Source organism: Variovorax beijingensis, assembly GCF_003951285.1.
Classification (GTDB): Bacteria; Pseudomonadota; Gammaproteobacteria; order Burkholderiales; family Burkholderiaceae_C; genus Variovorax; species Variovorax beijingensis.
In genome coordinates this window covers 56,062-111,693 of the sequence record NZ_RXFQ01000018.1, presented here as the reverse complement: position 1 = coordinate 111,693, position 55,632 = coordinate 56,062, and the positions used below count along the sequence as shown (strand labels likewise).

Sequence of the window (55,632 nt, the reverse complement as noted above, 5' to 3'; positions counted from 1 at the left end):
CCGTCGCCGCGCTCTGGCCGAGTTCGTGCTGGATGTAGAACGGCAGCGCCACAAGGCTGGCCATCTGGCCGGTGAAGCAGCACACGGAGGCAATGATCGAGATCCGAAAGGAATGCACGCGCAGCAGGTCGAGCGGGACCAACGGCGCCGCCTTTGGCATTTCGCGCCTCACCAGCAGGACCATGCAAACGGCCGACAGTGCGAGCAATGCGCCACCGTACAACGGACGCGCCACCAGCCGGCCACTCCCCAGCACGAAGGAAGCGAACATGACCGCGTTGAGCGCAATGCTGCGGGCATCGATGCGGCGCACCGAGCACGCCGGGCTCGGCAACGCCGCGCAGGCAACGAGCACGAGAAGGCCGATCGGCAGGTTCACCGCAAAGAGCCATGGCCAACTCGCCGCAGAAAGTATGAAAGCACCAAGGGTGGGTCCCGACGCTGAAGCGGCTGCGACGGCGAGTGCATTCCACGCAATCGAGCGCGCCAGCAGCCGACGCGGATAAGTGAAGCGCAACAACGCCAGCCCAAGCGGCATCACGGCCGCACTGCCCAGGCCCTGAAGGCACCTTGCGGCCACGAGCCATGGCAGCGATGGCGCCAACGCGCACAGCACCGACGCCGCGGTGAACAGCGCGACGCCGCCAGCGAAGACCCGTCGATACCCGAAGCTCTCGCCGACTGCAGAAGCCGGCAACAGGAACATGACCACGGCCAGTTGGTAGGCGGTGATGATCCAGACGGCATCGGCGGGTGTCGCCTGCAACTGCTGGGCAATGCCTGGCAGCGCGATGTTGGCGATGGCGCCATCGAGCACCACCAGCACGCCCGCGCCCAGGATCGCGGCGACGGCCAGGCCACGCCGCGGCAACGGCAGGCCGTCGGCGTCGTGCACCGCGTCCGCGTCGTTCACCTCTCGGGCTTCGGCGGTGCGAGAAGCGGCGGAAGAAGAGTTGTCCGGTTGAAGCGTGGATGTCGACATGAGTCCAGCTTAGGACTGCATGCACGGCTTGCACAGCGCGTGGCGCGCAGCTTGTTCCTGCATGCGGCGCCTGTCTAAATCCTCGCAGCCGTGCTAGGTTCGGGCATGCCGACAGAAGCCGACCTGAACCTGCTGTTTGCGTTGAACGCACTTCTTTCCGAGAGCAGCGTCGCAAAAGCTGCCGAGCGCCTGGGGCTGAGCGAGTCGGCGATGAGCCGGGCGCTCGCGCGGTTGCGGGAATCCACCGGGGACCAGCTCCTCGTGCGCGCGGGCCGCGCGATGGTGCTCACGCCGCATGCGCTGGCACTGCGCGACCGCGTCAGGGAGCTGGTGCAGGAGTCGCGCGCGGTGCTTCATCCCGCCGGTGCCAGCATGGACCCCCGCACGCTCCGGCACCTATTCACCATACGGGCCAACGACGGCTTCATCGAGGCCTTCGCGCATCAGCTGGTGGCCCGCGCCGCGCACGAGGCGCCCGGCGTTCGCCTGCGCTTCGCGCCCAAGCCCGACAAGGACGTTCGCCCCCTGCGCGAGGGATTGCTCGATCTGGATGTCGGCGTTCTCGGCGAGTCTGGCCCCGAGGTCCGCGTTCAGGCGCTCTATCGCGACCGCTTCATTGCGGTAGTGCGTGAGGGCCATCCCCTGCTCGCCGGACCCGAGATCACGGCCGAGCGCTACGCGGCCTGCGGCCACGTGGTCACTTCACGCCACGGCCGGACCGTGGGGCCGGTGGACGACGCGCTCGCAGCGATGGGTCTGGTGCGCAACACCGCGGTCGTGGTGCCCAGCTTCAGCACCGCCTTGTCGATCGCGGCCGCGACCGATCTGGTTGCATTGATACCGTCCTCCTACTTCGAACACCTGAGGACACGGGGCACGCTGCGCTCTTTCCCGCTGCCGATGCCCACGGAGCAGATCACCGTGTCGCTGATGTGGCATCCGCGCCTGGATCGGGACCCCGCGCACCGGTGGCTGCGCGGGATGGTGCTGGAGGTTTGCCGGCCGCTGAACGAGCGGACAAGAGCGTCGTGACTGCATTCAATGCTTCGATCACTTTGAACACCGGCATCGCCGCCGGATGCGGGGCTCCGCGGGACCGTCACAGCGACAGCGGCAGCCCCAGGTGGCGCTCGTACATCAGGTCCCGGTGCCGCAGCAGCACAGCGTCCAGCGCCGCGTCGGTCACTGGCTCGCGGAACTCGAAAGCCTGGCGCGTGGCGGGGTCCATCTCGCAGATGGCGTGCGGCAACGGACGCATCAGCGCCAGCGCGGTCGCGCTGTAGATGTCCACGGCCGTGAGGCTGTTGCCGATGTAGTAGTCGCTGCCGGCCGCCTGCTGTGCCTTCAGCCGCGCCGCCAGCATCTTCAGCACAGCCACCACGCGCGCGGGCGCACTCGCGCCCGCCTGCGGGCTGAAACCGTACTTCTTGCCGATGTATGCCGCGGCCTGCGCAGCGAAACCGCCCTCTCCTGCCAGGCCGGCCTGCACCAGTTGCAGGCGGCGCGACCAGGCCAGCCCCTGTTCGCCGCAGATCTCGTGGGCCAGGCCGAACATCAGCGCCCGGTCGGTGGCATCGGCCGGGAGGAGCGACGGCTGCGGCGCGAGTCGCTCGCACAGCAGCAGGATGTCCGCCCAGCCCGAGCGCGGCGCCTCGTTGTCGTAGATGGCCACGGGCGCGTTGCGCTGGCCGGCCCACTCCTTGAGTTGCGGGCTGTCGTAGGCCAGGCGCACCGCCTTCCACGGGATGCCTTTCACATGCAGGATGCCCTTGGCCGCCTCGGACCACGGGCTGGGAATGTGGCCGACAACCACCATGCGCAGGCCGGTGCCGGCAATGGCTTCTTCAACGCTGATGTATTCGATGCTCATGCGCGAATTCTGCGCGATGCCCGTTGCTTCGAGCGATGGTTCGTTGGAGCGCCGCCCACGCTAAACTGAAGCTCCCTTCTTCCTGCAGGAGTCGACTCCATGGCCCGATTGCTCGTGCGCAGCTTCGGCGTTTCGCTCGACGGCTTCGCCGCCGGCCCGGACCAGAGCCTGGAGCACCCGCTGGGCGTTCGCGGTCCCGAACTCATGGACTGGTTCATTCCCACGCGCGTCTGGCAGCAGATGCAAAAGACCGGCGAGGCCAACGGCGAGACCGGCATCGACAACGAGATGGCCGAACAAGGCTTTGCCGAGATGGGTGCCTGGATTCTCGGGCGCAACATGTTCGGGCCGGTGCGCGGTCCCTGGCCCGACGAAAGCTGGAAGGGCTGGTGGGGCGACGAGCCCCCATATCACGTGCCGGTCTTCGTGCTGACCCACCATGCCCGCGCGCCGCTGACGATGCGCGGCGGCACCACCTTCCACTTCGTCACCGGCGGCATCCACGAAGCGCTCGCGATGGCACAGGCCGCCGCAGGTGCACGCGACGTGCGCGTGGGCGGCGGTGTGGCGACCGTGCGCGAATACCTGAAGGCCGGCCTGATCGACGAACTGCACCTGGCCTTGCGTCCGGTGCTGCTGGGCAAGGGCGAGGCGCTGTTCGCAGGCCTGGACCTGCCGGCGCTGGGCTACCGCTGCGAACGGCAGGTGGCAGGCGAGCGCGCCACGCATGTGTTCCTGCGACGCAGCGCGCCTTGAGGGATCAGGCCTTCCTCAGCGCTCGTCAGATGGGATGCTTGGGCAATCCGTAGCCCAGCTGACGCTCATGCCTTAGCGAAAGCAACACCACTTCTCCTTCGGAATGGGCATAGGGCACAACGTGACGAGCCAGCACCAGCTCCCGCAACTCGGGCAAGCCAAGTGCTTGCGCAATCTGCCTTGCTTGCTCAGCTTGAAACTGTCCCCAGCCCGACTTGGCATCGAGGAATCGAGCAGGTCGCCCGCTCGTGGGCGCGAACGAAAGAAGCGCCCGCGCTTTGACCACTTCCGCCTGCAATTTCTTGAAGCGCACCGGCGCAGAAGCGGCGTCCTGCGCCTCCATGAAACTATGCGCAGCGTTCAGGCACACCAGAAAGTTCGGAACCGCCCGAACCCTTGCATTGACGGGCATGCTCACGGCGCCGATGTGACTCCGAGTGCCCGGTCCAGTTCCTCGTCAGACACGAACTGGCCTGCCAAGGCCTGCCGCAGGCCGGTGATGGCGTCCTCGGCCAGCACGAGGCTGGCGTGCTCCGACTCGAGGGCATGGTAGTAGTCCAGCCGGCGTGCATCGACCAAGGCAACGTAGCTCGCGCCGTTCTTGGTCAGCACCTTTTCTGAGCCGCTGCCGACCACGTCTTCGGCCAGTTCGGTGAGCCGGGCGCGCGCTTCGCTGATGGGAACAATGTCCGATGCTCTCAATGGCATATTGCAGTATCCGTTAAGGTTTACTTTAACGTCAGTCTAGCGTCCAATCCTCCACCCTGCAATCGCCCATTCACCCAAGCGCTATCGCCTCCACCTCGACCTTGAACCCGAAGTGCAGCGGCCCGGTCGGCACGACGGCCCTGGTCGGACGCGATGGTCCGGCCCACTGCGCATAGATCCTGTCGAAGGCCGGCCAGTTGGCGATGTCGTCGAGATAGACCCTCACCTGCAGCAGCTTGTCGATGCCCGAACCGGCCGCGAGCAAGGCAGCCTGCACGTTCGCCAGCGTCTGCGCCACCTGCACCTCGAACGCCGCTTCGGCCAGGCGCTCGCCGTCCGGCGTGATCGGCAGTTGCCCGGCGATGAACACCAGGCCACCGCCGACGGCGGCATGGCTGTAGTGGCCGCCCGGCCTGGCCAGCGCGGGCACTGCGACATGGACCGCACCGGACATGCGATTGGATGGGACGGCGCTTTCACCAGCCATGGAAACGCTCCCAGGTTTGCACCGTGCCGTCCGCGGCCAGCGCCTGGTAGGCGGGAAACTGCGCGCCGGTGGCGCAGGCATGGTTGGGCAGGATCCGCAGCCGGGTTCCGGCCGGGAAGCGCGCCGCGATGTCCGTGTCCGCAGTGCCCTCGCGCGACAGGATGCCGTGCTCCTGGTTGGCAGCCGACAGCAGGTAGCCCTCGATCGGCACCCCGTCCACGGTGCACACCTGGCCATAGCCGTAGTCGCGCTGCTGCTTGCCCGTACCCCGGTCGCGGCTCATGGCCATCCAGCCGGCATCGACGATGGCCCAGCCCTTGTCGGCCTGGTGCCCGATGACCGTGGTGAGCACGCTCAGCGCGATGTCCTCGGTGCGGCAGACGCCCACGTTGCGCATCACCAGGTCGAAGAACACATAGACCCCGGCGCGCAGTTCGGTGACGCCTTCCAGCGACGCGGCTTCCAGCGCCGTGGGGGTGGAGCCTACCGACACGATGGGGCACGGCAGGCCCGCGGCGCGCAGGCGCTGCGCAGCCTGCACGCAGCCGGCGCGTTCCTGCTCGGCCAGGGCGGCCAGCGCCTCGGGCGTGTGCAGTTCGTAGCTGGAGCCCGCATGCGTGAGCACGCCGGCCAGGCGCATGCCGCCCTCGTGCAGCGCGCGGCCGACCTCGAGCAACAGATCCTCGCCCGGCCTGATGCCGGAGCGGTGGCCGTCGGTGTCGATCTCGATGAGCACCTCGAAAGCGTGGCCGTGCGCGCGGCCGTATTCGGCGATGGCCCGCGCGCCCTCCACGCTGTCGGTCAGGATCTGCAGCGCACAGCCGCGCTGGCGCAGGTCCAGCGCATGCGCGAGCCGGTGCGGCGCCATGCCGACGGCATAGAGGATGTCGGTCACGCCGCGGGCGAAGAACTGGTCGGCCTCCTTCAGCGTCGACACCGTGATGCCCGCCGCGCCGGCGGCAAGCTGGGCGGCGACCACATCGGCGCATTTGCTGGTCTTCACGTGCGGGCGAAAGCGCACGCCCAGCGCGTCGGCCTGCTGCTGCATGCGCGCGATGTTCCGTTGCATGCGCGGAAGCGACACGATGGCCGCGGGGGTGTCGATGCCGGCGAGATCTTGAGAGTTGTTCTGCATGTTGTTCATTTCGGATCAGTCCAGGTATTGGCCCTTGGCCTTGAGGGCCGGCACGTCGTCGCGGATGCCCCGCGCGATGAGCGCGGTGACGGCCGCGGGCGTTGCATCGGCGGGTGCGGGCAAGTCGACGCCCAATCCTTCCATCTGCTTGCGCAGCGCCGGATCGGCGACCGCCTGCTGCAGCGCGCCGGTCAGCTTGGCGAGCACGGGCTGCGGCGTGCCGCGCGGGGCGAAGAAGGCATTCCAGGAACGCACGTCCAGCGCATGGCCGCCTTCCGCCGCGGTGGCTGCACGGGGCAGCTGCGCGAGGCGCGTGCCCGACAGCACGGCGATGGCCTTGATGCGCCCACCGGCGATCTGCGGCAGTGCGGTGGTGGTCTGGTCGCACATGAAATCGGTCTGCCCGCCCATCAGGTCGTTGATCGCCGGCGCGACGCCCTTGTAGGGCACGTGCGTGGCGTTCTGGCCGAGGGAAGACAGCAACAGCACGCAGCCGTAGTGCGAGATCGACCCCACGCCCGCGCTGCCGTAGGAGGCCTTGTCCTTGTGCTTCGCCAGCCAGGCGCCGAACTCGCGCAGGTCGTTGGCCGGCAGGTCGGCGCGGGCCAGCAGCAGCATCGGTGCCGCGCCTGCGGGGCCGATGGGCGCGAAATCGGCGACAGGGTCATAGGCCAGCTTCTTGTACAGCGCGAGGTTGGCCACGTGCGTGCCGATGCCTCCGAACGAGATGGTGTAGCCGTCGGCGGCGGCCTTGCTGGCCTTCGTCAGGCCGATGACGCCATTGGCGCCGCCGAGGTTCTCGATGACGACGGGCTGGCCCAGCGGCGCAGCCATCTTCTGCGCGACGGCGCGGGCCAGCGCATCGCTGGGACCGCCGGCCGGGAAAGGAACGACCAGGGTGACCGGGCGGGTCGGAAACGGCTGGGCGATGGCGCCGGGCGTTGCCAGCAAGCCGGCACTGAGGGCAGCAAGGCTGCCGGCCAGGCGAAGAAAGCGGATCATGGGCAGGTCCTGGAGTGGTGGGTTGAATCAGCAAGCGGCCGGTCGGAAGGTGCGCAGCCATGGCAGTGCCCCTTCGAGCGTGGGCGACTCGACCTCCGCCAGCGGCGCGCCTTCGGGCCGGGCGAGGCCGACGCGGTTGTGCCAGTAGGTGCGCAGGCCGACGCTCGCGGTGCCGAACATGTCGTAGCCTGATCCTGCAACGAAGGCTGCCTCGCCCGGCTGCACGTCCAGCCGCTCCAGGGCCAGCCGGTAGGGCCTGGGATCGGGCTTGTAGAAGCCCGCCTCCTCGGAGGTCACGACCACGTCCCAATCGATCCCCAGGCGTTCGGCGGCACGCTGGCCCAGGCGCCGCGAGCAATTGGTCACCACGGCCAGCTTGCAGCGGGGCTGCAGCGCCCGCAGCAGTTCGGTGGCGCCGCTCCATGCGGGCAGCTCGCCCCATCGGTCGTCCAGCGACTGCGGGGCGCTCGCAGGCAATCCCACGGTGGCCGCGGCCTGCCGCACCAGGTCTTCGTAGGGCACGTAAGCGCCGCAGCCATAAGTGAGCCGCAGGTATTCGGCGCGCCAGCTGCGGCCCATCGGCTCGGAGCCCGCAGCCGCGTTCCAGACGGTCCACGAATCGAGCAGCGCAGTGAGCAGGTCGAACAGCACGGCCCGGGGATAGCCCCCGGCCGCGGCAATGGGAGTCGAAGTGTTTTGCATGCCGCTCACTTTAGGTGCGCCAGGCCGTCTTCGAGCTTCACTCTTGCGTCATCAATAGTTAAGCTCTGCTGAATGATGCAGATCGAAGACCTTCGCCTGGCTGCCGCGCTGCTGCGCGAGAGCTCGCTCAGCGCAGCCGCGCGCTCGCTCGGTGTCACGCCGCCCGCGCTGTCGATGCGCCTGCGCAAGCTCGAGGCCTCGCTGGGCCTGGTGCTGGCCAACCGCACGTCGCGCAAGCTGCACCTGACCTCGGAAGGCGAACGGTTCGGGCGCGAGGCCTATGAACTTCTGCTGAAGTTCGACGGCCTGCGCGAATCCCTGCAGCGCGACGACCGGCGCCTGAGCGGAACGCTGCGGGTCGCCGCGTCCTTCGGCTATGGCCGCACGCATGTCGCGCCATGGCTGTCCCGTTTCTCCCGCCTGCATCCGGCCCTGCGGCTGCAACTGGACCTGCGCGAAACGCCGTGGCCCGACAAGCACGATTCCGACGCGGTGGTGCACGTGGGCGCGGTGCGCGACTCGTCCTGGGTGGCCCATACGCTCGCTTCCAACGAACGCTGGCTGTGCGCGAGCCCCGGCTACCTGCGCGAGCACGGCACGCCCCGCAACCCGGCGGACCTGGCCTACCACGCCTGCATCTGCATCCGCGAGAACGACGAGGACGTCACGCTGTGGCACATGCGGCCCGCGGGCAGCGGCGCGCGCAAGGGCGAGACGCTGCGCATCAACCCGGCCTTCGTCAGCAACGACGGCAGCGTGGCACGCCAGTGGGCCGAGGATGGCCTGGGCATCGTGCTGCGCTCCCAATGGGACGCCGCCGAAGCACTGGCCGCCGGCCGCCTCGAGCGCGTGATGGCGGACTGGGAATTTGGCGCCGCCCCGGTGGTGGTGCTGGTGCCCACGCGCAAGGGGCGCAGCGCGCGGGTGCAGGCGCTGGTCAGTTTCCTGGTGGAAGCGGCGGGGGCAGCGGGACGGCACGGCGCCGGGTGAGGGAAAGAGGCCGGCATTCGAGTGCGCCCTCTGCAGACCCGGGCGGCGCGACCGAAGGACTTTCTCCACGATGGCGCAAGAGATCGAGGGCAACGTCAACAATCATGTCCTCCTGGCCGCCCACCATCCGGCGACGCCCGAGTTCCACGAGGATGTCGACAGTTTTCAATTCGTACTTTCGGGCTGCCGCTTCGGCGTGGCGCAGGAAGCTCGAGTACACACCGGCATAGCCGAGGGCGAGGGTCTCACGGTCCACCCGCACGGGTCGATCCTGCAGGGGCCGAACGATGTCATCAGCGGCATCCATCAACTTGTACAGGTCGGCGCCATGGAGCCAGCCCATGCGACTTGCTGCGGCGATGAACACTTCAAGCGGGGCGTTGCCCGCCCCTGCGCCCATGCCCGCCAGACTGGCGTCCACGCGGTCGCAGCCTTCTTCCACTGCCACGATGGAGTTGGCCACCCCGAGGCTCAGGTTGTGGTGCGCGTGGATACCGGTGAGTGTTGCAGAGTCCAAGACTTCTTTGAGTGCTCGGAAGCGGTCGCGAACGTCGTTCATGTTCAAGGCGCCGCCGGAATCGACGACGTACACGCATGTTGCGCCGTAGCCTTCCATGAGCTTGGCCTGCTGCGCAAGCTGCGCAGGCGTGGTCATATGACTCATCATGAGGAAGCCGACCGTGTCCATGCCCAGCTTGCGCGCATATTCGATGTGCTGCCGGCTGACGTCGGCCTCGGTGCAATGCGTCGCGATGCGCACAACTCTTGCGCCAGCATCGTAAGCAGCCTTGAGGTCATGGACGGTGCCGATACCTGGCAGCAGCAGGGTCGCCACCTTCGCCCGTTTCACGACGCTTGCGACTGCTTCGATCCACTCGACATCGGTGTGAGCGCCGAAGCCGTAGTTGAAGCTACCGCCCTGCAGGCCATCGCCATGCGCGGCCTCGATCGAGTCCACGCCGGCCTCGTCCAGCGCCTGCGCGATCTGGCGCGCCTGCTCGACGCTGTATTGGTGGCGCACGGCATGGCTGCCATCGCGCAATGTCACGTCCGAAATGTAGATCTTCTTCATGCTGCCGCCCCTTCCAGGACGCGTTCGGCCATGCGCTCCGCCGTCGCAAGCGCTGCGCTCGTCATGATGTCCAGGTTGCCCGCATAGGCGGGGAGATAGTGAGCAGCACCCTCGACCTCGAGAAAAATCGTGGTCTTGAGGCCGGACAGACAACCAACGCCGGGCACCTTGAGGTTCTCCACGCTGTCGAACTGCACTTGTTGCTTCAGGCGATAGCCCGGGACGTAGCGATTCACGGCGGCCACGGTTTCCTCCACACTCGCGGCAATCTGGTGCTCGTCCGCCGTCTCGCTCAACGTATAGACCGTATCGCGCATGATCAGCGGCGGCTCAGCAGGATTCAGGACGATGATCGCCTTGCCCTTGCGCGCGCCGCCAACCACTTCAATGGCCTTGGACGTGGTTTCGGTGAACTCGTCGATGTTGGCGCGCGTGCCTGGGCCCGCGCTCTTGCTGGAGATCGAGGCGACGATCTCCGCATAGTGGACCTTGGCGACCCTGCTGACCGCTGCAACCATCGGGATCGTTGCTTGGCCGCCGCAAGTCACCATATTGACGTTCTTCGCGTCCAGATGTTCCGCGCCATTCACGACGGGAATGCAGTAGGGTCCGATCGCGGCCGGTGTCAGGTCGACGCAGCGAATCCCCGGCCTGCGCTCTCGCAGAAATGCGTCGTGCAGTGCATGGGCAGAAGCGGACGTGGCATCGAACACGATATCGATTTCTTCAAATACCGAAAGCCGCGCAAGCCCCTCGACGCCTTCGTGTGTGGTGGCGACACCCATTCGCGCTGCGCGAGCGAGACCGTCGGAAGATGCATCGATTCCCACCATCGCACCCATTTCGACGTGCCGGCCGTGGCGCAGGATCTTGATCATCAAGTCGGTGCCGATATTCCCGCTGCCCAGGATGGCGGCTTTTAGTTTGCGCTCAGCCATTGCTGGGCTCCTTGCTGGGTGGTGATTTGGGAACGCCTCCGACGCCCCAATGAGCACCCGGGACTTCCTGCAGGATGACGCGGATGGATTCACGCGGAGCGCCCGTGGCGTCCACCGCGGCATCGGTGAGGCTGCAAATGAGCGCTGTCTTGGTGTCCGCGCTGCGGCCTTCGATCATGGTGACCTGGATCAGTGGCATGGCATCCTCAATGGGTGGTGTTGAACTCGACGCGGCCCAGCCCCTGGATTTCCAGCAGGACGTGCTGGCCAGGCTCGAGGGGCTCGGCGGCGGTGGCTCCGCCTGCCATCACGATCCAGCCGGCCTGCAAAGGCTCGCCGGCCGCGGCGCTGAGGCGGGCTGCGGCCACGAGCGACCTCAGTGGATTGCCGAGAATGCCCGCCGTACTTCCCACCTGGCGTGCGACGCCGTTGATCGACATCACCAGACCCAGGTTTGAAAAGTCCTGGCGCGGATCGCGCCAGGGGCCGATCACGTAGCCGGAGGATGATGCGTTGTCCGCAACCACGTCCCCCAACGTGAACTTGAAGTTGTCGAAGCGCGAGTCGATGATCTCCAGGGCAGGCGCAATGGAGGCGACCGCTTCGAGCGCTTCCGGCAGGCTGGCATTTGCAGGCAGTGGTTTGGACAGCAGGAAAGCCAGTTCGGGCTCGACCCGCGGATGCACAAAGCGGCCAAGGGATACAGGTGCCCCGTCGGTTTCGGCCATCGCGTCCGTCAAGCGTCCCCAGATCATGTCGTGCACACCCATCTGGACCATCTTGGCGCGGCTGGTGAAGCCCATCTTCACGCCGGTTCGGCGTTCGCCTCGCTGCAGGCGGCGACCGATCGATGCGGCCTGGATCGCATAGGCCGCTTCCTCGCCGATTCCTTCCGCGTCCGCGAACTGCGGAATGGCCTGCGCCCGGTAGGCAGCTGTGTCTACGCGCTCGGCGAGCGCGACAATGTGTTCCTGATTCACTTGCGTTCCTCTTCGAATACGGCTCGGACGGAGCCCAATCCCTCGATGCGTGCTTCGAACACATCGCCTGGCCGCACGGGCACCATCGGCCCCAGCGCCCCGGTCAGCACGACGTCACCCGCCCTGAGGCCGCGGCCAACCGAAGCCATCTTGTTGGCGAGCCAAAGCGCGGCGTTCAGCGGGTGACCGAGGCACGCGGCGCCCGCCCCCAGGGACACCTGTTCGCCAGCGCGCTCCATCACCATCCCCGCAAGCCGCAGGTCGAGGCCCGTCAAGCGCACGGGTGTGTTGCCGACCACGAAGGCACTGCTGGAGGCGTTATCGGCCACCGTGTCGACAAAGCGGATGTTCCAATCCGCGATGCGGCTACCCACGATCTCGATCGCCGGCAAAGCGAACGCGACGGCGCGCAGCAGTCGTGCCGCGGTGATGCCGGGTTCCAGTAGGTCCTGCTCCATCACCAGCGCGACCTCCGCCTCGACCTTCGGTTGCATGAGCCGCGACCAGGGCACGGGTTCGCCGTCGCCGATGGCCATGTCGGCGAACAGCATGCCGTAGTCGGGTTGGTCCACACCCAGTTGCCGCTGCACAGATCGGGCTGTCAGGCCGATCTTGCGGCCAACCAGGCGAGCGCCTGCTGCGAGGCGCCGGTCTGTGTTGAATTCCTGGACGGCGTAGGCATCCTCGCCGGTCAGCCCAGGGAATGATTCGCGAAGCGGCGAAATGGCCTCGCCCACCTCGGCGGCATTCCAGAGCATGTTTGCCGCCAGTTCGATCTCGCCTTTGTTCATTGAAGCGCTCCGTTGAATTTGATGCACACGTTGGAGAGCTCGGTATAGAACTCCAGCGAGTGCACGCCACCTTCTCGGCCGATGCCCGATGCTCCTGAGCCGCCAAACGGTGTGCGCAGGTCCCGCAGGAACCACGTATTGACCCAGACAATGCCGACCTTGAGTGCACCGGCGAAGCGGTGCGCGCGGTCGATATCGCGGGTGTATACCGATGCCGCCAGTCCGTAGGGCGTGTCATTCGCCAGGCGAAGCGCCTCCGCTTCGGTATCGAAGGGGATCACCGCGCAGCAGGGCCCGAAGATCTCTTCGCGCGCGACACGAGAATCGTGCGCAAGACCGGTCCACACGGTGGGTTCGATCCAGGCACCTGCTTTCAACTCGCGTGGCATATCGGGCACCGCCCCGCCGCAGACCACAGTTGCACCCTCTGTCCTGGCCAGTGCGTAGTAGTCCATGACCTTGCGCTGATGCTCTGCCGAAATGAGAGGTCCGAAGTTGGCAGCGGCGTCGTCAGGGCGGCCAGGCTTCAACCGCCGCGCCGCTTCGGCCAGCCGCTGAACCACGGCGTCGAAGATCGGACGTTGCACGTAGACACGTTCGGTGCCCAGGCAGACCTGCCCGGTGTTCTCGAAGACGGAGCGCGTCAGGCCGGCGACCACCACCTCGAGATCTGCATCCTCGAACACCACGGCGGGATTCTTGCCGCCAAGCTCCATGGAGACCGGCTTGATGCCGCCTGCCGAGGCCCGGATGATGGCGGCGCCGGTCCGGGTTTCGCCCGTGAAAGTGATCGCGTCCACCCCGGCATGGGTGGTGAGGAATTCACCAGCCGAGTCCGGGCCGAATCCATGGACGACGTTGTAGACCCCCTTCGGGACGCCAACCTTGTTCATCACTTCTCCGAGCAGTGCCGCAGTGGCAGGCGTCTCCTCGGACGGCTTCACAACGACCGTGTTGCCGCACGCCAGCGCAGGCCCCACCTTCCAGGTCATGAGCAGCAGCGGCAGATTCCAAGGACAGATCACTGCCACCACCCCTTTGGGACGCCGCAGCGCGTAGTTCAGCGCGGGCTTCCCGTCCGGCGCATGGCCGGTGAATGTTTCCGTCGGCACGTTCCGCACCACGTCCGCAAACACCCGAAAGTTGGCTGCGCCTCGTGGAATGTCCAAGTGCGACGCCAGCGCCCGCGGCTTGCCGGTGTCTGCCACTTCGGCGGCAATAAAGTCTTCCGCGCGCCGATCGATCTCCGCGGCCACCGCGTACAGCAGGTCGCAGCGCTGCGCCAGTTTGAGGGAACCCCACGGGCCGTCCAGCGCATCGCGTGCGGCGCGGACGGCAGCGTCCACGTCGTCCCGCGAAGCTTCGCTGACCTTGGAGACGAGAGAACCATCGACCGGGTTGATGTCATCGAAGACGCGGCCCCCCCGCCCTTCCCGGTATTCGCCGTTGATGAAGTTGAGAATCATGATTGCGTCCATTCATTGAAGTTCGGGGTCCCCGGCGCAGAGGTATTCCCACATGCGTTCGAAGATTCCTCCGGTAGCGGTGGCGCGGCGTTCACGCTCACTGGCAGCCAGCACCGCGGATTCCGGCTCGAGTCCGGCGGAGAGCACGGCCAGCTCCAGCCGCGCTGCGTCTTCCAGGAACCAGGTGAGTGAAACCACTTGGGGTAGAGATTCAGCGGCGACCACCACTCCGTTGCCCCGCATCACGATGGCGTTCAAGTCGCCCATCGCATCGATCACCTCAGCAGCAAGCGCGTCATCGCGCACGAGCTGCGGGTCATCCCAGAGCGCGGCACCGGCGCCGAAATACGCACCCATGCCGTGCCGCGCCTTCGGAATTCGCCGGGCGGTCCCGAGCGCCATGAGCGAGGGCGGCATCGTGCGTGCCACCGCCTGCACGTGAGGGCGTCGGCGATAGAGCTGTTGGTGCAGGCGCACTTCCCCGAGAACACCCTCTGGAAGGGGACCGTCGATGCGCACCACTTGTCCGGACTCTCCGGGCGCGATCAGAGCCATCGGCCGAGGGGCACAAACCAGGAAATGCCGTTCATCGAGCCTTACGCTGCAGTGGCCATACGCATGCGCAAGGCCACGCCGCCCCAGCGAGCGCGCCGCGACGCGAAGCTCGCGCTCAAGGCTTTCCGCGGCCTTCACGTCTGCGCTCCAGCGCCCTGCGGCCGTCGAAACTCGGCAATGTCCGGCACCGAACCCCACATGCAAAACGACTCTTCGGCGCGCGGGAACTGGCGCGGCTGGTAGGTGGCTTCGTCCTCGGCGCGAATGAGCCGCACGCCCGATGAGTACTCGAAGATCATGTCGTCCGGGCCGCGGAAGTACAGAAACATCGCGCCCGAGGTCGGGTGCCGGCCAGGTCCGAAGGCGATCGGCACGTCGGCCTTTTTCAGCATGTACCAAGCCCGCATGATGTCGTCCACGCTCTCGACCTGGTGGTTGACGTGCTGTATGCCAGGACGCGTGGTGGGAAACAGCGCCACCTTGTGATGCACTTCGTCGATGCGAAGCAGTGCGGCTTCACCAATGCGGTCGCTCACCCGCGCACTGAGCATCTGCGTCCAGAAGCGCTCGTCGCGGGCTGCATCGGTGGTGCACAGTCCGACATGACTGAAGCCGGTGATGCCAGCGTCGCGGGATGGGAAGTACCGCCGGCCGCTGTGGTGTGGATTCACGACCAAGTCGATCTTGTTGCCCGTGGGATCCTTGAAGTGCACGAAAGCCCCGACGTGCCGCTGCTCGCATTCGTCTGGTGTGCCAGCGCGAACCTCAACGCCGCTGTTACTGAGCTCGGCGGCGGCTTGATCCAGTTCGTCCGCCGTGCGAAGCTCGAACCCCAGGGTGTGGTCGGACGGATCGCCCTCGAAGTACACCAGCGTGTGATCGCGGCTGTCGCTGCGGAAGTAGGTGGCCCCCGATTCCTGGCGCACCTGCTCCAGGCCAAGCACTTCACGGGCAAAGCGGTTGGCCTGGCCAGAGTCGCGCGTCCCAAGGCGCACGTAGCGAATATCGAGAAGGTTGATCATGGCCATTCAGTCGAGCTTGAGATTCGCGGTGCGGATGATCTGTCCCCAGGCGGTGGTTTCCCTTCTGATCAGCTGCGAATAGGCCTCAGGCGCAAGCCTTGGCGCCTCGTAGCCGAATGTGCGGTAGCGTTCGACCACGTCCGACCGGTCGAGTGCGTCGCGCAGATCTGCAACGAGCTGCTCGACGACAGGTGCCGGCGTCGACCGGGCGGCAAAGAGGCCAGCCCACGCGCTGACATCGAACTCGCGCAGATTGGAAAGCTCTGACGTCGCGGGCACGTTGGGATAAGACGGGTCGCGCCTTGGCGCAGCCAAGGCAATGAAGCGCAACTTTCCGGCGCGCTCCAGCGCTCCGGCGCTGGCGATGCTTCCGAGGGCCCAGTCGACTTCTTTGGTCGCGACTGCGGCATACAGCTGGCCAAAGTCCCGATAAGGCACATGCGTCATGCGGATCCCACGCAAGACCTGCAACTGAAGTGCCCCGATGTGTCCCGGACTGCCCATGAACCAGGATCCATAGGTCACCGCGTCGGGCTTGGCCTTGGCAGCCGCCACGATGTCCTCGACACCGCGCATGGGACTGTCGGGCGCGACCGCCACGAAGAACGGCGTGCGCAGAATCATGCCGACCGGCTGCAGATCTTTCTCCACGTCGTACGGCAGGCGTGCAAATGTGTGGGGGTGCGTCGTCGCGTGATTGCTGTCGATGAGCAGCAGGGTATGGTGGTCTGGCGGCGCGTTCTTGAAAGTGGTGATCGCAATGAAGCCGTTGCCGCCTGGACGGTTGTCAACCACCACCGGTTGGCCCCACTTGCGTGCCAGCGTCTCGCCCACAACGCGGAGTGCGGCGTCGGGCCCACTGCCCGCCGGAAAGGGCGTGACGACACGAACGGGTTTGGTCATGAGCGGTTGGGCCTGCACCGGAAGTCCAGCCAGCGCAACCGCGCCGCCGATGAGAATCTCACGCCTAGCAATCATGTTGTTGTCTCCTTGAGTCGCGTCAATGCAGGGAGGACTGTAGGATGCGGACGCATCGATGAGAAATGAATAGATTGGAAGAGTGATATGCAGAAAGTGGATCAAGATGGCACGGGGCAGCGTCCCTTGCCGCGCAACCTCGACGTCACGCTGCTGGAACTGTTCGACTGCATCGGTCGTACCCGGAATTTGTCGGCCGCGGGGGCACAGCTGGGAATGTCCCAACCGGCGGTGAGCCGTGCCCTGGGGCGCCTGCGGACGATGTACGGCGATCAACTGTTCATCCGGCAACCTCGTGGAGTCGCCCCGACGCCATTGGCGGAATCACTCGCCGCGCCCATGGCGGCAGCGCTCGAAGCGCTGCGCGCCACGTTTCGCCGGCCAGGGTTCGACCCGACTCACGAGGACCGGGTTTTTCGCGTCGCGATGAGCGACGTTGGGGAGCGGCTGTTCCTGCCCCACCTCATGAAACACCTCGCGCGGGAAGCGCCTCGTGTCTCGATCGACGCGATCACGAGCCAGGTGCAGTTGCAGGATGGGCTGGGTTCGGGCCACATCGATCTGGCAGTCGGCTTCTTCGGGCCGCTCAGCAAGCAACTACACCAGCGCCGCCTTTTTCGCGAGCGCTTCGTGTACGTGGCAAGAAGCAACCATCCTTCGCTTGGCGGGCGCCTGCCTCGGGAGCAACTCCGCGATATCGGCCACGTCGTGGGAGGGCCGGAAGGGATGGAACACGCTGCGGCTGTACAAAAAGTGCTCGCAGGTCCCAGGGTACGGGCTCGCGTGGCGTTGCGTGTGCACAGCTTCCTTTGCATAGCACCCGTCGTCGCTGCAACTGACTTGATTGGCGTGATTCCAAGTAACTTGGCCACGGTAGTCGCTGGCCATATACCGCTCCAGGTGCTGGACCCCCCTGTGCAGTTTCCCGGATTCGACATCACCATGACGTGGCACCAGCGACATCATGGAGATGCGGCCAGCATCTGGCTGCGCAATACCTTTCTGGAGCTGTTCAAGTCGGGGGTCAACGTCCGTGATTGAGGGGGGTCGGTTCGGGGCCGGTTCCGCCGGCATGAAAGCCTGCGAGCTTCTATTCACTCGAGAAACATCTCGGCGATCATCGATCGGAGCCAACGGTTCGCCGGATCGAGGTGAAAACGCTCATGCCAGTGCTGCTTGATGGCAAACGCGGGCAGTTCAAAGGGAGGCACGAGCAACTTCACCGCGGCAATGCTGACCAGCATCTGTGCGACCCGCTCCGGCACGGTCGCAATGAGGTCTGATTGCGCCAGCAGGTTCCCCAAACCGGGCAAGGTCGGGAGCGAAAGCGCCAGCCGACGTTCGACACCGAGGCGCTTCAGCTGTTGCTGCAACAGGTCGTGTCCCGTTCCGGGCGCTGTGATTGCTACGTGCTTCTCGCGCTTGAAAAGCGTCAGCGTCATGCGTTTTGCCACGCGCGGATGGTCTTTGCGCACCACGCACGAAAAGCCCTGCTCGAAAAGCTGCTGTTGATAGAAGCCCGCCTCGAGTTCCGGCATGTAGCCCACGGCCAGGTCCGCCTCCCCATTTTCAAGCAACCGGCGAGTGTCCGGCCCTATGCGCAGTACCTCGATATGGATGGAAGGTGCGACCTGCGCCGCGCGGTGGATCAGCCGTGGCAGGAACTCGAGGTGACTGACGTCCGTCATGCAGATCTTGAAATGCCGGCTTGAGCTTCCCGCGTCGAAGACGACCTGCTGACGGGTGGCCACCCGAAGCAGCTCAAGGGCCTGACGCAAAGGCCTTAGAAGGTCGGCGGCGTGAGGCGTGGGCACCATGCCTTCCGCAGTTCGTACGAACAGCGGGTCGTTGAACTGACGTCGCATCCGAGCCAGGGCCAAGCTCACGGATGTCTGGGGAATATCCAGGTTTTCGGCGGCCCGCGTGACGCTGCGCGTCTTGTACACCTCGTCGAAGACCGCAAGAAGTCGCATGTCCATTATTTAGTTTTCCGCTGGTGAGTATGTGCGGCATCGCATGGACGCGATGATTGCCGAAACCTAGAGTTGCCACAACTGGCCAACGTTCAGAGCCAACAGCTTCGGAGACACACCATGCGGCGTCGCCTGCCACTCAAGTGGCTTCTTTCCCTCTCGATGGGCTTGGCTGCGGCCTCGCTCCACGCGCAAACGTACCCCAAGGGACCGGTTCACCTGATCGTGCCCTTCGCGGCAGGCTCAACCCCCGATCTGGTCGCCCGGCTTGTCGGCGAGAGGCTCGGAACGCGCTTGGGCCAACCGGTCATCGTGGACAACAAGCCGGGGGCTTCCGGCAACATCGGAACCAATGCGGTGGCTAAAGCGGCCCCCGATGGGAAGACGCTCGGCATCGGGATCGCGAGCACGCTGGCCGTCAACGCCCTGCTCTACAAGAAGATGCCCTACGACCCCGCGCGCGACATCGAGCTCATCACGGTCGCCGCGTCCCAACCCGCAGTCCTGGTCGCGTCTTCCAAGTTCGCGGCGGACAACGCCACCGACCTGCTCGCTCAACTGAAGAAGAACCCAGGCAAGTACAGCTTCGCGTCCATCGGTGCCGGATCGGCGTCGCACCTCGCCATGCAGGCGCTCGCAGCACGCGCTTCTGCCAACCTCGTGCACGTGCCATATCCGGGCTCGGGCGCGGCGGTCGCGGCGATCATCTCTGGTGAAGTCGACATGGGTGTGCTGCCAGCCGCAACGGTCATGCCTTTTGTGAAATCAGGGCGGATCAAGGCTCTGGCGATCGCCTCGTCGAAGCGCTCGGCATTTCTGCCTCAACTGCCAACGCTCGCGGAGGTCGGGGCACCCGAGATCCAGGCAGATGCCTGGATCGGGATCGTCGCGCCGGCCAGAACGCCACCCGAGATCGTGAAGCGCCTGAGCAGCGAACTCGTACAGATCCTCACCGAGCCATCGATCCAGGAGAAGCTCCATGCGCAGTACATGGAGCCTGTCGCGAATACGCCGACACAGTTTCGCAGCATGGTGAACGACGAAGTGGCGCGCTGGAAACCGGTGATCGAGAAGAACAGCATCACGCTTGACTGATCCGGAAGCCCACGATGCCATGTTGACCAAACACCGGGTTGCGCGAACGGCCTTCTCGCACGCCGACGAGGACTTCAGATGAAAACCATGATCGAAGAATCAAAGAACCTTCCTGTGTTTGGCGAGTACGACGTCGTCATCGCAGGCGGCGGCCCCTCCGGCATCGCCGCCGCCGCCAGTGCGGCGCGTCACGGTGCACGCACGTTGCTGATTGAGCACTACGGCTTCCTTGGCGGAATGGGTACCGCCGGTGGCGTGACGAACTTTGCCGGCCTGTACGGACGCCACCACGGAGAGATGCAACAGATGGTGCACGGCGTGGTGGACGACCTCCTCGCGCGCCTTGAGGCCCTGGGCGGACTGAATCAACCTCAAGACGGCATGCAGGGACGGATCCGTGTCAGGTCCTACGATGTTTCCGCCTACAAATGCGCCGCAGACCAGATGCTCGACGCCGCCGGCGTCCAGTCTCTCTTCCATGCTTGCGCAGCAGGTGTGCTGATGGAAGGCGAACAGATTGCAGCACTCGTCGTGGAAACCAAGTCGGGCCGTCTGGCGATCCGCGGTGGCGTGTTCATCGACTGCACCGGCGATGGCGACGTCGCAGCCCACGCAGGTGTTCCATTCGTTGTCGGGGACGGTGCTGGAAGCGGTCTTTTTCCGACGACCATGTTCCGCGTGGGTCAAGTCGACCCCGAGCCCGCCCTTGCCGCAATCGGTGAATTCAGCGCGATCAACAACTTCATGGAGCGGGCGCACAAACAGCATCCGGACCGCTATCGATTCCCACGCGAAGGCGCCATCCTGCGCCCGCAGATCGATCCTACCGAGTGGCGCGCCAACGTGACCCAGTTGCGAAACGCCAAAGGAGGCGCGATGAACGGCGTCGACGCCCGTCAACTCAGTGAGGGCGAGAAGGAGGGCAGGCGCCAGATCGTGAACTACCTTCATTTCCTGCGCGAGCAGGTGCCCGGCTTCGAGAAAGCGCGGATCGCCGACATCGCGCCGCAGGTCGGCATCCGGGAGACTCGGCGCATTGAAGGCATCTACGCGCTCAGGGGAGAAGACATCCTTGATTCGGCGCAGTTTGACGACAGCATCGGCATCAACACCTGGCCGATGGAACTGCATGCGGAGGGGCGCATCGACTGGCGCTTTCCGACGGACAGCGACAGGCCCTTCAACGATCTGCCCTGGCGAATGCTCGTCCCGCGCAAGGTCCAGAATCTCTTGGTGGCCGGGCGCTGCGCGTCGATGACGCACGAGGGCCAATCGGCAGCGCGCGTCAGCGGTGGCTGCTTCGTGATGGGGCAAGCCGCGGGCACCGCCGCCGCCCAGGCCGGGTCAGCCCCGGTGCAAGCCATCGATGTCGCACGCTTACGGCGAAGTCTGGTCGCAGACGGTGTCCGCATCCACATCGAGTGAGCATCCGCAGGACCACTTTGCACGCGCCCGCACGCATCGCCAAGGCATGCGTTCTTTCCGTGCTGCCCCAAACACCCTTTCGATTCATCGCACGGAGCTCGCCACCAAGTACACGGCCTCGTCTGTTTGCGCACCATTCGCCCTCATCACAGTCGTTGCCGCATTGTCCGCGTGCTCGGGACCTCCGGGGGCCGAGGCTGGTGCGTGTGAAAGCTTGACAGCGTTTGCCGATGTCCCGAATGTCACTGCGGACAAGGCAGAGATGCTGCCTGCAGGCTTCGTTCCGCCGGGCGAGAAGCGCGCCGCTGCCCAGCCCTTCTGCCGGGTACAGATCACCGCGCGGCCATCGTCGGACTCGGACATCAAATTCGAAATGTGGCTGCCCAATGCATCGAATTGGAACGGCCGCTTCCTGGCAAATGGCGGCGGGGGAAATAGCGGAGCCATCACGTACTCACGCCTGACCGAAGGGCTGGCACGTGGCTATGCCTCGCTTTCGACCGATAACGGCCATGTGTCCAAGGTCGGAAACATCCATGAACAAAGCTGGGCGGTCGGGCACTCGCAGAAGGTGATCGACTTCGGCTATCGCGCGCAGGCGGTCACGGCGGTGGCGGGCAAACAGATCACGCGCGTCTTCTGTCTTCTATGGATCGCCCGCAAGCAAGTCGTACTGGATCGGATGCTCCCAAGGTGGTGGCAAGGGCGTGATGCAGGCGCAACGGTATCCCGAGAACTTCGACGGCATCGTGGCCGGTGCCCCGGTCCTCGACAGGACAGGATCGATGCTCTCGCCGGCATGGGTCAGCGTGAAGGGAATGCGCGACCCCGCGCAGGGCATCCCGCGAGCCAAGCTGCCCATGATCCACAAGGCAGTGCTGGCGGCGTGCGACGCGCAGGACGGGCTGGTCGATGGGCTGTTGCAGGAGCCTGGAAAGTGCAAATGCGAAACCAGGCGTGGGACTGAGCCGCGCCGATGAAGCTGGTGGCGTCCCCTCGAAGCAAAGGGCTGCCGGGCGCCCCGCCCGCTTCATGCACGATCGCGTTTTCGGGCACCCGCGAATTCGCGGGCGGTGATGCATTGGCAGCTCACCGGATTGCGCACTTCGTGCGCGAAGCCGCCCGCAAGGAAAAGGAGCGCGAACCAGAGCTTCTTCATCTCAGCTTCCCGCTGCCGGCGCTGGTTCGACCAGCAGCGACTGGATCTTCTTCTCGGTAGCGCCATAGCTGCCTTCGCCAAAGTGCGAGTAGACGATTTTTCCCTGCTTGTCGATCAGGTAGACCGCGGGCCAGTACTGGTTGTTGAAGGCCTTCCAGGTGGCGTAGTGGTTGTCTTGCGCAACGGCGTGATGGATCTGCAGCCGGCTGATCGCGTCCTGCACGTTCCTGGTGGACTTCTCGTACGCGAACTCCGGCGTGTGCACGCCCACAACGACGAGGCCCTGGTGCTTGTACTTCTCGTGCCATGCCTTGACGTAGGGCAGGTGGTTGAGACAGTTGATGCAGGTGTAGGTCCAGAAGTCGACGAGCACGACCTTGCCGCGCAGGTCTTGCAGCTTCAGGGGCTCGGAGTTGAGCCAGCGGTCGATGTTCTGGAACTCGGGGGCGATCTGCGCGGCGCTGGAGGGAATGTCGCCTCCAGATGTTGGTGCCGCAGCGGTGAGTATGCCGACCGAGGCCGCAACAGCCGCCGCGCCGGTAAGTACATTGGATCTCATGGTCACGGTGAGCTCCGGCGTTCAGCGCGAGGTGACGCCATCGGAGATGCCCGCCTGGCGTGTCGGGAGCACCCCGTGGATGCCGTATTGGGCAGGCACCCGGCTGTTGACGAAGGCCTCGACATAAAGGTTCTGGCCTGGCGCGTGAGCAAGTGCGCGGGCTTCGGACCGCACTGCAGAGCGGTCGAGCGGGGACGCCGGTGCCGCAGCCACACCTGAGGAGGCGCCATCGGCATAGGCATCTGCGGAGTGCGCAGCCGCGACAGCCTGAGCGCGAACGTCGCTGCGGCTGAGCGTCGAGTGCGCCTGCAACACGCCCTGATATTCCTCGGCATGGGCCTGCGCCCCGATGAGAGCGGCAAGGATGGAGAACGAGGCAGCACTGGCGATCCGAGAGAACTTCATGGTGATTCCTTGGTGATGGAGTGAGCTTGGGTAGGGAGCGAATGAATTGTTCGCCACGCTCTACCCTTCCAGCGCACATTGCGTATGCCTATGTGTCAGCCCTGAAATTGCACACACTACGTTTCCAAGTCGTCGAAACAGGGCCGGGCATCAGCCAGGCCGAACCGCGCTGAAACTGCCTTCGCCGCCGCTTCTTCGAGACGTGCCGGTCAACAGCGGCCCATGGTTTTCCCTTGAGAATCCCGAACGGGTACTGTCGTCCGGTTGAAACCAATTTTCCAGCGTCATCACTCAGGAACAATCGGCAGCAATCGCTGCATTGATACATCGGACGAGTTACGCGTCTCATCTCCGCCCAGACTTCACCGCCTGCTTCGATTCTCTCCGAAGCGCCCTCGTACAGTTGGTCGGGGATGAAGTGGGCCTTGTGTGGTAGTCGGTGTTGTCTCGCACAACAGCTCCGCATGGACATACGAATTTCACAACGTTTCTCTCAACATCTGTGGCCTACCTGAGCAGACGAGCTCCTGCTGCCTTTCGCGTCTGGGTGAACGTATCCGCGGATAGAGGACTGTCGGCACCGCTTTCGCACGAAAACTGGAAGCCCAGTTGCTATGGCCAACCTGCATCAACTGCTGGGCACTCGCGATCATCACAGCAACCAAAACACCCTGCTATCGGTGACGGATCGTCTCTCTTGGCCTCAACTCACGAGCAGCGGGTGCTATCACAAGGACGTACCCGTACATACCGTAGACGGCAATCGAGCCAAGCCTATAGCCTGCTCACCGCCCGCGGCATACAACAGATATTCCTTGCCCTCATCGACGAACACCGCAGGATCGCGCAGCTGCTGCACCAACTCAAAGACAGGGCCGCGGCGTGATGGTGCGCCAGGCATTGCAGCACCCTCCCAGACCCGTTCAGGCTGCAGCAGCGTGGTGACATCCCCGTGCCTCCAGGCGGTCCAATCGGATCTGAGGTCGACGGTGGTGTGAAGGATGCGTTCCGGCGTGTCGCCTACTCGCGAGAAATAGACGTGCAGCAGCGGGCCAACCACACGTACTGCGCAATGCCGGAAGCTGGGTTCGAATGGCACCGGGCCAAGCTCGAAGCCGCCGCGTTCGTCCTCGCGATAGAAAGCTCCGGGCATTGCCAGGGCATGCTGGCGTCCCTGCCACTCGAACACGCGGAAGTAGGAGGCTCCCAGCACCCGTGGTTGTGCCGAGAAGTGCAAGCCATCATCTGAAATGGCCAGCTTGCTGCGCTGGTTGCCGATCCAGCGCGCCGCTTCCCCAAACTGCGTTTCGTGCCCGTCCGTCTGGCCCGCAGCGAACGCCACACCGTGAAAGTACATGCGTATCTTTCGCACAGCGTGATCCACATGCACGTCGGGCGAGGCAACGTGATCGGAGCAACTCGAATCTGCAACCGGCAATACGCCCGGTGCACGGATGGTCCACGGGCCCATCAAGTCATCAGCGTAGGCGAGCCGGATGTGCTGGCCCTGATGGTGCGCAAAATACAGGTAGTAGCGCCCGAGCGGGTTGGGCAGCCAATCGGGCACCCGAATCAGCGACGGGCCATTGATGTTGTTGCCGAGCGAGGCATCGAGTCCCGCATGTATGAGGGGCTGCGACAGGCAGCGCTGCGCACGCATCATGCGACGTCCTCCGAAGTCGGCCTGGTCTGGCGATGGACAGTTTCCACCACCGCCATGTGCGCGCGAACAACCGGTGCCAGCAGACGGGCATCGACCTCTCCAAGATCATCTGCACGCGTGTGAAAGCTTCGCGGTATGCCCAATACCGCCAGCGCTCGGCTGTAGCCGCGCTCCACGATCGCGCCAATTTCGCTGACGCCAGTCACCGGTGCCGTAACTCGCTCCAGCCCAGGTAAACCGCGAAAGGCCGCCCGCGCGGCCTCTTGTAGCAATTCAGTCGCCATCGTCATGCGGTTCGCATCGGCCGAAGGAAGGTCGAAGAGCTCGCCGCGGATTTCGAGCCGGTCACGCACCGCGAGCGCTGCGCCCAGATGAACCCATGCCAAGGTGTCGGCGGGCGCGGGGGCTTGTGACAGTGCGCGGTGCGCGCCGGCAAACCGGTACTCATGCGCCCCTGTATTCAGCAGGAACAGGGAGAGGTCTGGAAAGCGCTCGACAGCCCAGGCCGCCATCGCCAGAAATGCCGCCGTTCCCGTGCCGCGTTCGGCAACGCAGCCGAACCAGCCGGTGCGTGGCGTCGACAGGCACAGCCATCGCGGGCCGCGCCGCAGCGTGGCTTGCAGATTCATGGTCTGCCGCACGTTCGTCTGGCCATGCAGAAACAGCGTGGCGGGCAAGCCGCTGTGCGCTGCGCGCAAGAAGGGTTCGGCAAGCGCCGGCGCGAGAACCGCAACGGGCACCGGTGCGACGGGTGCCCCGATACCGGCGTTCAATGCGACCACCTCACCGGTTGGGCCGACCGGCACGATGACCAGAGCGACGGCACCCGCGGCCGACGCAGCCGCAATCAAGGGCGCAACGAGAGGTGAGTCGATCGAGGCATGGCGTGCATGTGGCAAGACCAGCAGCGCAATGCGGCCGGCCGCATTCATCGCCTCATACGGCGCGCGCACCACCGCCAACGGTGCGCGCAGGCCTTGTATTCCGGTTGAAGTGACGGGCGACTGCCAGTACACCGGCGCCGTGGCCTCGCCCACAACCAGGCGGCAATCGATCGGATCGAAGAAAGGCACCTCGATGCCCTGATGCTCAACGTCATAGCCCAACTCGGCGAGGCGGCCCGCGATCCACTGCGTGGTTGCCGCGTCGCCGGGTCCCCCGGAGATCTTGTCTCCCAAAGCGGCATGTCGAACCATGTCAGCCGCCAGGGTGCGGGTCAGCGCATCCATCTCTTCATCCATGCGAATCATTCCTTCTGCACACCCAGGGACGCGGCGATCTTTCCCCAGCGTTCGTACGCTTCGCGGACCATCGCTGCAAATTCCGAAGGCGTCGAGGAGGCCGCCTCGTACCCGCCCTTCTCGAATTCACGCTTCAGTTCGGGTGTCGCAAGCACCTTGACGAGCGCCGCGTTCAGGCGTGCCGTGATGGGTGGCGGCAGGTTCGCTGGCGCAAAGACGCCGACCCAGCCGTCGATGTCCAGACCCGTGCCACCTTGCTCCACCAGTGTCGGCACGCCAGGCAGCAGCCGCGAGCGCTGCGGCGCCGCGATGCCGATCAGCCTGACGTTGCCAGTGCGTACGAACTGCAAGGCCCCGCCCGCGGCGGCGAACATGATCTGCACGCGCCCGCCGACCAGATCCTTCTGCACGTCACCGGCACCCTTGTAGGGAATGTGCACCATGTCGAGGCCGTAGTGCCTGGCCATCCACTGGCCGAAGAGATGCGACGAACTGCCCTTGCCGAACGAGGCGTAGTTCAGCTTGCCGGGGTTGGCCTGGGCATAGGCCACGAGTTCCTTCAGATTCTCCGCCGGCACCGACTTGTGGGCGACGAGCACGAGCGGACCGACGCTGGCAAGCGACAGCGGCGTGAAGTCCTTGAAGGGGTCGAATGGCAGCTTGGCGAACGAGTGCGGATTCTGGGCGAAGGGACTCAAGGGGCTGTAGAGCAGCGTGTAGCCGTCCGCCGCGGCGCGTGCGACTTCTGCAGTGGCCATGTTCATGCTCGCGCCGGGGCGGTTCTCAACGACCACCGTGGTACCCAGTTCCTTGCGCAGCTGCTCGGCCAGGAAGCGCGCCTGCTGGTCCGTCGGCCCGCCTGGGGCAAGACCGACGACGAGGCGGATTGCTTTGCCGCCCGTCGGAAAATCGGCTGCGGTCGCACTCATCGCTGGCAGCGACAACAGAGTGGTAAGCAGCGCGGCAAAACATCTTCTCATCAGACCTGTCTCCATTTATTGGCGCAGGAGCGCCGTTGACACAGCATAGGTCGCACGACACATATCAGAACAGTGATATATTTTCAATTAGTCATAACTTGATGGAATGGCTTGCCATGTCAGATGATCTCGATAGCCTGGTGTCACGCCTGCGCTTCCGGCATCTGCGGTTGCTGGTGGAACTGCACCGCTGCGGCACCCTGAGCAAGGCCGCCGCCACGCTGCATCTGTCTCAGCCCGCGTTGAGCAAGACGCTCAAGGAGGTCGAAGATGCCTTCGGGTTTCCATTGTTCCGGCGCGGCGCTCGCGGCTTGGCGCCCACGACACGCGGCGAGGTGATCGTGCAAGGCGCGGCAACGCTGCTGGCGGCGCTCGGACATCTGAGCGAGTCGGCACAGGCCTCCAGTGAAGTACCCGTTGCGATGTTGCATCTCGGCGCACCACCCGCCGTGGCGGCCGGCGGTGCGCTGCCCGCTGTGCTGGCATTGCTGCAGGCTCGTAGCGAGCGCGTCGTCGTTCGGCTGCGCGAGCAGGCGGTACCGCAACTGTTCGAGGCCTTGTTGCAGGGAGAACTCGATGCCTTGTTGACCTCGTTCAATCAAGCAGCGTTTGCCGCCAAGCGAGCCACGCGTCTGGTCTACAAGCGTTGTGCAGAGCACGAGTACGTGGTGATCGCCCCGCCCACGCATCCCTTGGCAAGAAGAAGACGCGTCGGGTGGGATGCGCTTGTGGATGCCCAATGGATCATGCCGGAGCCGGCGCTGCTGAGCCGCCAAGCGCTTGAGAGCCAGTTCCTGCGGGCGGGTGTCGCAGTACCAGCACCGTGCATCGTCTCGAACAACCCAGCCACCAACGTGCAACTGGTGGCCGCCGGGGCGGGGCTGGCCGCGGTGCCACGGGGCATGGCCACGGCAGAACAGCGCTTGGGGCGGATTGCGGTTCTGCGCGTCGAGATGACGCCCTCTCGGGTGCCGGTCGCGCTTGTTTACCGCGCCGCGTCAGCCGGTGATCCGGTGATAAAGCTGCTGCACGCTGTCGTTCACGAACTCACGGTTTAGCAGACTGAATCGGACGCTGGCTTGCATTGAGATTGTGGCGATGCCGTCCGAAGCGGCATGCCCTGCCTGCAAAGGGCCAGCTGCAGTCCAAACAACCTAGTGTGCTGTCCCGCAAATAACTGGCATTAATTCTGCATGTCGATGCGGTATCTTGGGAACGGAGATACCGCGATGAGAACAGGCAGGCCGAAGGCAGAGTTGGTGTTGAGTGACGACGAGCGAGCGCAGTTGCAGGCGTTCGCGCGCAGCCGCTCGCTGCCCGCCGCGCTGTGCAATCGTGCGGGCCTCGTGCTGGCCAGTGCAGCGGGCGAGCCGAACAACGCGATTGCCGCGCGGCTGAAGATGACCAAGCAAACAGTGGGCAAGTGGCGCACGCGATTCATCGATCGGCGCATCACCGGGCTGTACGACGATGTGCGCCCGGGCAAGCCGCGCACGATCGACGATGAGCGCGTGGCGCAGTTGATCAAGACGACTCTGCACACCAAGCCAGCCAACGGCTCGACGCACTGGAGCGTACGCACGGTGGCCGCCGACACAGGCATCTCCAAGACCAGTGTGCAGCGCTACTTCCAACTCTTTGGCCTGCAGCCGCACCGTACCCAGAGCTTCAAGCTGTCCAATGACCCGTTCTTCATCGAGAAGCTGCGCGATGTGGTCGGCCTGTACCTGAGCCCACCGGACAACGCGCTGGTCATCTGCGTGGACGAGAAGAGTCAGTGCCAAGCGCTGGAGCGCACGCAGCCAATGCTGCCTATGGGGTTTGGCTATGTCGAGGGCTTCACCCACGACTACAAGCGCCATGGCACGACCACGCTGTTTGCGGCGCTGAACGTGCTCAACGGCGCGGTGCTTGCGGCGTGCAAGCCGCGCCACCGGCATCAGGAGTTCCTGTCGTTCCTGCGCGAGATCGACAAGGCCGTGCCGCCTGAGTTGGACATCCACTGCATCGTCGACAACTACGCCACTCACAGCCATCCGAAGATCAAGGCGTGGCTGGCGACTCGGCCGCGCTGGCACATGCACTTCATTCCGACCTACAGTTCCTGGCTCAATCAGGTCGAACGCTTCTTCGCCCTCATCACCGACAAGACCATCCGCCGCGGCTCGTTCTCCAGCGTCAAGCAACTCGTGCAACGCATCGACCGCTTCGTCACCGCTTACAACGCCGACTGCCGGCCCTTCAAGTGGACCGCCACCGCCGACTCGATCCTCGAAAAGCTGCATCGACTTTGCTCACGTATCAGCGGGACAGGACACTAGCTTTGCCGCGACCATTGCGCGCTTATCTCGCGAGCTCCGTCGCCTCATCCTGGGCAAGGGGACGGGTGATAGCCTCCAGGGCAGCTTCGAATCCTTGGAACTTGCTGATCACGATTGCACTGCCGCTAGCAGCCAGACCGCTCCCGAGATCCTGGAAGCGGTCCTCCGACGCTATGACCGCGGGCTACCTTGTGCGCCCCGGCCAGACGGCCGGAGGAATCAACGCGAGTTTGATTTGTCACCTCATCCGACCCGAATCGCGAAATAGGCTTCCTCAGCATCGTCGAGACCGCGGAAGCCCGTCGCGCTGGCCGCCACGAAGGCCTTCATCAGCGCTTGGCCAAATTCACCTCGTCTTTCGCAAGACCGCCTTCCGCCCGACTCGCTCACGCCCTGGAGCGCCCAGCGCCGGTACCACGTCTTTGCCCAGTTGCGGGTCAAGTCCACGCCGGAAGCGTTACTCCGCCGCCTTGACTGCATCGGCCGCCGGATGCGGATAGCCGCTTCCGGGCCAAGACCGACCTTCCCAGCACCTATGCTAGGCGGTTATGAACAAGTCCTGTCCCCTGGCCATTGCTGTGAGATAACCGACCATGCCCTCGACCGGAACTCTGCGCGGCATCACCGCGATGCTGCTGGCCTGCGCCTTCTTTGCCTGCATGGACGCGCTGCTCAAGAGCCTGGCCGGACATTACCCGCCCGTGCAAGTAATGGCACTGCGGGGACTCACGGCGCTACCCCTGGTGTGCCTGTACATCGTGTGGCGGCGCGAGACAGCAGGCGTTTTCAGGCGCCGGCTGCGTTGGCGCCTGCACCTGCTGCGCATCGCGCTGAACATGACGATGCTTGTGCTCTTCGTCTATGGCCTGAAGACCCTGGGCCTGGCAGAGGCCTACACACTCACTTTCATCGCTCCGCTGCTGATGGTGCTCATCGCCGTGCCGATGCTGGGCGAGTCGGTCCAGCCGCGACACTGGATCGCCATCGGGCTGGGCTTCGTTGGTGTCGTGATTGCACTGCGGCCCGAGCAGGGGGCCTTCCTCTCGGTGGGCGCTCTGGCGATCCTGGTGGCCGCAGTCTGCTATGCGCTGTCGAACATGCTGGGCCGGCTCATCAGCCGCACCGAATCGAGCGCCGCCCTGGTCTTCTGGAGCACGGCCGGCATGGCTGTGGGCGGTGGCCTGCTATCGGCGCCGCAATGGGTGCCAATCCAGGGGCAGCACACATGGGTGCTGACAGGTTTGGCCATCAGCGGCTTTCTGGGCCAGATGGCCATCGCCGAGGCCTTCCGCCACGGCCAGGCCGCCGCCATCGCCCCCTTCGAATACAGCGCCCTCGCCTGGGCGCTTGTGCTGGACTGGGCGTTCTGGCAGGCCACGCCCGATGCATGGACGCTGGGCGGCGGCGCGTTGATCATTGCGAGCGGGCTGTGGCTGGCGCACATCGAGGCTCCAGGGGCCGCGCGACAAGAGGGACAAGCCGCCTGAGCTACTGCTAAGTGCGCGTGCGAGGCCACAGGCTGTTGCGGCAAGTCTGGGTAGGAAGCTCTAGCTGCTGCACGACGGCTTGGCATCTTTCCAGCCGCACCCAGATCCGCTCCCGGTCGGGGCCGGTGCCGCCGTGGCGTCTGCGGCTCGTGCCTCACCGAGGTCGTGCGAGGACAGCCCATCCACCGTGACACCCTCTCCCCCGGCGTGCGCATCGGCGCAATGTCCACCTGCGTATCTTGGGCCGAGGGTCCGGAACTGGAGTTCAACCTGTAATCGCGAACTGCCGACCCCCGTCCTTCCGAGGGATGCGGCCTCGCGCGTTGTCCAGAGCGGCTCGGCACGGGGTTACCTCGCAGCAAGCGAATCCTGCGTTCGTGCAACGCGATGGCCGCGCAGCCTGCACAAGACCAGCGCACCGAGATTGAAAGCAGCCTGGATCTCCATCGGCACTGTTCCGTCGGCTGAACGGTGAATTCGCCTTCAACTGGTTTATCAATTTAACCGTCTCTGTAGAATTTTTTGCATGCGATGCGAAGTCAGTCAATCTGCTAAATGTCCATTGACGAGTATTTAAAAAATCTTGAATTGATGGGATCTAAATTTCAGCCTTGCTGTACTCGTGATTGGCCGACCCGGCAGTGCCGACAACGCAATTCGAGAGTGACTGCGACCCTTCCGAATAACGCAACGATCAAGGTATGCAAAGTCACTAGATGCTCACCCATTGAATTCTCCACCTCGAACCTCCTAATTCCGAAATCCTGTCTCACACGGAGCAACCGATGACCGATTCCATAGTTCCAAATCAACCTGCCGACTATGTTCCAGCCAAAGTGTGGAGCCCGAAGAACAACTATGGCGGTACGTTCGGCAGCATCAACCGCCAGGTTTCCGGCGCCAGGTTCGAGAAGGAGTTGCCGGTCGGCAAGCATCCTCTGCAGCTGTATTCGCAGGGAACCCCGAACGGACAGAAGATCACGATCATGCTGGAGGAGCTTCTGGCGGCCGGTCATCCGGGTGCCGAATACGACGCCTGGCTGATCGATATCTTCAAAGGCGATCAATTCGGAAGCGGCTTTGTGGGCATCAATCCCAACGGCAAGATCCCGGCGCTCGTCGATCACTCCACGGATCCGGTCACGCGCGTTTTCGAGAGCGGCTCCATCCTCGTTCATCTTGCAGAACGATTCGGCGCATTCCTGCCGGCCGAAGGTCGGGCGCGGACGGAAACGTTCAACTGGCTCATGTGGCAGATGGGCTCGGCCCCCTTCGTCGGCGGAGGCCTGGGCCACTTCTACGCCTATGCACCGCTGAAGATCGAGTATGCGATCGACCGGTACGCGATGGAGACCAAACGGCAGCTGCATGTGCTGGACACGCATCTGGCCATGCACGAGTTCCTCGCTGGCGATCAGTACACGATCGCGGACATGGCGGTCTGGCCGTGGTATCCGGGCAGCCTCTATGGCGTCTACAACACGCACGAGTTCCTCGCGGTTGAGGAATACACGCATCTGCTGCGTTGGTACAAGGCGATAGCAGCGCGCCCCGCCGTGGCGCGGGGCAGGGTCGTCAACCGCGTTTCCGGAGAGCCGGGCACCTTCCTTCGCGAACGCCACGGCGCCAAGGATTTCGAGTCGTTGCTCCGCGTCGAATAGTCCGCACTCCCACCCCCAAACTGCCCGACCACGCCGCGCGCACGCGTCTCGGCCCTGGTCCGGGCCAGTAGCAATTCAACCGTGCCTCCCAGGGCTGTGGCTTCGCCCCTGGAGCTGCCGCATGGACATCCCTGCGGCGCATCCAAGCACTGAGGCAATTTCCCAGTCCAGCAGGCCGCTGTTAACGGCTGCGCTTTTTCAACCACCAAGGTTTTTTATTATGAAACTGTATTACTCCCCTGGCTCTTGCGGGCTTGCTTCTCAAATCGCGTTGCGCGAGGCCGGACAGGCGTACGACCTGATCAAGGTCGACTTCAAGACCAAGACGACAGTCGAAGGCGACTACCTCAAGGTATCGCCCAAGGGCTTCATCCCTGTGCTGAAGATGGACGACGGCGACCTGCTCACCGAGGGGGCGGTCATCCTGCAGTGGATTGCAGACAAGAACCCGGCCGCCAACCTTCTCCCACCGTTCGGAACCCGGGAGCGCTACACGGCGCTGGAGTGGCTCAATTTCGTGGCGAGCGACCTGCACAAGGGCATGGCCGTGATGTTTTCGCCATTCCTCGACGAACCGACGAAGCAACGGTTTGCGGACGGTAACCTGACCAGCAAGTTCGAATACATCGACGAACACCTGTCTCGGAACGACTACGTCCTGGGCGCGCAATTCTCGGTCGCCGATGCGTATCTCTACAACGTCCTGTCATGGCCGTCGCGGGTGGGGATCGACATCACCGGCTACGCCTTCATCCAGAAGTTCATGGCACGCATGGAACAACGGGTCAGTGTGCGCGCGGCTTTGCAAGCCGAAGGCCTCCTGGTGAATGCCTGAGCCCCCAACAACTTCCGAAAACCTTCACTCACATGCCGACACTTTTCGATCCCATCGCGCTGGGCGCGCTCAACGCGGCCAATCGCACCTTCATGGCGCCACTGACCCGGGCGCGCGCCACCCGCGACCATGTGCCGACGCCGATCATGGCCGACTACTACGCGCAGCGCGCCACGGCCGGGTTGATCATCGGAGAGGCCACTGGCATTTCACGCCAGGCCGTTGGCTGGCCCTATGCACCGGGACTGTGGTCCTCCGAGCAGGTCAAGGCCTGGATGCCCGTCACGCAGGCAGTGCATGACAAAGGCGGGCTCATCTTCGCGCAGCTTTGGCACATGGGCCGCATGGCCCACTCGGCCGTGACGGGCCGTCAGCCTGTATCGGCCAGTGCCACGGCCATGCCGGGAGATGCGCACACCTACGAAGGAAAGAAGCCTTTCGAGATCGCAAGACCGTTGGCCGCCGAGGAGATCCCAGGCCTGATCTCCGACTACGTCAGCGCGGCAAGCAACGCCATGGCCGCGGGCTTCGACGGCGTTCAGATCCACGCCGCCAATGGCCAACTGCTCGATCAATTCCTGCGGGACGGAACCAACGCCCGGACCGATGAATACGGCGGCAGCATCGACAACCGGGTGCGTTTGCTGGGCCGGGTCACGCAGGCCGTTGCAGACGAAGTGGGCGCCGATCGCACGGCCGTGCGCCTGTCCCCCAATGGCGAGAGCTACGGCGTGGACGACAGCAATCCGGCGCCGCTGTTCACGGCCGCGGCGGAGATGCTGGACGCTATCGGTATCGCCTTCCTGGAGCTGCGAGAGCCTGGCCCGGACGGGACATTTGGCGCAACCGACGTCCCCCGACTGTCGCCTCAGATTCGCAGGCATTTCAAGGGCGCCCTGGTGCTCAACAGCGACTACGACGTGGCGCGCGCCAAGGCCGACCTCGACAGCGGCCTGGCCGATGCGATCAGCTTCGGACGTCCCTTCCTCGCCAACCCCGACCTCGTCTGGCGCCTGCGCCACGGCGCACCTTTGAACAAGGACGAGATGGCGACCTACTACAGCCAGGGAGCTGAGGGCTACACCGACTACGAGACGCTGATGGGCAGCAAAGCCCTTGCTTGAGCGACTGCCGCTGCCCGCGTCATCCGGCCGCGAGCTGGGGCGGCGGCATTCTTCCACTCCCACCGGACGCCACGTTGGTGCCGGCACCTACAACCCAAGAAAAGGAACAAGATTCATGATGCAAGATTGGAACGGCTACCGGACGTCTCTGCTGGAGCGCGTGGGCGACTTCGCCAAGCAAAGTCCCGACGTGATGCGCGGGATGGCGGCCCTGGACAACGCCGCCGCAAAGACCGGCCACCTGGAACCCAGGATCCACGAACTGATCTCCCTGGCCGTCGCCGTCACCACGCGTTGCGATGGCTGCATCGCCGTGCATACCAAGAAGGCCGCGGAGGCTGGCGCCTCGCTCGAGGAAGTTTCCGAGGCACTGGGCGTGGCCATTGCGATGAACGCCGGAGCGGCGCTCACGTATTCGGCCCGCGTGGTCGAAACGTACCAGCAACTGCCCGGCAAGTAAGCCGCTGCGTGAAGCGCCTTTGGCTGCGTCCCCGGTGGCCACAAGTATCTTGCCTGTGCCGTCGGGTGGCAGCCCTTCGTCAGCGCATGGTGGCGTGGTTCAAGAACAGTTGCGCTACCCATTCGACGAACACACGCACCTTGGCCGAAAGGTGGCGGTTCTGCGGATACACCACGTGGATCGGCAGTGGTTCGTTGGTCCAGTCGTCCAGGATGGATACGAGCCGCCCGTCTTTGAGCATTGGCGCCATCAGGAAGTCTGCCATCTGCACGATACCCAACCCGGCCAGGCCTGCAGCCGTGTACGCATAGCTGTCGCTCAATGCGATGTGACTGGACAAGGCGACCTGGATCTTCTCGCCGTCCTTCTTGAAATACCAATCGAACATCTTGCCCGAGCGTGCGGAGAAATAATTGACGCAGCTGTGGTGCACCAGATCGTTGGGATGCATGGGCCGGCCATGGCGCTTGAGGTAGGCCGGCGAGGCACAAGTGGTGTAGTGCATCGTGCCGACGCGGCGCGCGATCAGGCTGGAATCGGTCAGGCGACGGCCTCCGCGAATCGCGCAATCCACCCCTTCCTCGACCAGGTCCACCTGCCGGTCGCTGCAGCCCAGTTCGAGCCGGATGTCCGGATACCGCTCGAGGAAGTCGGGAAGCGCGGGAATGATCACCTCGCTGGCCAGGCCGGTCGGGGCGTCGATACGCAGCCTTCCCGCGGGGCTGCCCCTTGTTTGAGACACGCAGTCCTCGGCTTCGCGCACCTCCGAGAGGATGCGCATGCAGCGCTCGTAGTAGGCGGCGCCTTCGGCGGTGACGCTGACGTGCCGGGTGGTCCGGTTCAGAAGCTTGACCGACAGCGAACCTTCCAGCGACTGAATCAAGGTTGACACCGTTGCTTTGGGAAGCTTCATGTTCTCTGCCGCGCGGGTGAATCCGCCGGTGTCCACGACCTGGACAAACACTTCCATCGCCAAAAATTTGTTCATCCGTGGTCCTGGGTGAATCGGGGGAACAGCGGTCGACGCCGCAAGGCGCAAGCGAGCCTTCAAGGATCAGACGCGCACGCCGTCCCTGATGCGGTAGCTCGGCTGGTACATGGTCACGAGTTCCTCGGCTGCAGTGGGATGGACGGCCATGGTCCGGTCGAAATCATCCTTCGTGACGCCGGCCTTCAGCGACACGCCGAGCAACTGCACCATCTCGCCGGCCTCGTGGCCGAGGACGTGGGCGCCGACCACCTTGCGGCCTGCGGCGTCGACAACGAGCTTCATGAGCATCTTCTCCATGCGTCCGGAGAGCGTCGCCTTCATCGGACGGAACTCGGCGCGATAGACCTCGATCTCGGAATACTTCTTGGCGGCCTCTTCTTCCGACAGGCCCACCGTCCCGATCTCCGGCTGCGAAAAAACGGCCGTCGGGATCAGGTCGTGATCGGGCGAGGTCGGATTGTTCCTGTACTCGGTCTCGATGAAGCACATGGCTTCATGGATGGCGACGGGTGTCAGCTGCACCCGGTGGGTGACGTCTCCCAGCGCGTAGATGCTCGGCACATTGGTGCGGGAGTACTGGTCCACGACGATCGCGCCAAGTGGATCCACCTCTACACCCGCGGCTTCCAGGCCCAGGCCCTGCGTGTTCGGCTCGCGGCCGAGCGCCAGCATGACGGTGTCGACCAAGATCGACTCGCCGCACATCGTCCTGACCAACAAACCGCCGTCAACCTTCTGTTCCACTTTCTCCATGACGTCGGTGAGAATGATGCGGAAGCCCTTGTCGACCATGGCTTTGTGCAGGCCCTGGCGCAGGTCGTGATCGAAACGCGACAAGATCTCCTTGCCGCGGTAGATGAGCGTTACAGCCACACCAAGGCCGTGGAACACATTGGCGAACTCGACCGCGATGTAGCCGCCGCCGGCGATCAGCATCGAACGCGGCAGCTGCGGAAGGTCGAAAGCTTCGTTGGATGAGATGCACAGCTCATGGCCAGGGAGCGCCGCATGGGGGTTCGGCGTGCCGCCCGTGGCGATGACGATCCTGTCAGCGGTGACGGTCTGGCCGGTATGCACCAGGCGCACGGTGTGCGCGTCGACCAACTCGGCGCGGCTGTCGATGATTCGGGCACCGTTGCTCTCGAGCCCACGCCGGTACAAGCCTTCGAGCCTCAGGATTTCCTTGTCCTTGGCGGCCAGCAAGGTGTCCCAGTCGAACGTGGTCTCGCCGACCTTCCATCCGTACCCTGCAGCATCCTCGAAATGCTCGCGATACTGAGAGGCGTACACGAAGAGCTTCTTGGGAACGCAGCCCCGAATGACGCAGGTGCCGCCGAACCGGTGCTCTTCGGCGATGGCGACGCGTTTGCCCAGCGCGGCAGCGACGCGCCCTGCCCTCACGCCGCCCGAGCCACCTCCGATCACGAACAGATCGTAGTCATACGCGGCCATGAAAGATTCCTTTTTTTGACTGACACGCGAAGGCGCGCAACGGCGCCCTCTCGTCGAATTTCGTGGCGGTCTGGTGATCGACCCATGGGCTTCGCCGCGTCCTTTCCCGCCAGGCGGCTTCGAGCGTCAGACGACACAGCGTCGTCGCACCCACGACCTTGAGCGCGAATTCTGAGCATGGTCCAGAACTCGATAAAGGCCCCGACGACGAATTGAATGTTCAGGCGACTGAACAACGGGCGTGCACGACCAGCCGCATGACGACATATGAAAGCGAGCGTCGGCGTATCCTGGGCCTAAGCTTGCCATCGCGCGGACTCGTAGGAGTCGACCCGCCATCCGGCTTCCTCCCTGCGCACGACTTCTGCAACCCAGTCGGCGAACGCTCGCACGGTCGGGGACAACTGACGATTCTGGGGGTATAGGACCGAAAGCGGCACAGTCGGCGACGCGTGGTCGGCGAGCACCTGCCGAAGGCGGCCGCTCAGAAGGTAGGGACGCACCATGTAGCTGCCGGCACGGATGAGGCCGAGGCCTTCGAGGCCGCATGTCACGTACGCATCCGTGTCGTTGACGATGAGACGTTCTCGCATCCTGACGCTGCGGTGCTCGCCATTCACCTCGAAATTCCAGTCCATCGTGCGCGCGGTGCGGCTGGACAGGTAGCCGACGGCCTCGTGATTCGCCAGATCCTCCAGAGATTCAGGCGGGCCGTGACGGGCCAGGTATTCCGGCGAGGCGCAGGTCACCCACTCGAATGAGCCGATGCGCTTGGCAACGAGCGTGGCGGAGTCTTCGGGCGTCCCCGCTCGAATGACGCAATCGATACCCTCCTGCACGAGCTCCACCGTGCGGTCAGACGCCGTCAGCGTGAGTTCGACGTCCGGGAAACGAGTCTGGAAGTCCTTGATGCAAGGCAGGACGACCAAGCGCGCAAGCGAGAGCGTCATGTCGACTCGAAGGCAGCCGCGAGGCTGCCCGGCCCGTCCCGGGAAGCTCGACTCGACGCCTTCGATGTCCGCGAGCAACCGCTTGCAATGCTCGAAGTACAGCGTGCCCTCCGGGGTCAGGCTGATGTGGCGCGTGGTCCGCTGCAACAGTCGGGCGCCCAGGAACTTCTCCAGGTCCTTCACGGCTCGCGTGACCCGGGATTTGGGCATGAATAGGCTGTCCGCAGCTCGAGTGAAGCTGTGCATTTCGACCACGCGGGCGAAGATCTGCATCGACTGGAGGCGGTCCACGGGGCTCTCTCCTTGTAGGGCGACTATTGCACGGTACGGAACTAGGTGTGGCTTGCACCGCGAGAAATTCCATTTTTATCGCATTGGCAAGGGGCGATGACAAGTGATTGTTCCAACGGAGGCAACAAAGTAACCCAGGTTCCGGACTCGATCTTCATGCGCCACGCGCACAGACTGCAAACCGTTCAATTTTGTAGAGCACGTCGCATGAAACCCCTCAAGAAGCAGCACCTGGCGGTCGTCACGACAGCCGTTGCGGTGGTCGTTGCTGGCAGCATGTTCTGGAAGCACGGTTCCGAAGCGCATGCCCAAGCCGCCGCCGCACTCCCCACCGTCAAGTACCGGCCAGCCTTGCAGCGTTCGGTATCGGACTCACAGGACTACACGGGACGGCTCGAAGCCGTTGATCTCGTTGACGTTCGCGCCAAAGTACCGGGCTCGCTGCTCGCGGTGCACTTCAAGCCGGGCCAGCATGTTCGCCAAGGCGACGTTCTCTTCGCCATCGACCCGGCACCCTTCGAGACCCAGGTGCGCCAGGCGCAGGCCACCCTGGCAGGTGCCGAAGCACGGCAACGGCTGGCAGACACGGAGCGCGCCCGCGGACAGAGGCTGCTGGAATCGAATGCGATCGCGCGCAGGGAGTTCGACACGCTCGACAATGCGGCACGCGAGGCTGCCGCGTCACTGAAGGGGGCGCAGGCCGCTCTCGCGCAGGCTCAACTGCAGCTCAGCTACACCCGGGTCCGCGCGCCCATTGCGGGACGGATCTCCCGCGCGGAAATCACCGCGGGCAATGTGGTGACGGCAGGCGGCGAAGCGACCCCGCTCACCACGATCGTCTCTGACAGCAAGCTCTACGCATCCTTCAACGTGGACGAGCAGAGCTACCTCCAGATCATCGCCCCTTCGCTGAGGGCAGGCACGCAGCCGGTGGTGAAGGTCGGCCTTGCCAATGACACCGACTTTCCCTACGCAGCATCCATCGAAGCGATCGACAACCAGATGGATATCCGGTCGGGAACCGTGCGGGTTCGCGCGCGCATCGACAAGGTGAACCCCGAGATGCTTCCCGGTCTGCGGGCACGCATCCGTCTGCAAGGCGGTGCGCCTTACGACGCCGTGTTGGTGGACGAGGCCGTCGTCGGCACCGACCAGGACCGGAAGTACGTGCTGGTCGTCAACGCAGAGAACAAGGTCGAGCGCCGCGCCATCGACCTCGGCGTGCTGCAGGGAACACAGCGGGTCGTGCGCAGCGGGCTCGCGCCAGGTGCAAAGGTCATCGTGGACGGCTCCTTCCGCGCGTCCCCCGGCGCGTCGGTCTCGGCCGTCGCTGCAGAGGCCCCCGAGGCCTCCGCCGGCGCCGCCAATGGAGGCCGGTCGTGAACATCTCGAAATTCTTCATCGACCGGCCGATCTTCGCGGCCGTCCTGTCGGCGTTGATTCTCCTTGCGGGCATCGTGGCGTCGTTCAACATGCCGGTGTCTGAATACCCGCAGGTCATTCCGCCATCGGTGGTGGTGCACGCGCAATACCCCGGCGCCAACGCCAAGACCATTGCGGAAACCGTCGCGGCACCGCTGGAGCAGTCCGTCAACGGCGTCGAGGACATGCTCTACATGGACTCGAAGGCCAGCGGCGACGGTCATCTGTACCTGACCGTGACCTTCAAGCTGGGAACCGATCCGGACAGGGCCCAACAGCTGGTGCAGACCCGGGTGTCCCAAGCCCAGGCGCGACTGCCCGAGGATGTGCAGCGCCTGGGCGTGACGGCGGTCAAGAACCTGCCGATGATCACCATCGCCGTGCACATGGTGTCGCCGAAGGGGACCTACGACAACAACTACATCAGCAACTACGCCATCCTTCACGTGAAGGATCGCCTGGCCCGGATCACGGGCGTCGGCGACGTGGCGATCTGGGGTCCCGGCGGCTATGCCATGCGGGTCTGGCTGGACCCGGCCGCGCTGGCCGAGCGGGGACTGAGTGCGAACGATGTCGCCGGCGCCATTCGACGCCAGAACATCCAGGCCGCTGTCGGAACGATCGGAAGTTCACCCACCTCCGCGGACACCGCCTTCCAACTCAACGTCAACGCCGACGGCCGGCTCAAGTCGCCCGAGGAATTCAAGGCCATCGTCATCAAGTCCGATGCCCGTGGAGCGATCACGCGCCTGGGCGACGTGGCGCGCGTGGAACTCGGCGCCGAAGACTACGGCATCCGCGCCACGCTGGACAACGCGCCCGCCGTCGCCGTGACCGTGCAGGAATCACCTGGCGCGAACTCGCTTCAGATCTCCCGCGACGTGCACAAGGCCATGAAGGAGCTCGAGAAGGACTTCCCCGAAGACGTGGTCTATCGCATCGTCTATGAGCCGAGCCGCGCGGTCCAGTCCGGCATCGACGCGGTCATCGAAACCCTGCTGGAATCCGTGGCGCTGGTGGTGCTGGTCGTGTTCCTGTTCCTGCAGACCTGGCGCGCTTCCATCATTCCGCTCATCGCGGTTCCCATCTCGATCGTCGGCACGTTCACCTTCCTGCTGCTGGCGGGCTACTCCATCAACACGCTGTCGCTGTTCGGCCTCGTGGTGGCCATCGGCATCGTGGTCGACGATGCCATCGTGGTCGTCGAGAACGTCGAGCGGAACATCGCACGCGGGCTCAGCCCCCGGGAGGCGACCTACCAGGCCATGCGCGAGGTCAGCGGGCCCATCATCGCCATCGCACTGACGCTGTCCGCCGTCTTCCTCCCGCTGGCGTTCCTCAGCGGCCTGACCGGAGAGTTCTACAAGCAGTTCGCGGTCACCATCGCCATTTCCACGCTGATCTCGGCGGTGAATTCGCTGACGCTGTCCCCGGCGCTGTCGGCGCTGCTGCTGAAGGGACATGGCGCTGCTCCCGACGCGGTGACCCGCGTGACGCAAAAGGTGTTCGGCCGCTTCTTCGGACGCTTCAATCGCACTTTCGATCGCACCTCGGAGGCATACGGAGGAAGCGTCGGCCGTCTGCTGCGGCACAAGGGCGCCCTGCTCGCCGTGTACGCGGTGTTGTTGGGGGGAACCTGGTGGCTTACCGGCCATGTCCCGGGCGGCTTCGTTCCTGCGCAGGACAAGGAGTACCTCGTGAGCCTGGCGCAACTGCCCGAGGGCTCGACGCTGGACCGCACCGAGGCGACCATGAACAAGATGAATGCCATGGCGCTCAAGCACCCCGCGGTCCTGGGAACTTCGAGCTACAGCGGTCTTTCGATCAACGGCGTGACCAAGAGCTCGAGCACGGCCCTGACATTTGTCTTGCTCAAGCCGTTCAAGGAGCGCAAGGGGATCAGCGCCGACCGGGTCGCGGCCGACCTGGGCCGTGAGTTCGGCAGCATCGGCCACGCCTTCACCGGGATCTTTCCACCACCGCCGGTCTACGGCCTCGGAACTCTGGGCGGCTTCAAGCTGCAGATCGAGGACCGGGCGGACCTGGGGTACGACGAGCTCTACAAGGCGACACAAGCCTTCATCAAGAAGGCGTCCGAAGCGCCCGAGCTCGGCCCGCTCTTCTCGACCTACACCGTGAACGCGCCCCAGCTCAAGGTGGACCTCGACCGTGCGAAGGCACAGCAGCTGGGCGTGGATACGACGGCGGCCTTCAGTGCGTTGCAGTCGTTCCTGGGTTCCTACTACGTCAACGACTTCAACTTCCTGGGCCGCGTGTACCAGGTGCGCATGCAAGCCGACAGCCAGTTCCGCTCCAAGCCCGACGACATCGGACAGCTGCACGTTCGCAGCGAGTCCGGCCAAATGGTTCCGCTCGCGTCGTTCGCCAAGGTCAGCCAGACCTATGGCCCCGACCAGGTCACCCGCTACAACGGTTTCACGTCCGCCGACGTGGGCGGCAGTCCGGCGCCGGGCTACTCGTCGGACCAGGCGATGGAGGCGATACAGCGGATCGCGGCTGCAACCTTGCCACCGGGCATGACGTTCGAATGGACGGACCTGACCTACCAGCAGATCATCGCCGGCAACAGCGCGGTGTGGATTCTTCCGCTCTGCGTTCTCCTGGTGTTCTTCGTGCTGGCGGCCCAGTACGAGAGCCTGACGCTGCCACTGGCCATCATCCTGATCATTCCGATGAGCATCTTCTCCGCGCTGCTCGGCGTGTGGCTCACGAAGGGTGACAACAACATCTTCACCCAGATCGGACTCATCGTGCTTGTCGGCCTGGCGTCGAAGAACGCCATCCTGATCGTCGAGTTCGCTCGCGAGCTCGAGATGGCGGGGCTGTCCACGTTGAAGGCCGTGATCGAGGCCTGCCGCTTGCGGCTGCGGCCCATCCTGATGACGTCGCTGGCCTTCATCATGGGCGTGATCCCTCTCGTTCTGTCGACAGGCGCAGGCGCAGAAATGCGCCAGGCGATGGGCATCTCGGTGTTCTTCGGAATGATCGGCGTCACGCTGTTCGGCCTGTTTCTCACACCGCTCTTCTACGTGCTCGCCCGGGCGCTTGGCGGAGGAAGGCCGCTTCGATCTGCCGCGCATCACGAGGCACCCTCGATCGTCCCGCATCACCTTGGACATCAACAGCCGGAGGTTCAGGCATGACCCACCCAACCCAAGCGATCCAGCGACTGTCCGGAAGTGCGCTTTCCTTGGCAGCAAGTCTGCTCCTGCTGTCCGCGTGCTCCCTCGCGCCCGTCGAGAATCGCCCCGGCATCGACATTCCCGCGAAGTTCGCCGAGTACGAGGGACGCACGCTCGCGCTGCAGCCCGCAGAAGACCCGGGCCGGTGGCGGCCGGCGGAACCGGCAGACCAGCAGGCGCCTTCTCCATGGTGGGGCGTCTTCGGCGACCCTGTCCTTGTGCAGCTCGAGGAGGAGGCGCTCAAGGCCAATCCGGATGTGTCCATCGCGATGGCAAGGCTCAAGCAGGCGCGCGCACTGATTTCGCAAAGCGAGTCGGCGCAGCTTCCCGAAGTGGGCGCAGGTTTCGGTCCCAGTCGGCAGCGCATCAGCGGCACGGCTGCGGGGCGCGGAGACGGCGCACCGGGGTCCACGCAAACGCTGTGGCGCGCACAGGCCTCCGTCGCCTACGAGGTCGACATCTTCGGCCGGGTTTCGTCGGGTGTTGCCGCCGCACGTGCCGATGCGGCCCGGCAGCAGGCGCTGGCGCACCAGATGCTGTTGCTCGTCCAAGCCGACGTCGCCAAGACGTACTTCAGCCTGCGACAGTTCGAGGGCGAGCTCCGCCTGCTTCGGGACACCGTGAGGCTGAGACAAGACGCCATGTCGCTGTTGGAACGAAAGCTCGATGTGGGCGCTGCGGCCCCTTACGTCGTCGACCAGGTAAAGACGGAGTTGTTCTCGGCCCGCTCGGAGCAACTGGCTGTCGAGCAGCAGCATGCGCTGGCGTTGCATGCCTTGGCGATCCTGCTGGGCAAGCTGCCTGCGGCGTTCTCCGTCGAGGCGCGGCCTCTGGACAACGTCACGGTCCGGCTTCCGCCAGGCATGCCCTCGACGTTGCTCGAGCGCAGGCCGGACATCGCAGCCGCCGAACGCGCCATGACCGCGGAGAACGCGCGCATCGGCGTTGCGAGGGCAGCATTCTTTCCGGCGCTCTCGCTGACGGGGTCCCTGGGCTACGAGTCGGCCGACCTGGGAAACCTGGCCAATTGGTCCCAACGCACGTTCCTGCTGGGTCCCCTGGTGGGAACGGCCTTGAGCATGCCAATCTTCGATGGAGGAAGGCGAAGCGCCGAAGTGGCGCGCGTGCGCGGCGTCTACGAGGAGAGGGTCGCCGAGTATCGCAAGACGGTGCTCCAGGCCTTCCGCGAGGTTGAGGACTCCCTGGTCTCGATCAGAACCCTTGACGAGCGGATCGTTCAACAGCGGGGAGCGGAAGACGCATCGTCTGGCGTCGCGCAATCAGCCAAAGCGAGATTCGACGAAGGCGACGTCGACTACCTGGTCGTTGTCGATGCCGAGCGCACCCGCTTGCGCAGCCGCCAGTCGCGTATCCAGTTCGAGGGTGAGCGCGCGCGCGCGACCGTTGATCTGGTCAAAGCGCTCGGCGGTGGCTGGGACCTCTCAAAGGCCGAGAAGTCCGACATCAAAGGCTGATCCGACGGTGTCGCAGGAGCGACCAAGGCCGTTTCCATTCACACGCGGCCGCGTGCCGCGCTCGATTCGAGGGCATATGAAGCCTGCGCGTGCGAGCGATGGCATCCGCCGCGGTCGCAGTCCTGCGGCTCGAGCTCGAATGCCGCTGCTCAAAGGTCGTTGCCCGACCCCGATCTGCACTTCCCAATTATCTTTTGGAGCTTTCTTGTGTCTGTTTCTGATCTCTTCAAACCGCTCACTCTCCTGCACGGCCCGGCGATGAGGAACCGCTTCATGCTGGCGCCGCTGACCAACCAGCAAAGCGAGCTCGACGGCACTGCCTCCGTGTACGACCACTTCTGGATGGAGCAGCTGTCCCAAAGCGGCTATGCGTTGATCCAGACCTGTGCCACGACCGTGGAAGCCGGCGGCATTGCGTTTGCGCGGCAGTTGGGAATCCACAGCGATGACCACCTGCCGGGTCTGACCCGGATGGCCACAACCATTCGCAGCGGCGGTGGCCTCTCGGCGGTGCAATTGCACCACGCGGGCCACCGTGCCAACCCGCTGCTGGGGGGCATTCCGGCTCCTGCTTCCAGTGACACTTTGCCGGGCATTCCGGCGATCTCGACCGAAGTGGTGGAGCGGATCCGCGACAGCTTCATCGCCGCCGCGAAAAGGGCGCAACTGGCAGGGTTCGACGGCGTCGCGGTGCATGGCGCATTCGGTTGGATCCTTTCTGAGTTCATGTCGCCATTCCTGAACGATCGCAAGGACAAATACGGCGGCAGCCTCGAGAACCGGGCGCGCCTGACCCTGGAGGTGATCGAAGGCATCCGCCGGGAATGCGGCCCTGATTTTCAGATTGGCTGGCGACTGTCGATCGAGCGGTACGGGTTGCGCCTGGAGGAACTGCGCGAGGTCACCGCATATATCTTTGATCGCGAGTTGATCGACTATCTCGACCTGGCCTTGTGGGACTCTGCGCAGGTCGTCAGAGAAGGGCCATTCCGTGGCAAGACGATGCTTAGCCTCTTCACCGAATTGCCTCGCAAGGGAGTTCGCCTGGGGACCGCCGGCAAGATCATGAGTGCCAAGCGTGCCGGCGAGTTGCTGGACGAGGGCTGCGACTTCGTGCTGATTGCCCGGGCCGGTATTCTTCAGCGGGACTTTCCACTGCAGGTCAAGGCCGATCCGACGTACGACAGTCCAAGGCTTCCAGTGCCTGCCGAGTACTTGCGCGAGCGTGGGTTGAGCGAACGTTTCATCGACCATATGCGGGGATGGCAGACCTTCGTCTTGCACGGCTCGCGATAGGCCGAGCGGACGAACACCCGGCCCCGACTCGCTCACTGCACAAGGAGGCGGCTTGACTACGCCGTGTGCCAACGAGACCAACCTGCGATAGCCAAAGTCACGTCAATACCCCCTTACCGCCGGTTGGTCGGTCACATCCAGTCGCGAGGCTCTCAGGCTATCGCTGATTGGAGTTGATTCCAGGGCTACCGCCTACGTCATGCAATTGCTGAAAGAGCAGCCCGCATCCATCCGCAGCCAGGGCGACGCGTTGAACCAAGAGGAAGAAATGGCGTCACCCGCGAGCTCGAGGCGCAGGCCTTCATGGCAGAGCATGCCAAGCCGGTGAAGACGGTGGTCGTCAAGGACGCCTCGCACGTCGTGATGACGTCGAAGCCCGACGTAGTCGCGAAGCTCATCGTCGAAGCCGCCGGCCGGTAGAGCGACTTCCACGCTCGGCCCGGCCATCCCGCTTCAGCCGCGGCTACGCCTGGCCGCCCTCCGTTGGCAGCGGCGCCGTCTGCACGTTGTTGCGGCCGACCCGCTTGGCGCGGTAGAGCATCTCGTCCGCCTGCTTCACCAGTGCGGCCGCGCTTGCGGCGCCGCCCTGGTAGAACGCCAGGCCGATGCTCGCGGTGACGTTGATCGTGCGCTGCGGCTCGACGGTGAACGGCGTCTGCATGGCCAGCACGAGCTTCGTGGCGGCGGCGACTGCGATGTCGGCATGGGGCAGCCCTTCCATGATCACCGTGAACTCGTCGCCGCCCAGGCGCGCGCGCACGTCGCTGGAGCGCAGCCCCTGCGACAGCCGGCCCGAGAAAGCCTTCAGCAGCTCGTCGCCCGTCTGGTGCCCGAACTGGTCGTTGATCTGCTTGAAGCCGTCGATGTCCAGGTACATCAGCGCCATCAGCGCGCCCGCACTGCGGCTGCGGTCCATCGCTTCGCCCAGCCGCAGCTCGAAACCCGCGCGGTTGGCCAGGCCGGTGAGCGGGTCGATCTGCGCCAGGCCCACCAGGCGCTTCTCCTCGAGCTTCTGCCGCGTGATGTCGGTGATCACGGCGTGGAAGCCGACGATGGCGTCGGCATTGGCCGCAGGCTGCGGAATGTACTGGGCCTCGTAGCAGTTGTAGCTGTCGCTCTGGCTGACTTCGCTCTGGAAGGTGACGGCTTCGCCGGCCAGGGCGGCGCGGATGTGCGGCTTCACGGATTCGTAGGCCGGCCCGCCCAGCATCTCCTGCACGGTGTGCCCCTGGATCTGGTCGCGCGAGAGCCCGAACTCGCGTTCGTAGGCCAGGTTGTTGAAGCGGTAGCGCTCGTCGGCATCGATGTAGGCCACCCGCATCGGCAGCGCATCGGCCACCGTGCGCAGGCGGGCCTCGCTTTCCTGCAGCGCCTCCTCCGCCTCGTGATGCGCGGTGATGTCGCTGTCCAGGGTGTAGAGGCCCATCACCTCGCCCTCTTCATTGCGCTCCGGAACCAGCGTGGCCTGGATGTCGCGGCGCCCGCCGGGCCCCGCCACCCTGCGTTCGTAGGTGACCTGGCGTCCGCCCAGCGCCGCGCGGATGTACGGCTCCATTTGCGCCCACGCCTCGTTGCCGTAGAACTCGTGCAGGCTGCGCCCGAGCAGCTGCTGCGGCTCGACGCCGAACCAGTCCTGGTAGGCCTTGTTGACGAAACGGAATCGCAGGTCGCGGTCCAGGTAGGAGATCAGCGCCGGCAGGTGGTCCGTCACCATGCGCAGGCGCTGTTCGCTCTCGCGCAGGGCCTGCTCCGCGGCCTTGGCCGCCGAGATGTCGCGCATCAGCCCCGAGAAATACTCCACCTTGCCGTGCTTGTCGCGGTGCGCAATCACCATGTGGCTGACCGGGAACTCCTCGCGCTTCGCATCCCACACCATCGACTCGCCCACCCAGACGCCGGTCGCGACCGCGGTGGGCACCACCTGCGACCTGAATCGCTCCAGCGTCTGCGGCGGATTGAAGTCGGCCACGCTGAGCCGTTCGATCGGTGCTTCAGGGGCGATCCCGGTGCGGCGGCGCGCGGCCGGGTTCATGTAGATGACTCGGCCGGCCGCATCCAGTTGGACGATGTAGTCGGTCGTCATGTCGAAGACGGCCGTGAGCGTGCGGAGGGCCCGTTCGGCGCGGGTGCGCTCGGTGATGTCGGTCACCGTTCCCACATGGCCCATGACGCGGCCTCCCGCGAGCACAGGCCGGCTTCGCAGGGCCACCAGCACCTGCGTGCCATCCTTGCGGTGCAGCCGGCGCGTGGCGTTCAGCGGTTCGGCCGCGCTGACGATGCGAATCCAGTCCTGGCGGACCTTCTCGCGGATTTCCTCGCGCACCAGCGTGAGCCAGCCCTCCTGCGCCTCTTCGCGCGCCAGCCCGTGGATGGCCAGGTATTCGTCGTTCACGTAGCTCATGCGTCCGTCGCTGCCGCAGCGGAACAGCCCCACGGGCGAGGCGTCGGTGACCGCGGCCACCTCGAGCCGCTGCTCGCGCAGCTCGGCCATCAATGCGTCGAACTCGCGGGCCAGGTCGCCGCGCTCGTCGTTGGCGACGACGTCCAGCCTGACCTGGCTGTCCGGCGAACGGCGCAGCGTGCGGATCGCATTGCTCAGCGCCTCCAGCGGGCGCATGACCCAGGCCGTGCCCAGCCACACCAGCAACGCGCAGCCCAGGCCGAGCCAGAACAACTGCAGCAGCAGGTTGCGCCGCGCCTGTTCCAGCGGGGCGTAGGCGGCGCGGGCCGGCACGATCAGGCGCAGATCCCAGTCGGCACTGCGTACGGTGGCGTGCGTTGCGAGGTCGTGCCCGGTATCGGCGGCGGAGTCGACGGCTGCGGCTGTTGCTGCGGCGGCGGGCGCGAGCAGCAGTTTCGCGTCGGGGTGCATGACGATCCGGGGCGAATCGCCGCGCGTGACGATCTCGTAGTGGCCTCCGCGGCCGATGGTGGCGCGGCTCAGGTCGCCGAGCACGTTGGCACGCTGCAGGTTCAGCGCCGCGCCCAGCACGCCGGCGAAGTGCCCGTCGGGTCCCTCGACGGGGACGGCCATGACCACGGCAGGCTGCCGGTTGCCTTTGGTGAGCAGCGGCGCGGAGATGGCAGGCTGGCGCAGCTCGCGCACCCGCTTGAAGTAGTCGCGGTCGGCAATGTTCGGCGGCTGGCTTGCCGGCGGATGGATCGCGACGATGGCGCCGTCCGGCGTGGCCAGCGCGGTGTTGTCGAACATCGCGCGCAGGTCCTTGTCCGCGAGGAAGCGTTGCTGCGCTTCGGGATCCGCGAAGCCACGCGCGCCGAGCTCGCGCGCTGCACGCGCCAGCGCAGCCAGGTGAACGCCCAGCTTGTAGTCCAGGTCCGCCGCGGCGCCCTCGGTCAGCGCCTGCTGCTGCTCGCGCATCAGGCCGACATATTCGCTGGAGAGGCTTCGGTACTGCCACCAGCCCGTTGCACCCACCAGGGCGAGCACGAGCAAGGTGATGAGCAAGGCTGTCTTCGTTCTCAGCTTGAGCCGCACTGGGTTTCCTTCGCTGGGCACGACGGCCCGGTCGTTCGGGGCTGCGTCTTCCGATGATAGCAACGGGCCGCGCTATGTCCCGCGCGGAATAGCTGATGTACGCCGAGGGCGGTCGCCGCCAGGGACCGCGGCTCGTAGACTGGTCCGCGGCATTTCAAATCATGGCATCAGGAGACATCGTGGACAACTTCTTGCAGCTCGAGGTGGCCATCGCCGATCACGTCGCAACGCTGACGCTGAATGCGCCGCCGGTCAATGCGCTGACGCGCGTGCTCAACGACGAACTGACCCGGGCGCTCGACCAGATCTCCGAGATGGACGACGTGCGCGCGGTGATCCTGACCGGCGAAGGCAGGGTGTTCTGCGCCGGCGCCGACCTGAAGGGACGCGCCGAAGTCATCAAGGGACCGGGCGACCTGATGGCCCATTCGCGCCGCACGCGCGAATGCTTCCACGCGATCCGCGAATGCGCCAAGCCCGTGGTCTGCGCCATCAACGGTGCCGCGCTCGGCTCCGGCCTTGCCATGGCGGCTTCGAGCGACATTCTCATTGCCTCGGAAAAGGCTTCGCTCGGGCTGCCCGAGGTCGACGTCGGCCTGCTCGGCGGCTGCCGCCATGCCATGCGCCTGTTCGGCCATTCGCGCCTGCGCCGCATGATGCTCACGGGCATGCGCGTGCCGGGCGCCGAGCTGTACCGACTCGGGATCGTGGAGGCCTGCACCGCACCCGAAGACCTGATGCCCGCGGCCCGCGAGATCGCCGCCGCCATCGCATCCAAGAGTCCCGTGTCCACCCGCATGGGCAAGCACACGCTCAACGTGATCGAGGACATGAGCCTGCGCGACGGCTATCGCTACGAGCAGGACATGACGGCGCAGATCGCAAAGACCGACGATGCGAAGGAAGCCCAGCGGGCCTTTGCCGAGAAGCGCGCGCCCGTTTTCACGGGGCGCTGAGCTGCGAAGAACGGAAGATTGCGAAGCCCGCCTGGCGCGTCGCTTGCGGGACGGTCTCGGGCGTCCCGCGATGTTCAAATCTTCCGCACGCGAGCGGTCTGGCCGGGTTGCTCGCCACCAAGAAAGGACGCCCCCATGTTTGCCGAACCCTCCGCGAAGACCCGCGATCTGCTCGAACGCCTCAACAAGTTCTTCGACCAGCACATCTATCCCAACGAAGCGCGCTACCACCACGAGATGGACGCCTTCCGCCGCCAGGGCAATGCCTGGCAGGTGTCGCCGCTGATTGAGGAGCTGAAGCCCGTGGCACGCGCGGCCGGCCTCTGGAACATGTTCCTGCCCCATCCGCACCGCGACGTGCCGGCCATCTCCAACCTCGACTACGCGCCGCTGTGCGAGGTAATGGGCCGCGTGTCGTGGTCGGGCGAGGTGTTCAACTGCTCGGCGCCCGACACCGGCAACATGGAGACCATCGAACGCTACGGCACCGAGGCGCAGAAGGACGAATGGCTGGCGCCGCTGCTCGCGGGCGAGATCCGCTCGGGCTTCCTGATGACCGAGCCGGCCGTCGCCTCGTCGGACGCGACCAACATCCAGTGCACCATCCGCCGCGAGGGCGACGAGTACGTGATCAACGGCCGCAAGTGGTTCTCTTCGGGCGCGGGCAGCCCGCGCTGCAAGATCTTCATCGTGATGGGCAAGACCGACCCCGATGCGCCGCGCCATGCGCAGCAGTCGATGGTGCTGGTGCCGCGCGACACCAAGGGCATCACGGTGCTGCGCCACCTTTCGGTGTTCGGCTACGACGATGCACCGCACGGCCACATGGAAGTTCTGCTGGAGGACGTGCGCGTTCCCGCATCGAACATCCTGCTGGGCGAAGGGCGCGGCTTCGAGATTGCGCAAGGGCGGCTCGGCCCGGGGCGCATCCACCATTGCATGCGCTCCATCGGCGCCGCCGAGCGTGCGCTCGAGCTGATGTGCGATCGCCTCCGCAGCCGCGTGGCCTTCGGCCGCCCGCTCGCGGAGCAGTCGATCTGGCACGAGCGCATCGCCGAGTCGCGCTGCCTCATCGACCAGGCCCGCCTGCTCACGCTCAATGCGGCCTACAAGATGGACACCGTGGGCAACAAGGAAGCGCGTGCCGAGATCGCGATGATCAAGGTGGTGGCGCCCAACATGTCGTGCAAGGTGGTCGACTGGGCGATCCAGGCGCACGGCGCCGCCGGCGTCAGCCAGGACTTCTGGCTGGCCGAGGCCTATGCGCACCAGCGCACGGTGCGCATCGTCGACGGGCCCGACGAAGTGCACCGCAACGCCATCGCCAAGCTGGAACTGGCCAAGCGCGCCGCACCGGCGCGCGCCTGAAGCCGCCGAGGCGCAGCGCCCAGGTTCAATCGAGCTTGGCGCCCACCGCCTTGGCCAGCGAGCCCCAGCGTTCCGACTCCGCGGAGATGAACCGCCCGAACTCCGCGGGCTTGCTGCCGACGACCTGCACGCCCTGCTGCTCGAACTGCTGCTTCAGGTCGGGCGAGCGCAGCGCGGCGCCCACGGCACCGTACATCTTGTCGATGACTTCGGCCGGCGTGCGCGCCGGGGCGAGCATGCCGTACCAGTTGTAGGCCTCCACCTTCGGCATGCCGAGTTCGCCGACCGTCGGCACGTCCTTCAGGACCGGAATGCGCGCGGCGCTGGTCACCGCCAGCGCGCGGAGCTTGCCCGACTGGATGAACGGCAGGGCCACGGGAATGTCGACCATCATCATGTCCACCTGGCCGCCCATCAGGTCGGTCAGTGCCGGCGCCGCGCCGCGGTAAGGGATGTGGTTGATGTTCAGGCGGGCCTCGCGCTTGAGCAGCTCGGCCTGCAGGTGCGGCGTGGTGCCGCTGCCGGCCGAGGCGTAGTTGACCTTGCTGGCGTCGCCGGTGGCGCCGGCCTTCAGGTCCGCGAAGGTCTTGAATCTTGAATCGGCGGCCACCACCAGCACGGCCGGCACCTTCAGCGCCTGGGTCACCGCGACCAGGTCCTTCTGCGGGTTGTAGGGCATCGAGGGCGCGATGTGCGGCACGATGGCCAGCGCACCGGCCGAGGAGAACAGCAGCGTGTAGCCATCGGCCGCCGACTTGGCGACCGCGTCGGCGCCGAGCAGGCCGCCGGCGCCGCCCTTGTTGTCGATGACGATGGACTGGCCCAGGGACGCGCTCATCCTGGCGCCGAGTGCGCGCGCCGTCTGGTCCACCGGCCCACCGGCAGGAAAGGGCACGACCACGCGGATCGGCTTGGCGGGATAGGCCTGCGCCCACCCCGAGGCGGCGGCCAGCGCAAGGGCGAGCGCGGCTGCGGATTTGAAAAGTCCGTTCATGTCGATGTCTCCGGTGTCTTCGAATGTCGTGCCCGGACTTTAGGCATGGCACCGGGCCGTGCCACCGCGCCCGGGCGCATAGCTGCTATGCGATGCCGGCCGTTATGCGCCGCCGCGCATCACAGCCTTGCGGGCCCGCCTCTAGCCCGCGGCCGGACCGGATTCCAGAATTCATCCAACACAAGGAGAATCCGAATGAGCACGACCAAGGGGCCGCTGTCGCACGTCAAGGTGCTGGACCTCAGCCGCATCCTCGCCGCACCCTGGGCCAGCCAGATCCTCGCCGACCTGGGCGCAGAAGTGATCAAGGTCGAGCGGCCCGGCACGGGCGACGACACGCGAACCTGGGGACCTCCGTTCCTGAAGGATGCCGAAGGCAAGGATACGAAGGAGGCGGGCTACTATCTGGCCGTCAACCGCGGCAAGCGCTCGATCACCGTGAGCCTGGACAAGCCGGAGGGCCAGAAGATCATCAAGGAACTCGCCATGCGGGCCGACATCGTGCTCGAGAACTACAAGGCCGGCACGCTGGCGCGCCATGGCCTGGACGAGGCCTCGCTGCGCAGGATCAACCCGCGCCTCATCTACTGCTCGGTCACGGGCTTCGGCCAGACGGGCCCCCGGCGCGACCAGCCCGCCTACGACTTCCTGATCCAGGCAATGGGAGGCCTGATGAGCGTCACCGGCGAGAAGGACGGCCGCCCCGGCGGCGGGCCGCAGAAGGTCGGCATCCCGATCGTCGACCTGATGACCGGCATGTACACCGCGGTCGCCGTGCTTGCCGCCCTCGCGCGCCGCAATGAAACCGGCGTGGGCGACGCCATCGACATCGCGATGCTCGACGTGCAGGTGGCGACGCTTTCCAACCAGGCGATGAACTACCTGGTGTCGGGCCGGGTGCCGCAGCGCAACGGCAACGCGCATCCGAACATCCAGCCGCAGGACGTGTATGGCTGCGCCGACGGCGACGTGATCCTCGTGGTCGGCAACGACGCCCAGTTCGCCCGGCTCTGCGAAGTGTTCGGGCGAGGCGACTGGGCCGCGGACGAGCGCTTTGCGACCAACGCCCAGCGGGTCCGCAACATCGGTGAGCTGTCCGCGATGCTGCGCGATGTTTTTGCAACCTGGGAGCGCGGGCAGCTGATTGCCGCGCTCGACAAGGCCGGCGTGCCCTGCGGTCCGATCAACACGGTCGCCGATGTGTTCGAGGAGCCCCAGGTCAAGGCGCGCGGGATGCTGCGCCATGTGCCTCATCCGAGCGGCGTCGACGCACCGCAGGTGGCGAGCCCGATGCGCTTTGCGGAGGCTGCGCTGCAAACGCAGGCCGCACCGCCGCTGCTGGGCCAGCACAGCGACGACATCCTGTCCGAACTGGGCTACAGCGCGGCCGGCATCCACGCGCTGCGCGAGGCCGGAGCGATCTGATGGCCGCCGCGATGAAGCTGCACTGGTCGCCCAAGTCGCCCTATGTGCGCAAGGTGATGATCTGCGCCCACGAGCTCGGCCTGCTGTCCCGGCTCGAGCTGGTGCGCTCGGTCGCTGCGATGCGCACGCCCAATCCGGCCCTCATGGCGGACAACCCGCTGTCGAAGATCCCGACCCTGGTGCGCGAGGATGGCTCGGCGCTGTTCGATTCGGCCGTGATCTGCGAATACCTGAACGAGCTGGCCGGCGGATCGCTGTTCCCGCCGCAGGGCGAGGCGCGCTGGCAGGCGCTGCGCTGGCACGCTTTCGGCGACGGGCTGCTCGACGCGCTGATCCTGTGGCGCAACGAGCGCGAACGCGAGGTGCCGCTGCAGGCGCTGCTCGATGCGTTCGAGCTCAAGACCCGCGCCTCGCTGCAGATGCTCGACCATGAAGCGGCTGCCTTGCGCGAGGCGCCGTTCTCGATCGGCCAGCTGGCGCTCGGCTGCGCGCTCGGCTATCTCGACTACCGTTTCGATGCGCTCGGATGGCGCAGCTCGGCGCCGGCGCTTGCGAGCTGGTTCGAGACGCTGCGCGCGCGGCCCTCCTTCGCCGCGACCGAGCCGGCGGAAGGCTGAGCACCTCAGCGGTAGAGCACCGCCGGATTGGCCTCCAGCACCTGCCGGACGACTTCGTCGTTGCCGGCCCAGTCCTTGAACATCGCGAGCAGCGCGGCCGTGTCCGGGCTCGGCGCCACGCGCAGATGCGGCCAGTCGCTGCCCCACACGAGGCGCTCGGGGTTGGCCTCGATCATCTTCTGCTGGAACGCACGGCCGGCCTGCCAGTCGGGCGCATCCAGCAGATTGCGGTAGGCGCACAGCTTGACCCATGTGCGGCCCGAGGCCAGCAGTTCGAGCAGCACGCGAAAGCCGGGCGCGTCGACGCCGGCTGCCACGTCGAAGCCGCCCATGTGGTCGATCACGACCGGCACCGGCAGCGCCTTCAGTTCGGCGGCGATGCCGGGCAGGGCCTGGACGTCGGTCCACAGCTCGGCGTGCAGGCCGGCATCGGCCAGGGCCGGGGCCAGCGCGCGCAGGTCGTCGAAGGAAGCGCTGCCCGCAAAGTTGCTGCCGGCGCCGCTGCGGTGGCTGAAGCGCGCGCCGCGCACGCCCTTGCCGTGCAGGCCGCTCAGCGCCAATCGGCTGCCCGGCTGCACGACGACCACGCCACGCAGGTTGGCGTGGGCCGCCAGCGCATGCAGCAGCAGCGAGTGGTCTTCGCCATAGGCGCTCGGATGCACCAGCACGCCGTGGCCCAGGCCGAGGCGGGCCAGCAGCGCCAGGTACTGCGGCGCCACGGCCTCGGGCGGGGTGTAGCTGCGCTCGGGCGCCAGCGGAAAGCGGTGGTAGGGGCCGAACAGGTGGGCGTGGCAGTCCCATCCGGCCGGTGCGTGCGGCGCGGCGTTCATTCGGCAAGCGCCGCGTGCTGCGGCAGGGCAAAGGCCGGCACCAC

The 55,632-nt window shown here is 65.4% G+C and carries 53 protein-coding genes and 1 pseudogene (2 of these 54 cut by a window edge); 24 read left to right on the top strand and 30 right to left on the bottom strand.

The genetic code is table 11. From position 1 onward, the window contains the following. Positions 1 to 982, bottom strand: the 5' portion of a protein-coding gene (locus tag EJO66_RS25710) for an MFS transporter (RefSeq protein WP_125966502.1). The gene continues 464 nt to the left of window position 1, outside the view; only the first 982 of its 1,446 coding nucleotides appear in the window; its start codon is at positions 980 to 982; the stop codon falls past the left edge of the window. Between the two features lie 105 nt (positions 983 to 1,087). Here EJO66_RS25710 and EJO66_RS25705 point away from each other — a divergent pair, with 105 nt between their 5' ends. Next, on the top strand, positions 1,088 to 2,014 hold the full coding sequence (locus tag EJO66_RS25705) for a LysR family transcriptional regulator (RefSeq protein ID WP_125966501.1): 927 nt from the start codon (positions 1,088 to 1,090) through the stop codon (positions 2,012 to 2,014). A 67-nt stretch (positions 2,015 to 2,081) separates the two neighbouring features. Here the strand turns inward: EJO66_RS25705 and EJO66_RS25700 are convergent, their stop codons facing one another. Then, the gene (locus EJO66_RS25700) at positions 2,082 to 2,852 is read right to left on the bottom strand and encodes a glutathione S-transferase family protein (protein WP_124961997.1); all 771 of its coding nucleotides are present in this window, start codon (positions 2,850 to 2,852) and stop codon (positions 2,082 to 2,084) included. Positions 2,853 to 2,951: 99 nt separating this feature from the next. Here EJO66_RS25700 and EJO66_RS25695 point away from each other — a divergent pair, with 99 nt between their 5' ends. Then, on the top strand, positions 2,952 to 3,608 hold the full coding sequence (locus tag EJO66_RS25695) for a dihydrofolate reductase family protein (protein WP_125966500.1): 657 nt from the start codon (positions 2,952 to 2,954) through the stop codon (positions 3,606 to 3,608). A 25-nt stretch (positions 3,609 to 3,633) separates the two neighbouring features. Here the strand turns inward: EJO66_RS25695 and EJO66_RS25690 are convergent, their stop codons facing one another. The 6 genes from EJO66_RS25690 to EJO66_RS25665 all read right to left on the bottom strand — a co-directional run bounded on the left by EJO66_RS25690 (position 3,634) and on the right by EJO66_RS25665 (position 7,642). Then, positions 3,634 to 4,026, bottom strand: coding sequence for a hypothetical protein (locus tag EJO66_RS25690; RefSeq protein WP_125966499.1), 393 nt, complete (start codon positions 4,024 to 4,026; stop codon positions 3,634 to 3,636). Next, positions 4,023 to 4,316, bottom strand: a complete 294-nt coding sequence (locus EJO66_RS25685; RefSeq protein ID WP_125966498.1) for a type II toxin-antitoxin system Phd/YefM family antitoxin — start codon at positions 4,314 to 4,316, stop codon at positions 4,023 to 4,025. The genes EJO66_RS25690 and EJO66_RS25685 overlap by 4 nt, the downstream gene beginning before the upstream one ends. A 70-nt stretch (positions 4,317 to 4,386) precedes the next feature. Continuing rightward, entirely contained in the window at positions 4,387 to 4,803 is a 417-nt protein-coding gene (locus EJO66_RS25680; protein ID WP_125966497.1) for a RidA family protein, read from the bottom strand. Next, positions 4,793 to 5,947 (bottom strand): DSD1 family PLP-dependent enzyme, encoded by a 1,155-nt coding sequence (locus EJO66_RS25675; RefSeq protein ID WP_125966496.1) that lies wholly within the window; start codon positions 5,945 to 5,947, stop codon positions 4,793 to 4,795. The genes EJO66_RS25680 and EJO66_RS25675 overlap by 11 nt, the downstream gene beginning before the upstream one ends. 6 nt (positions 5,948 to 5,953) lie before the next feature. Then, positions 5,954 to 6,940, bottom strand: coding sequence for a tripartite tricarboxylate transporter substrate-binding protein (locus EJO66_RS25670; RefSeq protein ID WP_125966495.1), 987 nt, complete (start codon positions 6,938 to 6,940; stop codon positions 5,954 to 5,956). Positions 6,941 to 6,967: 27 nt separating this feature from the next. Next, entirely contained in the window at positions 6,968 to 7,642 is a 675-nt protein-coding gene (locus tag EJO66_RS25665) for an HAD family hydrolase (protein WP_125966494.1), read from the bottom strand. A 72-nt stretch (positions 7,643 to 7,714) separates the two neighbouring features. Between EJO66_RS25665 and EJO66_RS25660 the strand changes: the two genes are divergently transcribed. After that, positions 7,715 to 8,632 (top strand): LysR family transcriptional regulator, encoded by a 918-nt coding sequence (locus tag EJO66_RS25660; RefSeq protein ID WP_125966493.1) that lies wholly within the window; start codon positions 7,715 to 7,717, stop codon positions 8,630 to 8,632. Here the strand turns inward: EJO66_RS25660 and dmpG are convergent. From dmpG to EJO66_RS25615, 9 genes are read right to left on the bottom strand one after another with little or no spacing between them, the layout of a single operon-like run. After that, positions 8,580 to 9,704: a 4-hydroxy-2-oxovalerate aldolase gene (gene dmpG, locus EJO66_RS25655; RefSeq protein WP_125966492.1), complete on the bottom strand. Its 1,125-nt coding sequence runs from the start codon at positions 9,702 to 9,704 to the stop codon at positions 8,580 to 8,582. The two genes, EJO66_RS25660 and dmpG, sit on opposite strands and share 53 nt — an antisense overlap. Further along, positions 9,701 to 10,642: an acetaldehyde dehydrogenase (acetylating) gene (locus EJO66_RS25650; RefSeq protein ID WP_125966491.1), complete on the bottom strand. Its 942-nt coding sequence runs from the start codon at positions 10,640 to 10,642 to the stop codon at positions 9,701 to 9,703. The genes dmpG and EJO66_RS25650 overlap by 4 nt, the downstream gene beginning before the upstream one ends. After that, positions 10,635 to 10,841 (bottom strand): 2-hydroxymuconate tautomerase, encoded by a 207-nt coding sequence (locus tag EJO66_RS25645; RefSeq protein WP_125966490.1) that lies wholly within the window; start codon positions 10,839 to 10,841, stop codon positions 10,635 to 10,637. Before EJO66_RS25645 ends, EJO66_RS25650 begins: the two co-directional genes overlap by 8 nt. 7 nt (positions 10,842 to 10,848) lie before the next feature. Next, positions 10,849 to 11,622 carry a 2-keto-4-pentenoate hydratase gene (locus EJO66_RS25640; RefSeq protein WP_125966489.1) on the bottom strand — a complete coding sequence of 258 codons (774 nt, stop codon included), beginning with the start codon at positions 11,620 to 11,622 and terminating at the stop codon, positions 10,849 to 10,851. Further along, complete coding sequence (gene mhpD, locus EJO66_RS25635) at positions 11,619 to 12,413, bottom strand: 2-keto-4-pentenoate hydratase (protein ID WP_125966488.1); 795 nt, start codon at positions 12,411 to 12,413, stop codon at positions 11,619 to 11,621. Before mhpD ends, EJO66_RS25640 begins: the two co-directional genes overlap by 4 nt. Next, the gene (locus EJO66_RS25630) at positions 12,410 to 13,879 is read right to left on the bottom strand and encodes a 2-hydroxymuconic semialdehyde dehydrogenase (protein ID WP_125966487.1); all 1,470 of its coding nucleotides are present in this window, start codon (positions 13,877 to 13,879) and stop codon (positions 12,410 to 12,412) included. The genes mhpD and EJO66_RS25630 overlap by 4 nt, the downstream gene beginning before the upstream one ends. 12 nt (positions 13,880 to 13,891) lie before the next feature. Then, positions 13,892 to 14,572, bottom strand: coding sequence for a class II aldolase/adducin family protein (locus EJO66_RS25625; protein ID WP_125966486.1), 681 nt, complete (start codon positions 14,570 to 14,572; stop codon positions 13,892 to 13,894). After that, entirely contained in the window at positions 14,569 to 15,456 is an 888-nt protein-coding gene (locus EJO66_RS25620; RefSeq protein ID WP_125966534.1) for a VOC family protein, read from the bottom strand. The genes EJO66_RS25625 and EJO66_RS25620 overlap by 4 nt, the downstream gene beginning before the upstream one ends. 6 nt (positions 15,457 to 15,462) lie before the next feature. Continuing rightward, on the bottom strand, positions 15,463 to 16,434 hold the full coding sequence (locus EJO66_RS25615; RefSeq protein WP_125966485.1) for a Bug family tripartite tricarboxylate transporter substrate binding protein: 972 nt from the start codon (positions 16,432 to 16,434) through the stop codon (positions 15,463 to 15,465). An 87-nt stretch (positions 16,435 to 16,521) separates the two neighbouring features. On the opposite strand from EJO66_RS25615, the gene EJO66_RS25610 reads away from it, so the two are divergent. Continuing rightward, entirely contained in the window at positions 16,522 to 17,475 is a 954-nt protein-coding gene (locus tag EJO66_RS25610) for a LysR family transcriptional regulator (protein ID WP_125966484.1), read from the top strand. A gap of 53 nt (positions 17,476 to 17,528) precedes the next feature. Here EJO66_RS25610 and EJO66_RS25605 read toward each other — a convergent pair whose 3' ends face one another. Then, positions 17,529 to 18,413, bottom strand: coding sequence for a LysR family transcriptional regulator (locus tag EJO66_RS25605; protein ID WP_125966483.1), 885 nt, complete (start codon positions 18,411 to 18,413; stop codon positions 17,529 to 17,531). 114 nt (positions 18,414 to 18,527) lie between these two features. On the opposite strand from EJO66_RS25605, the gene EJO66_RS25600 reads away from it, so the two are divergent. The 4 genes and pseudogenes from EJO66_RS25600 to EJO66_RS33400 all read left to right on the top strand — a co-directional run bounded on the left by EJO66_RS25600 (position 18,528) and on the right by EJO66_RS33400 (position 21,907). Beyond that, positions 18,528 to 19,502, top strand: a complete 975-nt coding sequence (locus EJO66_RS25600) for a Bug family tripartite tricarboxylate transporter substrate binding protein (protein WP_240648779.1) — start codon at positions 18,528 to 18,530, stop codon at positions 19,500 to 19,502. Between the two features lie 78 nt (positions 19,503 to 19,580). Further along, positions 19,581 to 20,927: an FAD-dependent oxidoreductase gene (locus EJO66_RS25595; protein WP_125966482.1), complete on the top strand. Its 1,347-nt coding sequence runs from the start codon at positions 19,581 to 19,583 to the stop codon at positions 20,925 to 20,927. Beyond that, positions 20,869 to 21,552 (top strand): annotated as a pseudogene (locus tag EJO66_RS33405) (tannase/feruloyl esterase family alpha/beta hydrolase); the annotation flags it as partial. The gene EJO66_RS25595 and the pseudogene EJO66_RS33405, both read left to right, overlap by 59 nt. Next, complete coding sequence (locus tag EJO66_RS33400; protein WP_420856702.1) at positions 21,515 to 21,907, top strand: tannase/feruloyl esterase family alpha/beta hydrolase; 393 nt, start codon at positions 21,515 to 21,517, stop codon at positions 21,905 to 21,907. The pseudogene EJO66_RS33405 and the gene EJO66_RS33400, both read left to right, overlap by 38 nt. 180 nt (positions 21,908 to 22,087) lie before the next feature. Here EJO66_RS33400 and EJO66_RS25585 read toward each other — a convergent pair whose 3' ends face one another. The 5 genes from EJO66_RS25585 to EJO66_RS25560 form a co-directional block, all read right to left on the bottom strand. Further along, on the bottom strand, positions 22,088 to 22,651 hold the full coding sequence (locus tag EJO66_RS25585; protein WP_125966480.1) for a thioredoxin family protein: 564 nt from the start codon (positions 22,649 to 22,651) through the stop codon (positions 22,088 to 22,090). Between the two features lie 15 nt (positions 22,652 to 22,666). Beyond that, positions 22,667 to 23,050, bottom strand: a complete 384-nt coding sequence (locus EJO66_RS25580) for a hypothetical protein (protein ID WP_125966479.1) — start codon at positions 23,048 to 23,050, stop codon at positions 22,667 to 22,669. 727 nt (positions 23,051 to 23,777) lie between these two features. Next, the gene (locus EJO66_RS25575; RefSeq protein ID WP_125966478.1) at positions 23,778 to 24,713 is read right to left on the bottom strand and encodes a hypothetical protein; all 936 of its coding nucleotides are present in this window, start codon (positions 24,711 to 24,713) and stop codon (positions 23,778 to 23,780) included. After that, on the bottom strand, positions 24,710 to 25,954 hold the full coding sequence (locus EJO66_RS32655) for a hypothetical protein (RefSeq protein WP_164547901.1): 1,245 nt from the start codon (positions 25,952 to 25,954) through the stop codon (positions 24,710 to 24,712). The genes EJO66_RS25575 and EJO66_RS32655 overlap by 4 nt, the downstream gene beginning before the upstream one ends. Positions 25,955 to 25,959: 5 nt before the next feature. Continuing rightward, positions 25,960 to 26,934, bottom strand: coding sequence for a Bug family tripartite tricarboxylate transporter substrate binding protein (locus EJO66_RS25560; RefSeq protein ID WP_240648777.1), 975 nt, complete (start codon positions 26,932 to 26,934; stop codon positions 25,960 to 25,962). 116 nt (positions 26,935 to 27,050) lie between these two features. Here EJO66_RS25560 and EJO66_RS25555 point away from each other — a divergent pair, with 116 nt between their 5' ends. The 8 genes from EJO66_RS25555 (at position 27,051) to EJO66_RS25520 (ending at position 34,822) form a co-directional block, all read left to right on the top strand. After that, on the top strand, positions 27,051 to 27,992 hold the full coding sequence (locus EJO66_RS25555; RefSeq protein ID WP_164547900.1) for a LysR family transcriptional regulator: 942 nt from the start codon (positions 27,051 to 27,053) through the stop codon (positions 27,990 to 27,992). A 171-nt stretch (positions 27,993 to 28,163) separates the two neighbouring features. Continuing rightward, on the top strand, positions 28,164 to 29,255 hold the full coding sequence (locus EJO66_RS25550; protein WP_125966474.1) for an IS630 family transposase: 1,092 nt from the start codon (positions 28,164 to 28,166) through the stop codon (positions 29,253 to 29,255). Positions 29,256 to 29,848: 593 nt separating this feature from the next. Further along, positions 29,849 to 30,742, top strand: a complete 894-nt coding sequence (locus EJO66_RS25545) for a DMT family transporter (protein WP_125966473.1) — start codon at positions 29,849 to 29,851, stop codon at positions 30,740 to 30,742. A gap of 84 nt (positions 30,743 to 30,826) precedes the next feature. Then, positions 30,827 to 31,018: a 2Fe-2S iron-sulfur cluster-binding protein gene (locus EJO66_RS33395; protein ID WP_125966532.1), complete on the top strand. Its 192-nt coding sequence runs from the start codon at positions 30,827 to 30,829 to the stop codon at positions 31,016 to 31,018. Positions 31,019 to 31,527: 509 nt separating this feature from the next. Further along, complete coding sequence (gene yghU, locus EJO66_RS25535) at positions 31,528 to 32,403, top strand: glutathione-dependent disulfide-bond oxidoreductase (RefSeq protein WP_125966472.1); 876 nt, start codon at positions 31,528 to 31,530, stop codon at positions 32,401 to 32,403. Between the two features lie 121 nt (positions 32,404 to 32,524). Then, positions 32,525 to 33,238, top strand: a complete 714-nt coding sequence (gene gstA / locus EJO66_RS25530; protein ID WP_223262389.1) for a glutathione transferase GstA — start codon at positions 32,525 to 32,527, stop codon at positions 33,236 to 33,238. A gap of 32 nt (positions 33,239 to 33,270) precedes the next feature. Further along, a complete protein-coding gene (locus EJO66_RS25525; RefSeq protein WP_124960659.1) occupies positions 33,271 to 34,362 on the top strand; it encodes an alkene reductase in 1,092 nt (363 codons plus the stop codon). Positions 34,363 to 34,477: 115 nt separating this feature from the next. Continuing rightward, positions 34,478 to 34,822: a carboxymuconolactone decarboxylase family protein gene (locus tag EJO66_RS25520; protein WP_124960658.1), complete on the top strand. Its 345-nt coding sequence runs from the start codon at positions 34,478 to 34,480 to the stop codon at positions 34,820 to 34,822. A 79-nt stretch (positions 34,823 to 34,901) separates the two neighbouring features. On the opposite strand, the gene EJO66_RS25515 is transcribed toward EJO66_RS25520, so the two are convergent. The 3 genes from EJO66_RS25515 to EJO66_RS25505 all read right to left on the bottom strand — a co-directional run bounded on the left by EJO66_RS25515 (position 34,902) and on the right by EJO66_RS25505 (position 38,506). After that, positions 34,902 to 35,810 carry a LysR family transcriptional regulator gene (locus EJO66_RS25515; RefSeq protein WP_125966471.1) on the bottom strand — a complete coding sequence of 303 codons (909 nt, stop codon included), beginning with the start codon at positions 35,808 to 35,810 and terminating at the stop codon, positions 34,902 to 34,904. A 66-nt stretch (positions 35,811 to 35,876) separates the two neighbouring features. Beyond that, a complete protein-coding gene (gene gor / locus EJO66_RS25510; protein WP_125966470.1) occupies positions 35,877 to 37,265 on the bottom strand; it encodes a glutathione-disulfide reductase in 1,389 nt (462 codons plus the stop codon). 296 nt (positions 37,266 to 37,561) lie between these two features. Continuing rightward, positions 37,562 to 38,506 (bottom strand): LysR family transcriptional regulator, encoded by a 945-nt coding sequence (locus EJO66_RS25505; RefSeq protein WP_124960655.1) that lies wholly within the window; start codon positions 38,504 to 38,506, stop codon positions 37,562 to 37,564. 207 nt (positions 38,507 to 38,713) lie between these two features. Here EJO66_RS25505 and EJO66_RS25500 point away from each other — a divergent pair, with 207 nt between their 5' ends. The 4 genes from EJO66_RS25500 (at position 38,714) to EJO66_RS25485 (ending at position 45,902) form a co-directional block, all read left to right on the top strand. After that, the gene (locus EJO66_RS25500; RefSeq protein ID WP_125966469.1) at positions 38,714 to 39,889 is read left to right on the top strand and encodes an efflux RND transporter periplasmic adaptor subunit; all 1,176 of its coding nucleotides are present in this window, start codon (positions 38,714 to 38,716) and stop codon (positions 39,887 to 39,889) included. Beyond that, positions 39,886 to 43,092 carry an efflux RND transporter permease subunit gene (locus EJO66_RS25495; protein ID WP_125966468.1) on the top strand — a complete coding sequence of 1,069 codons (3,207 nt, stop codon included), beginning with the start codon at positions 39,886 to 39,888 and terminating at the stop codon, positions 43,090 to 43,092. Before EJO66_RS25500 ends, EJO66_RS25495 begins: the two co-directional genes overlap by 4 nt. Further along, a complete protein-coding gene (locus EJO66_RS25490; protein WP_124960652.1) occupies positions 43,089 to 44,606 on the top strand; it encodes an efflux transporter outer membrane subunit in 1,518 nt (505 codons plus the stop codon). The genes EJO66_RS25495 and EJO66_RS25490 overlap by 4 nt, the downstream gene beginning before the upstream one ends. Positions 44,607 to 44,765: 159 nt before the next feature. Further along, positions 44,766 to 45,902, top strand: coding sequence for an NADH:flavin oxidoreductase (locus tag EJO66_RS25485; RefSeq protein WP_240648775.1), 1,137 nt, complete (start codon positions 44,766 to 44,768; stop codon positions 45,900 to 45,902). A 463-nt stretch (positions 45,903 to 46,365) separates the two neighbouring features. Here EJO66_RS25485 and EJO66_RS25475 read toward each other — a convergent pair whose 3' ends face one another. Then, the gene (locus tag EJO66_RS25475) at positions 46,366 to 49,368 is read right to left on the bottom strand and encodes a PAS domain-containing protein (RefSeq protein WP_240648774.1); all 3,003 of its coding nucleotides are present in this window, start codon (positions 49,366 to 49,368) and stop codon (positions 46,366 to 46,368) included. Positions 49,369 to 49,577: 209 nt separating this feature from the next. On the opposite strand from EJO66_RS25475, the gene EJO66_RS25470 reads away from it, so the two are divergent. Together EJO66_RS25470 and EJO66_RS25465 are read left to right on the top strand one after the other, a co-directional pair. Beyond that, positions 49,578 to 50,354, top strand: coding sequence for an enoyl-CoA hydratase/isomerase family protein (locus EJO66_RS25470; RefSeq protein WP_125966466.1), 777 nt, complete (start codon positions 49,578 to 49,580; stop codon positions 50,352 to 50,354). 135 nt (positions 50,355 to 50,489) lie between these two features. Then, positions 50,490 to 51,722, top strand: a complete 1,233-nt coding sequence (locus EJO66_RS25465) for an acyl-CoA dehydrogenase family protein (RefSeq protein WP_124960649.1) — start codon at positions 50,490 to 50,492, stop codon at positions 51,720 to 51,722. Positions 51,723 to 51,747: 25 nt separating this feature from the next. On the opposite strand, the gene EJO66_RS25460 is transcribed toward EJO66_RS25465, so the two are convergent. Continuing rightward, positions 51,748 to 52,716 (bottom strand): Bug family tripartite tricarboxylate transporter substrate binding protein, encoded by a 969-nt coding sequence (locus EJO66_RS25460; protein WP_124960648.1) that lies wholly within the window; start codon positions 52,714 to 52,716, stop codon positions 51,748 to 51,750. A gap of 195 nt (positions 52,717 to 52,911) precedes the next feature. Here EJO66_RS25460 and EJO66_RS25455 point away from each other — a divergent pair, with 195 nt between their 5' ends. Beyond that, entirely contained in the window at positions 52,912 to 54,141 is a 1,230-nt protein-coding gene (locus EJO66_RS25455) for a CaiB/BaiF CoA transferase family protein (protein WP_125966465.1), read from the top strand. Further along, positions 54,141 to 54,758, top strand: coding sequence for a glutathione S-transferase family protein (locus tag EJO66_RS25450; protein WP_125966464.1), 618 nt, complete (start codon positions 54,141 to 54,143; stop codon positions 54,756 to 54,758). The genes EJO66_RS25455 and EJO66_RS25450 overlap by 1 nt, the downstream gene beginning before the upstream one ends. Before the next feature lie 5 nt (positions 54,759 to 54,763). Here EJO66_RS25450 and EJO66_RS25445 read toward each other — a convergent pair whose 3' ends face one another. Beyond that, complete coding sequence (locus EJO66_RS25445) at positions 54,764 to 55,588, bottom strand: amidohydrolase family protein (RefSeq protein ID WP_125966463.1); 825 nt, start codon at positions 55,586 to 55,588, stop codon at positions 54,764 to 54,766. Continuing rightward, positions 55,585 to 55,632 carry the 3' portion of a carboxymuconolactone decarboxylase family protein gene (locus EJO66_RS25440; RefSeq protein WP_124960644.1) on the bottom strand. 528 nt of this gene lie beyond the right edge of the window, so 48 of the gene's 576 nt are visible here — the last part of the coding sequence; its start codon lies beyond the right edge, outside the window; its stop codon occupies positions 55,585 to 55,587. Before EJO66_RS25440 ends, EJO66_RS25445 begins: the two co-directional genes overlap by 4 nt.

What these genes read in the sequence shown, in the direction of transcription:
- EJO66_RS25705 (WP_125966501.1), top strand. Translation starts at nt 1,088, where the DNA reads ATGCCGACAGAAGCCGACCTGAACCTGCTGTTTGCGTTGAACGCACTT.
- EJO66_RS25700 (WP_124961997.1), bottom strand. Translation starts at nt 2,852, where the DNA reads ATGAGCATCGAATACATCAGCGTTGAAGAAGCCATTGCCGGCACCGGC.
- EJO66_RS25695 (WP_125966500.1), top strand. Translation starts at nt 2,952, where the DNA reads ATGGCCCGATTGCTCGTGCGCAGCTTCGGCGTTTCGCTCGACGGCTTC.
- EJO66_RS25685 (WP_125966498.1), bottom strand. Translation starts at nt 4,316, where the DNA reads ATGCCATTGAGAGCATCGGACATTGTTCCCATCAGCGAAGCGCGCGCC.
- EJO66_RS25680 (WP_125966497.1), bottom strand. Translation starts at nt 4,803, where the DNA reads ATGGCTGGTGAAAGCGCCGTCCCATCCAATCGCATGTCCGGTGCGGTC.
- EJO66_RS25675 (WP_125966496.1), bottom strand. Translation starts at nt 5,947, where the DNA reads ATGAACAACATGCAGAACAACTCTCAAGATCTCGCCGGCATCGACACC.
- EJO66_RS25670 (WP_125966495.1), bottom strand. Translation starts at nt 6,940, where the DNA reads ATGATCCGCTTTCTTCGCCTGGCCGGCAGCCTTGCTGCCCTCAGTGCC.
- EJO66_RS25665 (WP_125966494.1), bottom strand. Translation starts at nt 7,642, where the DNA reads ATGCAAAACACTTCGACTCCCATTGCCGCGGCCGGGGGCTATCCCCGG.
- EJO66_RS25660 (WP_125966493.1), top strand. Translation starts at nt 7,715, where the DNA reads ATGATGCAGATCGAAGACCTTCGCCTGGCTGCCGCGCTGCTGCGCGAG.
- dmpG (WP_125966492.1), bottom strand. Translation starts at nt 9,704, where the DNA reads ATGAAGAAGATCTACATTTCGGACGTGACATTGCGCGATGGCAGCCAT.
- EJO66_RS25650 (WP_125966491.1), bottom strand. Translation starts at nt 10,642, where the DNA reads ATGGCTGAGCGCAAACTAAAAGCCGCCATCCTGGGCAGCGGGAATATC.
- EJO66_RS25645 (WP_125966490.1), bottom strand. Translation starts at nt 10,841, where the DNA reads ATGCCACTGATCCAGGTCACCATGATCGAAGGCCGCAGCGCGGACACC.
- mhpD (WP_125966488.1), bottom strand. Translation starts at nt 12,413, where the DNA reads ATGAACAAAGGCGAGATCGAACTGGCGGCAAACATGCTCTGGAATGCC.
- EJO66_RS25630 (WP_125966487.1), bottom strand. Translation starts at nt 13,879, where the DNA reads ATGATTCTCAACTTCATCAACGGCGAATACCGGGAAGGGCGGGGGGGC.
- EJO66_RS25620 (WP_125966534.1), bottom strand. Translation starts at nt 15,456, where the DNA reads ATGATCAACCTTCTCGATATTCGCTACGTGCGCCTTGGGACGCGCGAC.
- EJO66_RS25615 (WP_125966485.1), bottom strand. Translation starts at nt 16,434, where the DNA reads ATGATTGCTAGGCGTGAGATTCTCATCGGCGGCGCGGTTGCGCTGGCT.
- EJO66_RS25610 (WP_125966484.1), top strand. Translation starts at nt 16,522, where the DNA reads ATGCAGAAAGTGGATCAAGATGGCACGGGGCAGCGTCCCTTGCCGCGC.
- EJO66_RS25605 (WP_125966483.1), bottom strand. Translation starts at nt 18,413, where the DNA reads ATGGACATGCGACTTCTTGCGGTCTTCGACGAGGTGTACAAGACGCGC.
- EJO66_RS25600 (WP_240648779.1), top strand. Translation starts at nt 18,528, where the DNA reads ATGCGGCGTCGCCTGCCACTCAAGTGGCTTCTTTCCCTCTCGATGGGC.
- EJO66_RS25595 (WP_125966482.1), top strand. Translation starts at nt 19,581, where the DNA reads ATGAAAACCATGATCGAAGAATCAAAGAACCTTCCTGTGTTTGGCGAG.
- EJO66_RS25580 (WP_125966479.1), bottom strand. Translation starts at nt 23,050, where the DNA reads ATGAAGTTCTCTCGGATCGCCAGTGCTGCCTCGTTCTCCATCCTTGCC.
- EJO66_RS25575 (WP_125966478.1), bottom strand. Translation starts at nt 24,713, where the DNA reads ATGATGCGTGCGCAGCGCTGCCTGTCGCAGCCCCTCATACATGCGGGA.
- EJO66_RS32655 (WP_164547901.1), bottom strand. Translation starts at nt 25,954, where the DNA reads ATGGATGAAGAGATGGATGCGCTGACCCGCACCCTGGCGGCTGACATG.
- EJO66_RS25560 (WP_240648777.1), bottom strand. Translation starts at nt 26,934, where the DNA reads ATGAGAAGATGTTTTGCCGCGCTGCTTACCACTCTGTTGTCGCTGCCA.
- EJO66_RS25555 (WP_164547900.1), top strand. Translation starts at nt 27,051, where the DNA reads ATGTCAGATGATCTCGATAGCCTGGTGTCACGCCTGCGCTTCCGGCAT.
- EJO66_RS25550 (WP_125966474.1), top strand. Translation starts at nt 28,164, where the DNA reads ATGAGAACAGGCAGGCCGAAGGCAGAGTTGGTGTTGAGTGACGACGAG.
- EJO66_RS25545 (WP_125966473.1), top strand. Translation starts at nt 29,849, where the DNA reads ATGCCCTCGACCGGAACTCTGCGCGGCATCACCGCGATGCTGCTGGCC.
- yghU (WP_125966472.1), top strand. Translation starts at nt 31,528, where the DNA reads ATGACCGATTCCATAGTTCCAAATCAACCTGCCGACTATGTTCCAGCC.
- gstA (WP_223262389.1), top strand. Translation starts at nt 32,525, where the DNA reads ATGGACATCCCTGCGGCGCATCCAAGCACTGAGGCAATTTCCCAGTCC.
- EJO66_RS25525 (WP_124960659.1), top strand. Translation starts at nt 33,271, where the DNA reads ATGCCGACACTTTTCGATCCCATCGCGCTGGGCGCGCTCAACGCGGCC.
- EJO66_RS25520 (WP_124960658.1), top strand. Translation starts at nt 34,478, where the DNA reads ATGATGCAAGATTGGAACGGCTACCGGACGTCTCTGCTGGAGCGCGTG.
- EJO66_RS25515 (WP_125966471.1), bottom strand. Translation starts at nt 35,810, where the DNA reads ATGAACAAATTTTTGGCGATGGAAGTGTTTGTCCAGGTCGTGGACACC.
- gor (WP_125966470.1), bottom strand. Translation starts at nt 37,265, where the DNA reads ATGGCCGCGTATGACTACGATCTGTTCGTGATCGGAGGTGGCTCGGGC.
- EJO66_RS25500 (WP_125966469.1), top strand. Translation starts at nt 38,714, where the DNA reads ATGAAACCCCTCAAGAAGCAGCACCTGGCGGTCGTCACGACAGCCGTT.
- EJO66_RS25490 (WP_124960652.1), top strand. Translation starts at nt 43,089, where the DNA reads ATGACCCACCCAACCCAAGCGATCCAGCGACTGTCCGGAAGTGCGCTT.
- EJO66_RS25465 (WP_124960649.1), top strand. Translation starts at nt 50,490, where the DNA reads ATGTTTGCCGAACCCTCCGCGAAGACCCGCGATCTGCTCGAACGCCTC.
- EJO66_RS25460 (WP_124960648.1), bottom strand. Translation starts at nt 52,716, where the DNA reads ATGAACGGACTTTTCAAATCCGCAGCCGCGCTCGCCCTTGCGCTGGCC.
- EJO66_RS25455 (WP_125966465.1), top strand. Translation starts at nt 52,912, where the DNA reads ATGAGCACGACCAAGGGGCCGCTGTCGCACGTCAAGGTGCTGGACCTC.
- EJO66_RS25450 (WP_125966464.1), top strand. Translation starts at nt 54,141, where the DNA reads ATGGCCGCCGCGATGAAGCTGCACTGGTCGCCCAAGTCGCCCTATGTG.
- EJO66_RS25445 (WP_125966463.1), bottom strand. Translation starts at nt 55,588, where the DNA reads ATGAACGCCGCGCCGCACGCACCGGCCGGATGGGACTGCCACGCCCAC.